The sequence below is a fragment of the Pseudomonas sp. DL genome (assembly GCF_047199225.1).
GTDB lineage: Bacteria > Pseudomonadota > Gammaproteobacteria > Pseudomonadales > Pseudomonadaceae > Pseudomonas > Pseudomonas aeruginosa.
The window spans coordinates 5,353,215-5,408,500 of sequence record NZ_CP178323.1 but is presented as its reverse complement, the minus strand read 5'-3'; the positions used below and the strand labels follow the sequence as shown (position 1 = coordinate 5,408,500).

54 protein-coding genes, 2 tRNA genes and 1 riboswitch (2 of these 57 cut by a window edge) are annotated in these 55,286 nt (G+C 66.0%); of the genes, 24 read left to right on the top strand and 32 right to left on the bottom strand.

What is annotated here, in order from left to right:
* Together ACI766_RS25260 and ACI766_RS25255 are read left to right on the top strand one after the other, a co-directional pair.
* Positions 1–800: the 3' portion of a hypothetical protein gene (locus tag ACI766_RS25260; RefSeq protein ID WP_033946423.1), read on the top strand. The gene continues 493 nt to the left of window position 1, outside the view; 800 of the gene's 1,293 nt are visible here — the last part of the coding sequence; the start codon falls outside the window, past its left edge; it ends in the stop codon at positions 798–800.
* Positions 797–1,798, top strand: a complete 1,002-nt coding sequence (locus ACI766_RS25255) for a tyrosine-type recombinase/integrase (protein WP_058201802.1) — start codon at positions 797–799, stop codon at positions 1,796–1,798. The genes ACI766_RS25260 and ACI766_RS25255 overlap by 4 nt, the downstream gene beginning before the upstream one ends.
* On the opposite strand, the gene ACI766_RS25250 is transcribed toward ACI766_RS25255, so the two are convergent.
* The 10 genes from ACI766_RS25250 to lbcA form a co-directional block, all read right to left on the bottom strand.
* On the bottom strand, positions 1,779–2,189 hold the full coding sequence (locus tag ACI766_RS25250; RefSeq protein WP_070341487.1) for a hypothetical protein: 411 nt from the start codon (positions 2,187–2,189) through the stop codon (positions 1,779–1,781). The genes ACI766_RS25255 and ACI766_RS25250 overlap by 20 nt on opposite strands.
* A 139-nt stretch (positions 2,190–2,328) precedes the next feature.
* Positions 2,329–2,405: transfer RNA gene (locus ACI766_RS25245), tRNA-Met, on the bottom strand.
* Positions 2,406–2,584: 179 nt separating this feature from the next.
* Complete coding sequence (gene ychF / locus ACI766_RS25240; RefSeq protein WP_003099270.1) at positions 2,585–3,685, bottom strand: redox-regulated ATPase YchF; 1,101 nt, start codon at positions 3,683–3,685, stop codon at positions 2,585–2,587.
* A gap of 40 nt (positions 3,686–3,725) precedes the next feature.
* Positions 3,726–4,310, bottom strand: a complete 585-nt coding sequence (gene pth, locus ACI766_RS25235) for an aminoacyl-tRNA hydrolase (protein WP_003099278.1) — start codon at positions 4,308–4,310, stop codon at positions 3,726–3,728.
* Between the two features lie 41 nt (positions 4,311–4,351).
* Positions 4,352–4,966, bottom strand: coding sequence for a 50S ribosomal protein L25/general stress protein Ctc (locus ACI766_RS25230; protein WP_003099279.1), 615 nt, complete (start codon positions 4,964–4,966; stop codon positions 4,352–4,354).
* Between the two features lie 116 nt (positions 4,967–5,082).
* A complete protein-coding gene (locus tag ACI766_RS25225) occupies positions 5,083–6,024 on the bottom strand; it encodes a ribose-phosphate pyrophosphokinase (protein WP_003099281.1) in 942 nt (313 codons plus the stop codon).
* A gap of 55 nt (positions 6,025–6,079) precedes the next feature.
* Positions 6,080–6,154 (bottom strand) — tRNA-Gln (locus ACI766_RS25220).
* Between the two features lie 36 nt (positions 6,155–6,190).
* Positions 6,191–7,039, bottom strand: coding sequence for a 4-(cytidine 5'-diphospho)-2-C-methyl-D-erythritol kinase (ispE, locus tag ACI766_RS25215; protein WP_003123430.1), 849 nt, complete (start codon positions 7,037–7,039; stop codon positions 6,191–6,193).
* 1 nt (position 7,040) lies between these two features.
* Entirely contained in the window at positions 7,041–7,658 is a 618-nt protein-coding gene (gene lolB, locus ACI766_RS25210; protein WP_003095005.1) for a lipoprotein insertase outer membrane protein LolB, read from the bottom strand.
* A 4-nt stretch (positions 7,659–7,662) separates the two neighbouring features.
* A complete protein-coding gene (lbcA, locus tag ACI766_RS25205; RefSeq protein WP_025982305.1) occupies positions 7,663–9,435 on the bottom strand; it encodes a proteolytic complex protein LbcA in 1,773 nt (590 codons plus the stop codon).
* 143 nt (positions 9,436–9,578) lie between these two features.
* On the opposite strand from lbcA, the gene hemA reads away from it, so the two are divergent.
* From hemA to pagL, 6 genes are all read left to right on the top strand, one after another.
* Positions 9,579–10,847 carry a glutamyl-tRNA reductase gene (gene hemA / locus ACI766_RS25200; protein ID WP_003095001.1) on the top strand — a complete coding sequence of 423 codons (1,269 nt, stop codon included), beginning with the start codon at positions 9,579–9,581 and terminating at the stop codon, positions 10,845–10,847.
* Positions 10,848–10,864: 17 nt separating this feature from the next.
* Positions 10,865–11,947 (top strand): peptide chain release factor 1, encoded by a 1,083-nt coding sequence (prfA, locus tag ACI766_RS25195; RefSeq protein ID WP_003099290.1) that lies wholly within the window; start codon positions 10,865–10,867, stop codon positions 11,945–11,947.
* 1 nt (position 11,948) lies between these two features.
* Entirely contained in the window at positions 11,949–12,779 is an 831-nt protein-coding gene (gene prmC, locus ACI766_RS25190; protein ID WP_003121049.1) for a peptide chain release factor N(5)-glutamine methyltransferase, read from the top strand.
* Positions 12,773–13,531, top strand: coding sequence for a molybdopterin-synthase adenylyltransferase MoeB (locus ACI766_RS25185; protein WP_003114696.1), 759 nt, complete (start codon positions 12,773–12,775; stop codon positions 13,529–13,531). Before prmC ends, ACI766_RS25185 begins: the two co-directional genes overlap by 7 nt.
* Positions 13,521–14,318, top strand: a complete 798-nt coding sequence (gene murI / locus ACI766_RS25180; protein ID WP_003099300.1) for a glutamate racemase — start codon at positions 13,521–13,523, stop codon at positions 14,316–14,318. Before ACI766_RS25185 ends, murI begins: the two co-directional genes overlap by 11 nt.
* 133 nt (positions 14,319–14,451) lie before the next feature.
* Positions 14,452–14,973: a lipid A 3-O-deacylase gene (gene pagL / locus ACI766_RS25175; protein WP_003099307.1), complete on the top strand. Its 522-nt coding sequence runs from the start codon at positions 14,452–14,454 to the stop codon at positions 14,971–14,973.
* A gap of 125 nt (positions 14,974–15,098) precedes the next feature.
* Here pagL and phrB read toward each other — a convergent pair whose 3' ends face one another.
* From phrB to ACI766_RS25155, 4 genes are all read right to left on the bottom strand, one after another.
* Complete coding sequence (gene phrB, locus ACI766_RS25170) at positions 15,099–16,544, bottom strand: deoxyribodipyrimidine photo-lyase (RefSeq protein WP_031628598.1); 1,446 nt, start codon at positions 16,542–16,544, stop codon at positions 15,099–15,101.
* Positions 16,541–17,440, bottom strand: a complete 900-nt coding sequence (locus ACI766_RS25165; protein ID WP_019372190.1) for a MerR family transcriptional regulator — start codon at positions 17,438–17,440, stop codon at positions 16,541–16,543. Before ACI766_RS25165 ends, phrB begins: the two co-directional genes overlap by 4 nt.
* Positions 17,441–17,449: 9 nt before the next feature.
* The gene (locus ACI766_RS25160; protein ID WP_003099314.1) at positions 17,450–18,406 is read right to left on the bottom strand and encodes a DUF523 and DUF1722 domain-containing protein; all 957 of its coding nucleotides are present in this window, start codon (positions 18,404–18,406) and stop codon (positions 17,450–17,452) included.
* Between the two features lie 152 nt (positions 18,407–18,558).
* Positions 18,559–19,542, bottom strand: a complete 984-nt coding sequence (locus ACI766_RS25155; RefSeq protein ID WP_003099318.1) for an NAD(P)/FAD-dependent oxidoreductase — start codon at positions 19,540–19,542, stop codon at positions 18,559–18,561.
* Between the two features lie 413 nt (positions 19,543–19,955).
* Between ACI766_RS25155 and ACI766_RS25150 the strand changes: the two genes are divergently transcribed.
* The 3 genes from ACI766_RS25150 (at position 19,956) to ACI766_RS25140 (ending at position 23,545) form a co-directional block, all read left to right on the top strand.
* Entirely contained in the window at positions 19,956–20,873 is a 918-nt protein-coding gene (locus tag ACI766_RS25150; RefSeq protein WP_023084791.1) for a TIGR01777 family oxidoreductase, read from the top strand.
* Positions 20,870–21,892, top strand: coding sequence for a ferrochelatase (hemH, locus tag ACI766_RS25145; RefSeq protein WP_003099324.1), 1,023 nt, complete (start codon positions 20,870–20,872; stop codon positions 21,890–21,892). The genes ACI766_RS25150 and hemH overlap by 4 nt, the downstream gene beginning before the upstream one ends.
* A 279-nt stretch (positions 21,893–22,171) precedes the next feature.
* On the top strand, positions 22,172–23,545 hold the full coding sequence (locus ACI766_RS25140; RefSeq protein ID WP_003099328.1) for a spinster family MFS transporter: 1,374 nt from the start codon (positions 22,172–22,174) through the stop codon (positions 23,543–23,545).
* A 1-nt stretch (position 23,546) separates the two neighbouring features.
* On the opposite strand, the gene ACI766_RS25135 is transcribed toward ACI766_RS25140, so the two are convergent.
* From ACI766_RS25135 to upp, 8 genes are all read right to left on the bottom strand, one after another.
* Positions 23,547–24,494: a spore coat U domain-containing protein gene (locus ACI766_RS25135; protein WP_003099330.1), complete on the bottom strand. Its 948-nt coding sequence runs from the start codon at positions 24,492–24,494 to the stop codon at positions 23,547–23,549.
* Entirely contained in the window at positions 24,491–26,863 is a 2,373-nt protein-coding gene (locus ACI766_RS25130) for a fimbria/pilus outer membrane usher protein (RefSeq protein WP_003099332.1), read from the bottom strand. The genes ACI766_RS25135 and ACI766_RS25130 overlap by 4 nt, the downstream gene beginning before the upstream one ends.
* A gap of 16 nt (positions 26,864–26,879) precedes the next feature.
* Positions 26,880–27,668 (bottom strand): molecular chaperone, encoded by a 789-nt coding sequence (locus ACI766_RS25125; protein ID WP_023084788.1) that lies wholly within the window; start codon positions 27,666–27,668, stop codon positions 26,880–26,882.
* 18 nt (positions 27,669–27,686) lie between these two features.
* Positions 27,687–28,229: a spore coat U domain-containing protein gene (locus ACI766_RS25120; protein ID WP_003099337.1), complete on the bottom strand. Its 543-nt coding sequence runs from the start codon at positions 28,227–28,229 to the stop codon at positions 27,687–27,689.
* Positions 28,229–28,762, bottom strand: coding sequence for a spore coat U domain-containing protein (locus ACI766_RS25115; protein WP_003146046.1), 534 nt, complete (start codon positions 28,760–28,762; stop codon positions 28,229–28,231). Before ACI766_RS25115 ends, ACI766_RS25120 begins: the two co-directional genes overlap by 1 nt.
* A 30-nt stretch (positions 28,763–28,792) precedes the next feature.
* Positions 28,793–29,341: a spore coat U domain-containing protein gene (locus ACI766_RS25110; protein WP_003099340.1), complete on the bottom strand. Its 549-nt coding sequence runs from the start codon at positions 29,339–29,341 to the stop codon at positions 28,793–28,795.
* A 333-nt stretch (positions 29,342–29,674) separates the two neighbouring features.
* Positions 29,675–30,958: a uracil-xanthine permease family protein gene (locus ACI766_RS25105; RefSeq protein WP_003094970.1), complete on the bottom strand. Its 1,284-nt coding sequence runs from the start codon at positions 30,956–30,958 to the stop codon at positions 29,675–29,677.
* A gap of 2 nt (positions 30,959–30,960) precedes the next feature.
* Entirely contained in the window at positions 30,961–31,599 is a 639-nt protein-coding gene (gene upp / locus ACI766_RS25100; RefSeq protein WP_003094968.1) for a uracil phosphoribosyltransferase, read from the bottom strand.
* Positions 31,600–31,766: 167 nt separating this feature from the next.
* On the opposite strand from upp, the gene ACI766_RS25095 reads away from it, so the two are divergent.
* The 5 genes from ACI766_RS25095 (at position 31,767) to ACI766_RS25075 (ending at position 34,407) form a co-directional block, all read left to right on the top strand.
* Positions 31,767–32,324: a hypoxanthine-guanine phosphoribosyltransferase gene (locus ACI766_RS25095; RefSeq protein ID WP_003099341.1), complete on the top strand. Its 558-nt coding sequence runs from the start codon at positions 31,767–31,769 to the stop codon at positions 32,322–32,324.
* 1 nt (position 32,325) lies between these two features.
* Complete coding sequence (locus ACI766_RS25090) at positions 32,326–32,799, top strand: WbuC family cupin fold metalloprotein (RefSeq protein WP_003094965.1); 474 nt, start codon at positions 32,326–32,328, stop codon at positions 32,797–32,799.
* A gap of 67 nt (positions 32,800–32,866) precedes the next feature.
* Positions 32,867–33,352, top strand: coding sequence for a hypothetical protein (locus ACI766_RS25085; RefSeq protein ID WP_003094962.1), 486 nt, complete (start codon positions 32,867–32,869; stop codon positions 33,350–33,352).
* 82 nt (positions 33,353–33,434) lie between these two features.
* Positions 33,435–33,725, top strand: a complete 291-nt coding sequence (locus ACI766_RS25080; RefSeq protein ID WP_003099343.1) for a PA4642 family protein — start codon at positions 33,435–33,437, stop codon at positions 33,723–33,725.
* Positions 33,726–33,993: 268 nt separating this feature from the next.
* Positions 33,994–34,407, top strand: coding sequence for a VOC family protein (locus ACI766_RS25075; RefSeq protein WP_003094957.1), 414 nt, complete (start codon positions 33,994–33,996; stop codon positions 34,405–34,407).
* Positions 34,408–34,458: 51 nt separating this feature from the next.
* Here the strand turns inward: ACI766_RS25075 and mqo are convergent, their stop codons facing one another.
* Positions 34,459–35,982 carry a malate dehydrogenase (quinone) gene (gene mqo, locus ACI766_RS25070; protein ID WP_003099345.1) on the bottom strand — a complete coding sequence of 508 codons (1,524 nt, stop codon included), beginning with the start codon at positions 35,980–35,982 and terminating at the stop codon, positions 34,459–34,461.
* 841 nt (positions 35,983–36,823) lie between these two features.
* On the opposite strand from mqo, the gene ACI766_RS25065 reads away from it, so the two are divergent.
* Positions 36,824–37,411, top strand: coding sequence for a YajG family lipoprotein (locus tag ACI766_RS25065; RefSeq protein WP_003094953.1), 588 nt, complete (start codon positions 36,824–36,826; stop codon positions 37,409–37,411).
* Between the two features lie 57 nt (positions 37,412–37,468).
* Here ACI766_RS25065 and ACI766_RS25060 read toward each other — a convergent pair whose 3' ends face one another.
* Positions 37,469–37,675 carry a hypothetical protein gene (locus tag ACI766_RS25060; protein WP_003094951.1) on the bottom strand — a complete coding sequence of 69 codons (207 nt, stop codon included), beginning with the start codon at positions 37,673–37,675 and terminating at the stop codon, positions 37,469–37,471.
* Between the two features lie 283 nt (positions 37,676–37,958).
* Here ACI766_RS25060 and ACI766_RS25055 point away from each other — a divergent pair, with 283 nt between their 5' ends.
* The gene (locus ACI766_RS25055) at positions 37,959–38,237 is read left to right on the top strand and encodes a hypothetical protein (protein ID WP_003114705.1); all 279 of its coding nucleotides are present in this window, start codon (positions 37,959–37,961) and stop codon (positions 38,235–38,237) included.
* Between the two features lie 120 nt (positions 38,238–38,357).
* Here ACI766_RS25055 and ACI766_RS25050 read toward each other — a convergent pair whose 3' ends face one another.
* Complete coding sequence (locus ACI766_RS25050) at positions 38,358–39,518, bottom strand: 1-acyl-sn-glycerol-3-phosphate acyltransferase (protein ID WP_003099351.1); 1,161 nt, start codon at positions 39,516–39,518, stop codon at positions 38,358–38,360.
* Between the two features lie 97 nt (positions 39,519–39,615).
* Here ACI766_RS25050 and ACI766_RS25045 point away from each other — a divergent pair, with 97 nt between their 5' ends.
* Positions 39,616–39,798, top strand: a complete 183-nt coding sequence (locus ACI766_RS25045; RefSeq protein ID WP_003094945.1) for a CPXCG motif-containing cysteine-rich protein — start codon at positions 39,616–39,618, stop codon at positions 39,796–39,798.
* Positions 39,798–40,061: a putative signal transducing protein gene (locus ACI766_RS25040; RefSeq protein WP_009875815.1), complete on the top strand. Its 264-nt coding sequence runs from the start codon at positions 39,798–39,800 to the stop codon at positions 40,059–40,061. Before ACI766_RS25045 ends, ACI766_RS25040 begins: the two co-directional genes overlap by 1 nt.
* A gap of 12 nt (positions 40,062–40,073) precedes the next feature.
* Here ACI766_RS25040 and ACI766_RS25035 read toward each other — a convergent pair whose 3' ends face one another.
* The gene (locus ACI766_RS25035) at positions 40,074–40,778 is read right to left on the bottom strand and encodes an MgtC/SapB family protein (protein ID WP_003457052.1); all 705 of its coding nucleotides are present in this window, start codon (positions 40,776–40,778) and stop codon (positions 40,074–40,076) included.
* A gap of 424 nt (positions 40,779–41,202) precedes the next feature.
* On the opposite strand from ACI766_RS25035, the gene ACI766_RS25030 reads away from it, so the two are divergent.
* The gene (locus ACI766_RS25030; protein ID WP_009875816.1) at positions 41,203–41,817 is read left to right on the top strand and encodes an SOS response-associated peptidase; all 615 of its coding nucleotides are present in this window, start codon (positions 41,203–41,205) and stop codon (positions 41,815–41,817) included.
* 2 nt (positions 41,818–41,819) lie between these two features.
* Here ACI766_RS25030 and ACI766_RS25025 read toward each other — a convergent pair whose 3' ends face one another.
* A complete protein-coding gene (locus ACI766_RS25025) occupies positions 41,820–43,958 on the bottom strand; it encodes a methyl-accepting chemotaxis protein (protein WP_003099358.1) in 2,139 nt (712 codons plus the stop codon).
* Between the two features lie 162 nt (positions 43,959–44,120).
* On the opposite strand from ACI766_RS25025, the gene ACI766_RS25020 reads away from it, so the two are divergent.
* Positions 44,121–44,942: a M48 family metallopeptidase gene (locus ACI766_RS25020; RefSeq protein WP_003099360.1), complete on the top strand. Its 822-nt coding sequence runs from the start codon at positions 44,121–44,123 to the stop codon at positions 44,940–44,942.
* 143 nt (positions 44,943–45,085) lie between these two features.
* A complete protein-coding gene (locus ACI766_RS25015; protein WP_003121034.1) occupies positions 45,086–46,111 on the top strand; it encodes an NAD-dependent epimerase/dehydratase family protein in 1,026 nt (341 codons plus the stop codon).
* A gap of 9 nt (positions 46,112–46,120) precedes the next feature.
* Here the strand turns inward: ACI766_RS25015 and ACI766_RS25010 are convergent, their stop codons facing one another.
* The 5 genes from ACI766_RS25010 to ACI766_RS24990 form a co-directional block, all read right to left on the bottom strand.
* Complete coding sequence (locus tag ACI766_RS25010; RefSeq protein ID WP_003099368.1) at positions 46,121–46,564, bottom strand: nuclear transport factor 2 family protein; 444 nt, start codon at positions 46,562–46,564, stop codon at positions 46,121–46,123.
* 116 nt (positions 46,565–46,680) lie between these two features.
* Complete coding sequence (locus tag ACI766_RS25005; RefSeq protein WP_003094926.1) at positions 46,681–47,259, bottom strand: TMEM165/GDT1 family protein; 579 nt, start codon at positions 47,257–47,259, stop codon at positions 46,681–46,683.
* Between the two features lie 90 nt (positions 47,260–47,349).
* Positions 47,350–47,473: riboswitch (yybP-ykoY riboswitch) on the bottom strand.
* A gap of 138 nt (positions 47,474–47,611) precedes the next feature.
* Entirely contained in the window at positions 47,612–49,075 is a 1,464-nt protein-coding gene (locus ACI766_RS25000; protein ID WP_023087815.1) for an amino acid permease, read from the bottom strand.
* A 94-nt stretch (positions 49,076–49,169) separates the two neighbouring features.
* Complete coding sequence (locus tag ACI766_RS24995) at positions 49,170–50,168, bottom strand: class I SAM-dependent methyltransferase (protein WP_003117439.1); 999 nt, start codon at positions 50,166–50,168, stop codon at positions 49,170–49,172.
* 109 nt (positions 50,169–50,277) lie between these two features.
* Entirely contained in the window at positions 50,278–51,249 is a 972-nt protein-coding gene (locus ACI766_RS24990; RefSeq protein WP_003146034.1) for a 2-hydroxyacid dehydrogenase, read from the bottom strand.
* 320 nt (positions 51,250–51,569) lie between these two features.
* On the opposite strand from ACI766_RS24990, the gene cdrA reads away from it, so the two are divergent.
* Positions 51,570–55,286: the 5' portion of a two-partner secretion system adhesin CdrA gene (gene cdrA, locus ACI766_RS24985; protein WP_412828474.1), read on the top strand. The gene runs 2,511 nt beyond the window's last position; only the first 3,717 of its 6,228 coding nucleotides appear in the window; its start codon is at positions 51,570–51,572; its stop codon lies beyond the right edge, outside the window.

The window sequence follows — 55,286 nt, the reverse complement described above, 5'->3', positions numbered from 1 at the left end:
ATGTGCAGGGCTGGACGCCTCCGGCTGATCTCGTTGATCGCATGCACTGCCGCTCGCGTCGGGTACGGCAAATCAGTGGGATCGAGCGGATCGAGTTCGACGGCAACGCCTCGGTCTACGGGCGTGGCGAGACGTACATGTTCGGCTCGGCCAACGGCCTGCAACTGTCGATCTATAACAAGACCCTCCAGGCTCGGGCCACCGACAAGCTCGACTATTGGGAAAGCGTGTGGGCGACCCTGAACGGGGATCCGTTCGGCGATGGCGACCCGGCCTATAACCCCCTGGAAACGGTCTGGCGGCTCGAATTCCGTTTCCACCACTCCATCGTCCAGCAGTTCTCCGAAGGCTCGCGTATGGCCTCGGGAGAGGTCATCGGCTGCCGCACCTACGAGGGCCTTTGCCCGCACCTACAGGGGCTGTGGAACTATGCCTGCGAGGCATTCCGTGTGCTCTCCCGGGAGGGCATGTATGACGCCTTCTGGAGCCTGATCAGCCAGGATGCTCGCGTCCAGGTCGAGTGCGATCCGCTGATCGAGCGCACCGAGTATCGGCGCTATTACAAGACTGCCAAGGGTTTCAGTGGACGTAACTGCGAGATGTTCCTTGGCCAGTTCGTGAGCCTGATCGCGCGGGAGCGTGTCCCGGCAAAAAAGGCTATTGAGTCCGCCCGCAAATTGGAGTTCTGGCACGTTATCGAAGACCACTATCTCGCCAAGGGTTGGACTCGTCGCGATCTGGAAAGGCATATCCACAAGCTCATGTGTGATCGCTATCTGCGCAAGGGATATGCGATATGACGGTACGCAAGGACGGCAAGACGTGGACGGCTGACTTCTATGAGAATGGTCGTTCCGGGCGCAGGATTCGCAAGAAAGGCTTCGCCACCAAGTCTGCCGCGATTCGCTATGAGCAGGATTTTTTCGCCGTGAAGGGCGAGACGGGCCGACCGCTGGATGACCGTCTCTCCGATCTGGTGAAGGTTTGGTATGACCTCCACGGCTGCACCTTGAAGGATGGCAGGCAACGCTTGGCGCGCTGCGAGGCGCTGGCGAAGCGGCTAGGGAACCCCTTGGCGTTCGAGTTCGATTCGTTGGCGTGGGCACGCTACCGGCAACGTCGCTTGACCGAGGTGAAGCCTGAGACGGTCAATCACGAGCAACGCTACTTGTCGGCGGTCTTCTCTGAACTGATTCGCCTGGGCTCCTGGCACAAGGAAAACCCGCTGGGCAAGGTCCGGCAAATCAAGACGGATCAGGTCGAACTGACGTTTCTGTCCCTGGATCAGGTCGCTCGACTGCTGGAAGAGTGCAAGGCCAGTACGAACAACCATACCTATCCGGTCGCGCTGTTGTGTCTCGCCACGGGAGCCCGCTGGGAAGAGGCGGAAAGCCTGACGCGGGGCGCTGTGCATGGCGGCAAGGTGCACTATCACCGGACCAAGAATCGGCAGAGCCGATCAGTGCCGATCCCGGATGAGTTGGAGAGGTTGATATTCAAGGTGGGCATGCCTGGATCTGGCCGCCTGTTCATGTCTTGCCGCGCCGCGTTCCGCTGCGCCTATCAGCGTTGTGGGTTCCAGACGCCGGGCCAGATGACCCACATTCTCCGCCATACCTTCGCCAGCCACTACATGATGGGGGGAGGGGACATCCTGACCCTACAGCGGATCCTCGGCCACTCCTCGATCACGATGACCATGCGGTATGCGCACCTATCGCCGGAGCATTTGGCCTCGGCTATGAGCCTCTCCCCGCTGTATCAGATAAAGCACTTCGCTAGTCAGGTACACCAGTAGAAGCCTTTTCAGGTTTGTCCAGGGAGCTATCAATACGGCTGAGGAGGTTTCGCTCCTGAACGACCCAAATCTTCGGAGCGGCATAACCCACAACGAAGGATAGAGCCCATATCTTTGCAAAGACTGCTGGTGTCTCTTGTAGTGCTCCAATGAAGTACAGCCCAACAACGAAGCCTAATACGCCTCCAACAAAAAGCCGCATGAATAGCCATGCGGAGCGAAGTTCTTGTAGTTGAGTCGAGGCGAGTTTCATATCTCCTTCCTGGCGGGGAAGGTGAGTGAGGTTGTAATTCGCGACCATTGTCTGTGCCAGGCTCCCAAAGATCGCACCGATAGTGCAGGCAATGGGAAGAAGCACGTCAAACATAGAAAAGCCGAGTTCGCTGAACATGTCCCTTGTCTCTACTGGCTGATGACCGAAGGGTAGGGCAGAGGCAGGGGTGAGGGAAGAGGTAGACACGCTGTAGTCACTTTGTAGTCACCACAGGCAAAAGAAAAGGGGTTAGCTTGCGCTAACCCCTTGAAAAATATGGTGGCTACACCGGGACTTGAACCTGGGACATCAGCATTATGAATGCTGCGCTCTAACCGACTGAGCTATGTAGCCGAGTGGCGCGCATTTTCCGTATCTCGGGCGGGGCTGTCAACCCCTGGGGCTAGATAATTTTCTGATCTTTCAATCGTTTAGACGGAAGGGGTCGGATCGCCGGAGAGCGGGCGGTGAGGAGGGACGGGAACGAAAAAGCCCCGGCGCTTGGCCGGGGCTTTCCTGGGACGGGAAGGGGATTACACGTTGAAGCGGAAATGCATCACGTCGCCGTCCTTGACGATGTAGTCCTTGCCTTCCAGGCGCCACTTGCCGGCTTCCTTGGCGCCCTGTTCACCCTTGAACTGGATGAAGTCGTCGTAGGCGACCACTTCGGCGCGGATGAAGCCTTTCTCGAAGTCGGTGTGGATCACGCCGGCGGCCTGCGGGGCGGTGGCGCCGACGCGGACGGTCCAGGCGCGGACTTCCTTCACCCCGGCGGTGAAGTAGGTCTGCAGGTTGAGCAGGCCGTAGCCGGCACGGATCACACGGTTCAGGCCGGGTTCCTCGAGACCGAGGGACTCGAGGAACATGTCCTTCTCTTCGCCGTCTTCCAGCTCGGCGATCTCGGCTTCGATCTTGTTGCACACCGGCACCACCACCGCGCCTTCTTCCTCGGCGATGGCCTTCACCACATCCAGGTGCGGGTTGTTCTCGAAGCCGTCCTCGGCGACGTTGGCGATGTACATCACTGGCTTGCTGGTCAGCAGGTGGAAGCTGCGTACCAGGCGCTTCTCCTCGTCACCGAGGTTCTTCAGCAGCGAACGCGCCGGCTTGCCTTCGGTGAAGTGGGGGATGAGCTTTTCCAGCAGGGCCTTCTGGGCCAGGGCTTCCTTGTCGCCGCCCTTGGCGTTGCGGGCGACTTTCTGCAGTTGCTTCTCGCAGCTGTCGAGGTCGGCGAAGATCAGTTCGAGGTCGATGATCTCGATGTCGCGCTTGGGGTCGACGCTGTTGGACACGTGGATCACGTTGTCGTCTTCGAAGCAGCGCACCACGTGGGCGATGGCGTCGGTCTCGCGGATGTTGGCGAGGAACTTGTTGCCCAGGCCCTCACCCTTGGAGGCGCCCGCCACCAGGCCGGCGATGTCGACGAATTCCATGGTGGTCGGCAGTACGCGCTCGGGCTTGACGATCTCGGCCAGGGCGTTCAGGCGCGCGTCGGGCATCGGCACGATGCCGCTGTTCGGCTCGATGGTGCAGAACGGGAAGTTTTCCGCCGCGATACCGGATTTGGTCAGGGCGTTGAACAGGGTGGACTTGCCGACGTTGGGCAGGCCGACGATGCCGCAGTTGAATCCCATGCTATGTCCCTCGCGCTCAGACAGGCGCTAGAAAAGTGGTTCAGGCCTTCTGGCTGTGCAGCTTCTGCATCGCCCGGGTCCAGTCCCCGGCGAGCATTTCCGGCAGCACGCCGAGGGCGAAGTCGATGCTGGTGTCGAGCAGTTCCTGCTCGCTGCGCGGGGCGCGGCCGAGCACGTAACCGGAAACCAGGCTGCTGTGCCCCGGATGGCCGATGCCAAGCCGCAGGCGATGGAAAGAATTCTGATTGCCGAGCTGGGCGATGATGTCGCGCAACCCGTTGTGCCCGCCGTGTCCGCCGCCGGTCTTGAGCTTGGCGACGCCAGGGGGCATGTCGAGTTCGTCGTGGGCCACCAGGATGGCGTCCGGGGCGATCCGGAAGAATCCCGCCAGCGCCGCTACGGACTGGCCGCTGCGGTTCATGTAGGTGGTCGGGATCAACAGACGAACGTCCTTGCCCTGGTGGCTGAACTTGCCGACCAGGCCGAAATACTTGCGGTCAGCCACGAGGCTGACGCCCTGGGCATGCGCCAGGCGCTCAACGAAAAGGGCCCCCGCGTTATGCCGGGTCTGGTCGTATTCAGGACCCGGGTTTCCCAGGCCAACGATCAGTTGTACGGCAGTCACGACGGGAGCCCCTCTCTATAAAAAGGCGATCGAGTAATGAATTACTCGGCGGCGCCTTCTTCGCTACCTTCTTCCTTCACCACGCGGGAAGCGTGGATGTTGGCAACGGCCAGGTCGTTGCCGTGGGCCAGTTGTACCAGCTCGACGCCTTTCGGAGCCTTGAGGTCCGACAGGTGAACGATCTGGCCCAGCTCGACCTTGGCCATGTCGACTTCGATGAATTCCGGCAGGTCTTTCGGCAGGCAGGAAACTTCGACTTCGGAGATGGTGTGGGAGATCTCGCCACCGGCTTGCTTGACGCCAACGGCTACTTCTTCGTTGATGAAGTGCAGCGGTACGTGGGCGGTCAGCTTGTGGTCGGCGACCACGCGCAGGAAGTCGGCGTGCATCACGAAGCCTTTCGCCGGATGGCGCTGCAGGGCCTTGATCAGTACGGTTTCCTTGGCGCCGCCAACGTTCAGGGCGATCACGTGGCTGAAGGCAGCCTCGTTTTCCAGGAGCTTGGCGATTTCGCGCAGTTCCAGGGTTACGGACTGGGGCTCTTTGTCGCCGCCGTAAACGACAGCAGGAACCAGACCGGCGTTACGACGCAGGCGGCGGCTCGCACCTTTCCCCAGATCGGAACGCACTTGGGCATTCAGAATAAAGTCGACCATTGTGTATCTCCAAAAATAACAATGCGCCCGAACGCTTGCGACCAGCGTTCGGGCGATTTCAAAGGCCCCGCCGGAGCGGGGCGTTTTCGTTCAGGCGCGTTCGCCGAGGCTGGGCCTCAGCGGAACATCGCGCTGATCGATTCTTCGTTGCTGATCCGGCGCATGGCTTCCGCAACGACCGGAGCGATGTCCAGCTGGCGGATGCGGCCACAGGCCTGGGCAGCGGCGGACAGCGGGATGGTGTTGGTCACCACCAGCTCGTCCAGTACGGATTTCTCGATGTTCTCGATGGCACGGCCGGACAGCACCGGGTGGGTGCAGTAGGCGATGACCTTGGCGGCGCCGTGCTCTTTCAGGGCCTTGGCGGCGTGACCGAGGGTGCCGGCGGTATCGACCATGTCGTCTACCAGTACGCAGGTACGGCCTTCGACGTCACCGATGATGTGCATCACTTCGGACTGGTTGGCCTTGGGACGACGCTTGTCGATGATCGCAAGGTCCACGCCCAGGGACTTGGCCACGGCGCGCGCGCGCACCACGCCGCCGATGTCCGGGGAGACGATCATCAGGTTCTCGAAGCGCTGGTCTTCGATATCGTCCACCAGCACGGGGGAACCGTAGATGTTGTCTACCGGGATATCGAAGAAGCCCTGGATCTGATCCGCGTGCAGGTCGACCGTGAGGACACGGTTGACCCCGACGACGGTCAGCATGTCGGCCACTACCTTGGCGCTGATGGCCACGCGGGCGGAGCGCGGACGGCGATCCTGGCGGGCATAGCCGAAGTAGGGGATGACAGCGGTGATACGAGTGGCCGAGGAGCGGCGGAAGGCATCGGCCATCACCACCAGTTCCATCAGGTTGTCGTTGGTCGGCGCGCAGGTCGGCTGAATCAGGAATACGTCCTTGCCGCGGACGTTTTCGTTGATTTCGACGCTGATTTCGCCATCGGAGAATTTGCCAACTGAAACATCGCCAAGAGGAATGTGCAGCTGACGCACGACGCGTCGTGCAAGATCGGGGTTAGCGTTCCCCGTGAAGACCATCATCTTGGACACGCTACAGGTACCTGTGTCGACCGAAGGGATCCGGATGAAATACAGAAGAGGAAAATGGCAGGGGCGGCTGGATTCGAACCAACGCATGGCAGGATCAAAACCTGCTGCCTTACCGCTTGGCGACGCCCCTGTGGTATTGCTCGAATGCCGTTTCGGCATTCCTTTCTCAGACCAGAGTTTCCAGCTTCCGGTGCAACATCGAAACGTTGCTTCCTTTGGCGACGAACCTCTGAAGGTGGTCTGGAAGAAGGGCCGAGACTTTATCAGCTTCAGCTTTGTTTGGGAAGCTCCCAAACACACAACCTCCAGTGCCGGTTAATCTAGCTGAAACAAATTTGTTTAGCAAGATCAAAGCGTTACGAACTTCTGGGTAACGCCTCTCGACTACCGGCTGACAGTCGTTTCGGCTGTCCCCCTCGAGAACGGTGCGCACTTTAATGGCGGGAGAATCGCGTGTCAACAGTGGATCTGAAAAAATTTCTGCTGTGCTGACAAGTACTTGCGGAACCACGACGAGATACCAGGGCTCCGGGATGTCCACCGGGGTGAGCTTTTCGCCCACGCCCTCGGCGAAAGCTGCGCGTCCGCGGGTGAAGACCGGCACGTCGGCGCCCAGGCGCAGGCCCAGGGCGGCGATGCGGTCCTCGTCCCAGCCGAGTTGCCAGAGATGGTTCAAGGCCAGGAGCGTCGTGGCGGCGTCGGAGCTGCCGCCGCCGATGCCGCCCCCCATGGGCAAGCGCTTGTCCAGCCAGATGTCGACGCCTTGCGGGCTGCCGGAGGCTTCCTGCAGCCCGCGCGCGGCGCGCACGATCAGGTTGCTGTCGTGCGGCACCCCGGCGATTTCCGTGTGCAGGCGTACCTGGCCGTCCTGGCGGGCTTCGAAATGCAGCTCGTCGCCGTGGTCGAGGAATTGGAACAGGGTCTGCAACTCGTGATAGCCATCGTCGCGGCGGCCTAGGATATGCAGGAACAGATTGAGCTTGGCCGGGGCTGGCAGGCTGAGGCGCACGCTCATGTCAGCGGCCGAGCTGGCGCGGCTGCCAGTCCTTGATCACCAGGGTGACGTCGAGGTCCTGGCCATGCAGCTTCAGGCGCTCGGGTAGCCAGTAGCCGTTCTGTTCGGCGTAGCGGGTGTATTCGATCTGCCAGCCGTCCTGTTCCAGGCGCGCCAGGCGACTGTCGGCGTCGAGGGTCAGGCGGCTCTTGCTGTCCGGCGCCGGGAGGCCGCGTACCCACCAGAGCAGGTGCGAGACCGGCAGGCGCCAGCCTAGTTGTTCTTCCAGCAGGGCTTCCGGGGACTCCGCCTGGTAGCGGCCCTGACCGGCGACTTCCAGGCTCACCGCGCCTTCACGCCCGGTCAGGCGTGCTGCGCCGCGGCCGAGCGGGCCGGACAGGCGGATGTCGTAGTAGCCCTGGCGCTGCAGCCAGAACAGGGTGCCGCTGCCGGAGTCGCGCGGGGCGCGGATGCCGACCTTGCCGTCGATCTGCCAGGCATCCAGCTCGCTGAGCTGCTGCTTGTGGGTTTTCCAGGTCTGCGCATCGCCCTGGCCTTCCAGGGCTTCGTGGGAGGTCAGGCCGGCGCAGCCGCTGAGCAGGGCCAGCGCGGAGGCGGCGAGGAAAAGACGTAGACGCATGGTTTCAAGGAGTCTCGGCGCCGGTCAGGCGCTTGATGGTGCGGCGCAGCACGTCGCTGTCGGGCTGCTTGTCGAGGTATTCGCGCCAGATGGCCCGGGCGTCGCCCTGGCGCCCCTGGGCCCAGAGGACTTCGCCCAGGTGCGCGGCGACCTCGTGGTCGGGGTAGCGCTGCAGCGCCTGGCGCAGGTAGCGCTCGGCGTCGGCCAGCTTGCCCTGGCGATAGTTGATCCAGCCCATGCTGTCGAGGATCGCCGGGTCGTCCGGGTTCAGCTTGTGCGCCTTGAGGATCAGCTCGCGGGCCTCGCCGTAGCGGGTGGTGCGGTCGGCCAGGGTGTAGCCGAGGGCGTTGAGGGCCATGGCGTTGTCCGGCTCGCGGGCGATGACGAAGCGCAGGTCCTTTTCCATCTGCGCCAGGTCGTTGCGCTTCTCCGCCAGCATCGAGCGGGTGTAGAGCAGGTTGAGGTCCTCCGGGTACTGCTTCAGACCCTCCTGGATGGCCTGCCAGGCCTTTTCCTGCTGGTCATTGTTGGACAGCGCCTCGGCTTCGATCAGGTACAGCTGGATGGCGTAGTCGGGTTGCTCGCTGCGCGCCTTGTCCAGGCGCTGGGCGGCTTCGTCGACGCGACCGGCCTTGAGCAGGACGTCGGTCTGGCGCAGTTGCGCCGGGAGGAAGTCATTGCCCGGACCAACCTGGGCGTACTCGTCGAGGGCACGCGCGGTGTCCTTCTGTTCCTCGGCGAGGCGTCCGAGGTTGAAGTGGGCGGCGTCGACGTGGCTGTCGCGCTCGACCAGTTCTTCCAGGTAGATCCTGGCTTCGTCCCAGGCCTGGGCTTCCAGGCAGACCAGCGCCAGGGAGAAACGCAGGTCGTCGTCGTCGGGGAATTGCTGGACCAGTCCGGCGAACTCGGCCTTGGCGTCGTCCAGGCGATTCTGCTCCACCAGCAGGCGCGCGTAGGCGAGGCGCACGCGTTTGTCGTCCGGGTGTTCCTTGATCCCGGCCTTGAGCAGCGGCAGGGCCTCGTCGCTGCGCTTCATGCTCTGCAACAGGCGCGAGCGGAGCAGCAGGGGGGCCACTTCGTGGCGGCTTGCGGAGTTGTCCTCGAGCAGGGTCAGGGCTTCGTCCGGGCGGCCGTCCTGTTGCAGCAGCAGGGCCTTGCCGAACAGCAACTGGCCGTTGTTCGGGTATTTCTTCAACAGGTGGTCGAAGCTCTGCAGCAGGCCGGCGCGGGTATCCGGGTCGGTCTCCGCGGCAGACAGGGCGAGGAAGTCGAAGTGCGTGTCGCCCTGGCCGTTGAGGACCTTCTCCATGTACACCATGGACTCCTCGTAGCGCCCGGCGCGGGCCAACTGGATCGCGGCGGCGCGTTGGGCATCGAGGTTGTCCGGCGCGCTGCGCGCCCAGAGCAGGGAGGTGTCGAGGGCTTCCTGGTCGGCGCCGAGGTATTCGGCGATGCGGAAGGCGCGCTCGGAAACCCCGGGGTCGCGGGTTTTCTGCGCCTGCACCACATAGTTGCTCAGGGCGATGTCGAAGCGGTTGCGCTGCCCGGCCAGTTCGGCCACCAGCAGCGAATACAGGCTGTCCTCGCTGAAGGAGGCGTACTTTTCCGGCTTGGCCTTGGTCTCGACCGCGGTGTCTTCCACCGGCGGGGTGCCATCGGGAGTCTTGTGGATAAGTGACTGGCAGCCGCCGAGCAGCAGCGTGACGGTCAGCAGCGCAAGGGATTTGTTCATAGAGGAAGAAAGCCGGCCTTGAACCTGCGAGGGTGGCGCCATCATGACATAAGCCGTCCGGCAAGCCCAAGGGGGCCGGGACGGGCGTCGACGAAGCTGTCTATGGGGTCAATACATCGGCAATGGTTGTCCTGCCCTTGGCGAAGTAGGAGAATTGCGCGTTTCCCCGATTAGCTCAGCGATCCTGCATGGCCTTCATTGCCCTCGGCATCAATCACAAGACCGCCTCGGTGGCTGTCCGCGAGCGCGTGGCTTTCACTCCGGAACAGATGGTCGAGGCGCTGCAGCAGCTCTGCCGCCTGACCACCAGCCGCGAGGCGGCCATCCTGTCGACCTGCAACCGGAGCGAACTCTACCTGGAGATCGACCATCCGACCGCGGACGACGTGCTCGCCTGGCTGGCGGACTACCATCGCCTGACTCTCGACGAGTTGCGCGCCTGTGCCTATGTGCACCAGGACGAAGACGCGGTGCGCCACATGATGCGCGTGGCCTCCGGCCTCGACTCGATGGTCCTCGGCGAGCCGCAGATCCTCGGCCAGATGAAGTCGGCCTACGCCGTCGCGCGCGAGGCCGGCACCGTCGGTCCGCTGCTCGGCCGCCTGTTCCAGGCCACCTTCAGTACGGCGAAGACCGTCCGCACCGATACCGCCATCGGCGAGAACCCGGTGTCCGTGGCGTTCGCCGCGGTGAGCCTGGCCAAGCAGATCTTCAGCGACCTGCACCGCAGCCAGGCGCTGCTGATCGGCGCCGGCGAGACCATCACCCTGGTCGCGCGCCACCTGTTCGAGCAAGGCGTGAAGCGCATCGTGGTGGCCAACCGCACCCTGGAGCGCGCCAGCCTGCTCGCCGAGCAGTTCGGCGCCCATGCGGTGCTGCTTTCGGAGATACCCGAGGAGTTGGCCAACAGCGATATCGTCATCAGCTCCACTGCCAGCCAGTTGCCGATCCTCGGCAAGGGCGCCGTGGAGCGCGCGCTGAAGCAGCGCAAGCACAAGCCGATGTTCATGGTCGACATCGCCGTGCCGCGCGACATCGAGCCGGAAGTCGGCGAACTGGACGACGTCTACCTCTATAGCGTCGACGACCTCCACGAAGTAGTGGCGGAGAATCTCAAGAGCCGCCAGGGCGCTGCCCAGGCCGCCGAGGAACTGGTCGGCAGCGGCGTCGCCGAGTTCATGCAGCGCCTGCGCGAACTGGCCGCGGTGGACGTGCTGCGCGCCTATCGGCAGCAGGCCGAGCGCCTGCGCGATGAGGAGCTGGGCAAGGCCCAGCGGCAACTGGCCAACGGTGCCGACCCCGCCGAGGTGATGGCCCAGCTGGCCCGCGGCCTGACCAACAAACTGCTGCACGCGCCCAGCGTGCAGATGAAGAAAATGTCCGCCGAGGGCCGCATCGACGCGCTGGCCCTGGCCCAGGAGCTGTTCGCCCTCGACGAGGGCGCGCCGCGCCACTGACCGGTACCTATGCCTGCATGAAAGCTTCTCTGCTGAAAAAGCTGGATGTCCTCAGCGATCGCTACGAAGAACTGACGGCGCTGCTCGGCGACGCCGAGGTGATCAGTGACCAGACCCGCTTCCGCGCCTATTCCCGCGAGTACGCCGAGGTCGAACCGGTGATCCTGGCGTTCCGCGACTACCGCAAGGTGCAGGCCGACCTCGAGGGCGCCCAGGCGTTGCTCAAGGACAGCGACCCGGAGTTGCGCGACCTCGCCGAGGAGGAGGTCGCCGAAGCGCGCGGCCGCCTCGCCGCCCTCGGCGACAGCCTGCAGCGCATGCTGCTGCCGAAGGATCCCAACGACAGCCGCAACGTGTTCCTGGAGATCCGTGCCGGCACCGGTGGCGACGAGGCGGCGATCTTCTCCGGCGACCTGTTCCGCATGTATTCGCGCTACGCCGAGCGCCAGGGCTGGCGGGTCGAGACGCTGTCGGAGAACGAGGGCGAGCACGGTGGCTACAAGGAAGTGATTGCCCGGGTCGAGGGCGACAACGTCTACGCCAAGCTCAAGTTCGAGTCCGGCGCGCACCGCGTGCAGCGGGTGCCGGAAACCGAATCCCAGGGCCGGATCCACACTTCCGCCTGCACCGTCGCGGTGCTGCCGGAGCCGGACGAGCAGGCAGCGATCGAGATCAACCCGGCCGACCTGCGGGTGGACACCTACCGTTCCTCCGGTGCCGGCGGCCAGCACGTCAACAAGACCGACTCGGCGGTGCGCATCACCCACATTCCCAGCGGCATCGTGGTCGAGTGCCAGGAAGAGCGCTCGCAGCACAAGAACCGCGCCAAGGCCATGGCCTGGCTGGCGGCCAAGCTCAACGACCAGCAGCAGGCCGCGGCGCAGCAGGCGATCGCCAGCACGCGCAAGCTGCTGGTGGGCTCGGGCGACCGCTCGGAGCGCATCCGTACCTACAACTTCCCGCAAGGGCGGGTCACCGACCATCGCATCAACCTCACCCTGTACTCCCTGGGCGAGGTGATGGAGGGCGCGGTGGAACAGGTGATCGAGCCGCTGCTGCAGGAATACCAGGCCGATCAACTGGCGGCCCTGGGCGACTGACATGACCACTATCTGTACCCTTCTCAAGGATTCCCAACTGCCCGATTCGCCCAGCGCCCGGCTCGACACCGAGTTGCTGCTGGCGGCGGCGATGGGCAAGCCGCGCAGCTTCCTGCGTACCTGGCCGGAGCGCATCGTGCCGCGCGAGGCCAACGAGCGGTTCGACGACTGGATCGCCCGTCGGCGCAACGGCGAGCCGGTGGCCTACATACTTGGCCACCAGGGCTTCTGGAGCCTGGACCTGGAGGTCGCGCCACACACCCTGATCCCGCGCCCGGACACCGAACTGCTGGTGGAAACCGCGCTGGCGACCCTCGCGGCGGACACCGCTACCGTGCTCGACCTGGGCACCGGCACCGGCGCCATCGCCCTGGCCCTGGCCAGCGAACGGCCGCTGTGGACGGTGACTGCGGTGGACCGCGTGGAAGAGGCCGTGGCGCTGGCCGAGCGCAATCGCCAGCGGCTGCTCCTGGAGAACGTCGAGGTGCGCCGCAGCCACTGGTTCTCCGCTCTCGATGGCCGACGCTTCCGGATGATCGTCGGCAATCCGCCGTATATCCCTGCCAGCGATCCGCACCTGAGCGAGGGCGACGTGCGTTTCGAGCCGAAGAGCGCGCTGGTCGCGGGTAGCGATGGCCTCGACGATATCCGCCAGATCGTCGCCCAGGCGCCGCAGCATTTGCTGGACGAAGGCTGGTTGCTGCTCGAGCACGGCTATGATCAAGGGGCGGCGGTGCGCGAACTGCTCGGCGCCCGCGGCTTCGCCGGGGTACATACGTTGCGCGACCTCGGCGGCAACGAGCGGATCACACTCGGACAATGGGCATGCTGAGCGACGAGGAACTGCTGCGCTACAGTCGCCAGATTCTGCTGGCGCAGGTCGACGTCGAGGGCCAGCTGCGCCTGAAGCGCAGCCGCGCACTGATCGTCGGTCTTGGCGGCCTGGGTTCGCCGGTGGCGCTGTACCTGGCCGCGGCCGGGGTCGGCGAGCTGCACCTGGCGGATTTCGATACGGTCGACCTGACCAACCTGCAACGGCAGGTCATCCACGATGGCGCCAGCGTGGGTATCGGCAAGGTGGAGTCGGCGATGCGCCGGCTGGGCGCGCTGAATCCGCAGATCCGCCTGGTCAGCCATAGCGCCGCGCTGGATGAGGACTCCCTCGATGCCGCCGTGGCGGCGGTCGACCTGGTGCTCGACTGCACCGACAACTTCGCCACCCGCGAGGCGGTCAACGTCGCCTGCGTGCGCGCCGGCAAGCCGCTGGTCAGCGGCGCGGCGATCCGTCTCGAGGGCCAGCTTTCGGTATTCGATACCCGCCGCGACGAAAGCCCCTGCTACCACTGCCTCTACGGGCACGGCAGCGAGGCCGAGCTGACCTGCAGCGAGGCCGGCGTGATCGGTCCGCTGGTGGGGCTGGTCGGTAGCCTGCAGGCGCTGGAGGCGCTCAAGCTGCTGGCCGGTTTCGGCGAACCGCTGGTGGGCCGCCTGCTGCTGGTGGACGCCCTCGGCACGCGCTTCCGCGAATTGCGGGTGCGTCGCGATCCTTCCTGTGCCGTCTGCGGGCAACGCCATGGCGGTTGAGTCGGCCGCGGTCGGCGTTTTCGATTCCGGGGTCGGCGGGCTCAGCGTATTGCGTGAGATTCGTGCGCGCCTGCCATCCGAATCGTTGCTCTACGTCGCCGACAACGCCCATGTGCCCTACGGCGAGAAGAGCGCGGAGTACATCCGCGAACGCTGCGAGCGGATCGGTGATTTCCTTCTGGAGCAGGGCGCCAAGGCTCTGGTACTGGCCTGCAATACCGCGACGGCAGCGGCTGCGGCGGAATTGCGCGAACGTTATCCGCAGGTGCCGCTGGTGGCCATGGAGCCGGCGGTGAAGCCGGCCGCGGCGGCCACCCGCAACGGTCGGGTCGGCGTCCTCGCCACCACCGGAACTCTGAAGAGCGCGCGTTTCGCCGCCTTGCTCGACCGCTTCGCCAGCGACGTACAGGTCTTCACTCAGCCCTGTCCGGGGCTGGTCGAGCGCATCGAAGCCGGCGATCTCTATGGGCCGCAAACCCGGGCACTGCTGGAACGCCTGCTGGCGCCCATCCTCGAACAGGGCTGCGATACGCTGATCCTCGGCTGTACTCATTATCCCTTCGTCAAACCCCTGCTGGCCGAGCTGATCCCGGCGGAGATGGCGGTGATCGATACGGGAGCGGCTGTCGCCCGGCAGCTGGAGCGCGTATTGTCGGCGCGGGCGCTACTGGCCTCTGGCCAGGCCGCGACGCCGCGTTTCTGGACCAGCGCGCTGCCGGAGGAGATGGAAAGGATCCTGCCGATCCTCTGGGGAAGCCCGGAAAGCGTAGGAAAATTAGTCGTTTAGTCGTTCCTGGCAGACGTGACAGCGATTTTTTGAACTAAAGCGTTTGGTCTAGTATCTGCTTTAGTAAGTGCGCTCTTATAATGCGCAGCTTGAATGCGGGGGCTTTCATGCAACTTTCGAAAAGGACGTTTCAATGAAGAAACTACTTCCGCTGGCCGTTCTGGCCGCACTTTCCTCCGTCCACGTGGCCTCCGCTCAGGCGGCGGACGTCTCGGCCGCCGTCGGTGCCACCGGCCAGTCGGGCATGACCTATCGCCTGGGCCTGAGCTGGGATTGGGACAAGAGCTGGTGGCAGACCTCCACCGGGCGCCTGACCGGCTACTGGGATGCGGGCTACACCTATTGGGAAGGTGGCGATGAAGGCGCCGGCAAGCATTCGCTGTCGTTCGCTCCGGTATTCGTCTACGAGTTCGCCGGCGACTCGATCAAGCCATTCATCGAGGCCGGTATCGGCGTGGCGGCGTTCTCCGGCACCCGTGTCGGCGACCAGAACCTGGGTTCCTCCCTGAACTTCGAAGACCGCATCGGCGCCGGCCTGAAGTTCGCCAACGGCCAGTCGGTCGGCGTTCGGGCGATCCACTATTCCAACGCCGGCCTGAAACAGCCGAACGACGGTATCGAGTCCTACAGCCTGTTCTACAAGATCCCGATCTAGTCGGCACGGTCGAAAAAAGCCGGGTTCATCCCGGCTTTTTCATGCCTGCGATTCTTCCACCACGCCTCACCGCCCCATGGAAAGAGCGAGCCATTTGGCGGGAGGCGATAGCTCGCTGACGCGCCCTACGCGCGACCATCGCGCGGCGGCAGGTTGCGGAAAGCCGCCAGCGCCCGTTCGCGGCTGGCCTTCAGGTCGACCATCGGCCGTGGATAGTCGACCCCGGCGAACAGCCCCAGGCTGGACGGATCGTGGATCGCCTTGCGCTCCAGGCCGGCCAGTTCCGGCAGCCAGTGGCGGATGAACTCGCCGCGTGGATCGAAGCGTTCGGACTGCGAGAGCGGATTGAACAGGCGGAAGTAGGGGACCGCGTCGGTGCCGGTGGATGCGCTCCACTGCCAGCCGCCGTTGTTCGCCGCCAGGTCACCGTCGATGAGGTGGCGCATGAACCAGCGTTCGCCTTCGCGCCAGTCGATCAGCAGGTTCTTGCTGAGGAACATCGCTACCACCATCCGCAGGCGATTGTGCATCCAGCCGGTGGCGAGCAACTGGCGCATTGCCGCGTCGATGATCGGTATGCCGGTGCGCCCCTGTTGCCAGGCTTCGAGTTCCGCCGGGGCCTGGCGCCAGCGCAGGGCTTCGGTCTCCTCGCGGAAGGGGCGGTGCCGGGAGACCCGGGGGTAGCCGACCAGGATGTGCTTGTAGAACTCGCGCCAGAGCAGCTCGTTGATCCAGGTCGCGGCGCCTTGCTGGCCGCCGCTGAACTCGCCGCGGTTGGCAACCAGCGCGGCGTCCAGGCATTGCCTGGGCGAGAGTACGCCGGCGGCCAGGTAGGGCGACAGTTGGCTGGTGCCGGGAAGCGCCGGGAAGTCGCGCCGTTCATGGTAGTCGGCCAGGTGCTGGTCGGCGAAGTCGCGCAGGCGTTCCTGCGCTACCTCTTCGCCTGCCGGCCAGAGGCGGCGCAAGCTATCGGCCGGCCGCGGGAAGGCGGGCACGGCATCCGGCAGCGGGTCGCTGGCCAGCGCGTGCGGTGGTTGGGGCTGCGGACGCGGGCGGACACCCGGCAGGGCCTGGTACAGCCGTTCGTGGCAGACCTTGCGGAACTGGCTGAACACCTGGAAATAGCCGCCAGTTCGGGTCAGCACCGAGCCGGGGGTGAAGAACAGCTGGTCGAGGTGGCTGTGGAAGGCCACGCCCTGTTCACGCAGGCGTTGGCCGACGGCCTGGTCGCGGCGTTCCTCGTTCACCCCGTATTCCTGGTTGACGTGTACCGCGCCGACTCCCAGCTCCCGACAGAGCCGGCCGATGACTTCCGGGGCTTGCCGCCAGTGGCCGCAGTCGCGCACCAGCAGCGGGATGTTCAGCGCGGCGAGCTGGCGTTGCAGCTCGCCCAGGTTGCGCAGCCAGAAGTCGACCTTGCAGGGCGCATCGTCGTGTTCCCGCCACTGCGCCGGGCTGAGCAGGTAGAGAGCCAGGCAAGGGCGCCCATCGGCGGCGGCGAGGAGCGCGCTGTTATCGGTGGTTCGCAGGTCGCAGCGAAACCAGATCAGGTTCATCGGAAGTCCGTTCATGGGTTCAACAGGCCTCGTTCGCCGAGCAGGCGGCGGGCTTCCAGGGGCGTGCTCGCCAGCAGCAGGCCAGTTAGCGCCAAGGTTTCGAAGGCTTCGCGCTGGATCTCCACGGCCGGTCCGACCAGCACCACCGGGCAGCTCACCCCTGCCAGCAGGCGCGGCAGGTGCTCCGGATTGAGGCGATGACTGGCGTACAGCAACACGCCGCGAGCTTCCAGGCGTTCGCAGGCCAGGGCCAGTTCGGCCGGTGGCAGCGGCCAGTCGAAGACCTGCAGCGGCACCTCGCCGCTGCCGAGCAACCAACTGCACAGCCAGAGGTTCGGTTCCAGCGACAGCTCGGACTGGTTGACCAGCAGCAGCGGCGTGCCCTGTTGCAGCCGTTGCTGGTGATAAAGGCGGGCGCCCAGCTTGCTGCGCAACCAGGAGAAGAAGAAGGCCCGCTCCATGCGCGCGCCGAACTGTCCCTGCCAGCGTCGTTCGAGGTGCTGCAGCAAGGGTTGCAGAAGCTTTTCGCAGAGGGTCGCTACCGGATAGAGCGACGCGGCCTGGTTGAACAGATCGTCGAGGCGTCGCTCGGCCAGCGCGGCGATGGCGTCCAGCAGCTGTTCGTGCAGGCGTTCCCAGGGGGATTCGACATCCGCCGCCGGGGTTTCCTCCGGACGCTCCAGCAGCGCGCGCACCTGGCTGATGGCGACGCCACGCTCGAGCCAGACGAGTATCCGGCGGATGCGCTCGACCTGCTCTTCGCTGTAGAGCCGGTGCCCCTTGCCGGTGCGTTGCGGCACCACCAGGCCATAGCGGCGCTCCCAGGCGCGCAGGGTGACCGGATGGACGCCGGTCAGACGAGTGACTTCGCGGATCGGCAGGCCGCCGCGTTCGAGGTGGGGCGAGTTCATCGGGAAATCCTAGAGCGCGTTGCGCAGGCCGAGTTCGGTCGGGTGCGGTTGCAGGTAGGCCTGCTGGGCGATGTATGCATGCGGGTGGCGACGGAAGTGGTGCTTTAGCAGGGTCAGCGGTACCACCAGCGGCACGCTGCCATGCCGGTATTGCTCGATCAGCTCGCGCAATTCACGCCTGTCTTCGGTTGCGAGGTCGCGTTTCAGGTAGCCGCTCAGGTGCAGCAACACGTTGCCATGGCTGCCGCGGGTCGCGCAGCGGCGCAAGCCCTGCATCAGCTCGCCGAAGTAGCGAGTGCCGAGGGCTTCCGGCTGGTAGTGGCCGGCTTCGCCGAGCAGGCGGCCGAGGCTGCGGTAGTGCTCCGGCGAATGGGCCAGCAACTGGTACTTGTAGCGGCTATGGAAGGCGACGATGGCCGAATGGCTGAGGCCGCGCTGGCGCAGGGCCTGCCAGTGGGCATGGGCATACACGCGGGTGAGGAAGTTCTCCCGCAGGACCGGATCGTGCAGCCGGCCTTCTTCTTCCACCGGTAGCTCCGGCAAGGCTTCGCAAAGGGCTGCGGCGAAGCGTCCACGGCCTTCGGCGCGCGGCGCGCCGCCGCCTTCTGGATAGACCTTGACCCGTTGCAGCCCGCAGGACGGCGAGCGTTGCATGAAGATGAAACCGTCCAGCGTATCCGCCCGTTGCGCCACCCTCCGCGCATATTCGGCGAGCGCTCCGCCGACCGCCAGGCCGTCGCGGCTCCGCGCCTCGGCGGCTTCCGGAGTGCCTTCCAGGCGAATCGCCGGGCGCGGCGTGCCCAGGCCGATGGCCTGTTCCGGGCAGAAGGAGACGAACTCGACGTGTCGCGCCAGTTCCTCGCAAAGCGCGGATCGCTTGTGGCCGCCGTTGAAGCGCACCGGTTCGCCGAGCAGGCAGGCGCTGATGCCGAGTCGGGGCGTCAGGGAAGGGTGAGATTCGTGCATCGGTGTCGTCTCCCGAGGGGAAAGGAGGTTCGCGCGCAGCTCGACAGCCAGGCGGTCATACGACACATCCTAGAACTTATCTTGTACAGGTCAATGTATTTGTATAGGTATTTTCTTGTCACATCGGGCCGCCAGGCGACGGCCCGATCCCCTCAGAGATGTTCCAGCAGGCGCCGCGCGGCTTCCTGGCCGCTGAGCCAGGCGCCTTCGACGCGGCCGCTGGAGCACCAGTCGCCGCAGGCGTAGATGCCCAGGTCGGGATCGCCGAGGGCGCCCCACTGGTGGGCCTCCGCCGGGCGTGCATAGAGCCAGCGGTGGGCGATGCTGAAGGCGGCTTCCGGTACGGCGCAGCCGATCACTTCGGCGAAGGCGCAGCGCAGGTGCTCGACCACGTCCTCCTTGGCCATGTCGATGTGCTGCCGGCTCCACTGGCTGGTGGCGTGCAGCACCCAGGTGTCGAGGGTGGTGTCGCGCCCCGGCTTGCTGCGATTGCAGGCCAGCCAGGCGATCGGACTGTCGTGCACGAAGCAGCCCTGCACCGGGGTGTCGAGTACCTCGCGGAAGCCCAGCGCCACCGCCCAGGTCGGCTCCATGACCACGCTCGCGGCGGTGGCCGCCAGTTTCGGCACGCTGGCCAGCAGCGGCGTGGCCTGGGGAGCGGGGATGGCGATCAGGACCTGGTTGAACGGACCGTGGTTCTGTCCCTCGGCGTCCTGCAGGTGCCAGTGCTGCTTGCCGCGGAAGACCTCGGTGATGCGGCAGGAGAAGACCACTTGCAGATCGGTGAGCAGGGCGCGGGTGATCGCACTCATCCGTGGGATGCCGACCCAGCGTGGCTGCTCGTCCGGGGAGGGGCTCAGCTGGCCGTCGCGGTATTGGTAGAGAGCGGGTTTCCACTCGTCCACCCAGCCTTCCTCGCGCCAGTGTTGCAAGGCGTCGAGGAAGCGCCGGTCGCGGGCGGTGAAGTATTGCGCGCCGAGGTCCAGCGTGCCGGCCTCGCTGCGCTTGCTGGCCATGCGGCCGCCGCTGCCGTGGCCCTTGTCGAACAGTTGTACGGTCTGGCCGGCGGATCTCAATGCGTGGGCGGCGGAAAGCCCGGCGATGCCAGTACCGATGATGGCGATGGGGACGCTCATGACATGCCTCTCTGGTTGTGTAGCGTCTGGACAGGCGAATCAGGTTTCTTGTACAAGCTTGATTTAATGTACAGTATTGCGCGTGCTTCGAGGCGCACCTTGCATCGCGCCGATGGCGCGCCTGCGGCGCACGGCTCGCTTCCTGGCCTGTCGAACCTTCAGACGTTCCGTTCGGAAGTATCAACCGAGTTATCTGAAGAATAGACGGCTGGCGCCGTTCACTAAGGCACCAGTGCGATGCAAGCCCTGTTCCTTGGCTGAGTCGAAAACGACGCCAGGGTTCCCCGGCCGGAGCCGACGGATCTTCCATCCACAGGATAACGCCGGAATGGGGGAAGGATGCACGGTCATCGGGCAGATCGATGTCCAGGGTCCAGACTGAAAGGGCACGCAGGCAAAACGAGGAGACAGCCATGCACATTCTCTTGACCGGCGGTACCGGCCTGATGGGGCGCCGCCTGTGCGCCCGCTGGCGACAGGCCGGGCACCGGCTGACCGTGTTCAGCCGGCGGCCGCAGCAGGTGGAATCGCTGTGCGGCGTCGGCGTGCGCGGCATCGATCGTTTCGACGAGTACGGCGACCAGCCGCTCGACGCGGTGGTCAACCTGGCCGGCGAGCCGATCGCGGACAAACCCTGGAGTCACAAGCGCAAGGCCCTGCTGTGGGAAAGCCGGGTACGCCTTACCGAGCGCCTGGTGGAATGGCTGGACGCTCGCGAGCAGCGCCCGGACCTTCTGTTATCGGGTTCTGCGGTGGGTTGGTATGGCGACAGCGGCGAGCGCCCGGTGACCGAGGAGGGGGCGGCGGCCGGCGAGGATTTCGCCAGCGAGCTATGCCTAGCCTGGGAGCAGATCGCCCGCGAGGCGGAGAAGCTCGGCACCCGTGTCGTGCTGTTGCGCACCGGCCTGGTGCTGGCCCCCGAGGGCGGCTTCCTCGGGCGCCTGTTGCCGCTCTACCGGCTCGGCCTGGGCGGACCGCTGGGTGACGGCCGGCAATGGATGCCGTGGATTCATATCGAGGATCAAATCGAGCTGATCGATTTTCTTTTGCGGCGGACCGATGCCAGCGGTCCCTATAATGCGTGCGCTCCCAACCCGGCGCGCAACCGCGATTTCGCCAAGGCCCTGGGCCGGGCGCTGCACAAGCCGGCGCGGATACCGACCCCCGGGTTCGTCCTGCGCCTCGGGCTGGGAGAAATGTCCGGATTGCTGCTCGGCGGCCAGCGAGCCTTGCCGCAACGCTTGCAGGACGCCGGCTACCGTTTTCAATTCACCGACCTGGACGTGGCGCTGGCCGATGTCCTGGACGCCCGACGAAAGGATCAGGCATGACCGAGAATGCCCTGCTGTTGCTCAACCTGGGCTCCCCGGATTCGACCCGGGTGGAGGATGTCCGCCGCTATCTCGACCAGTTCCTCATGGATCCCTACGTGGTCGACCTGCCCTGGCCGCTGCGGCGCCTGCTGGTGTCGCTGATCCTGATCAAGCGTCCGGCCGAATCGGCGCACGCCTACAGCTCGATCTGGTGGGACGAAGGGTCGCCACTGATCGTCCTCAGTCGTCGCCTGCAGGAAGCGATGAAGCCGCACTGGCCGCATGGACCGGTGGAACTGGCGATGCGCTACGGCCAGCCGGCCATCGAGAAGGTCCTGCTCGACCTGGCGCGCCGCGGTATCCGGCGGGTGACCCTGGCGCCGCTGTATCCGCAGTTCGCCGACAGCACCACGACCACCGCCGAACAGGAGGTGCGCCGGGTGATCGCCGCCCATCGCCTGGGCCTGGAGGTCAGCACGCTGCCGCCGTTCTACGACCAGCCGGTCTACCTCGATGCCCTGGTGGAAAGCGTGCGTCCGTACCTGCAGCAGCCCCACGACCATCTGTTGCTGAGCTTCCATGGCTTGCCCGAGCGGCACATCCGCAAGCTGGTGAAGGATCCTGCCCACGACCTGCTGGCCGAGAACAGCCGCAACGTCAGCCCCGAAGCCCTCGCCCTCTGCTACCGCAGCCAGTGCCTGCGCACTGCCGAGGCCTTCGCCGAGCGCGCCGGCCTGGAGCAGGGGCGCTGGTCGGTGTCGTTCCAGTCGCGCCTGGGGCGCGCCAAGTGGATCGAGCCCTATACCGACGCCAAGCTCGACGAACTGGTGCAGCGCGGGGTGAAGCGCCTGCTGGTGATGTGTCCGGCGTTCGTTGCCGACTGCATCGAGACCCTGGAGGAAATCGGCATGCGCGGCCGCGAGCAGTTCATCAGTGCCGGCGGCGAGGACTTGGTGCTGATTCCCTGCCTCAACGACCACCCCGCCTGGGTCGGCGCCCTGGCCGAGATGAGCGGGCGCTTGGCCAGGCCGCTCTGAGAGCCTGTTCATGATCCGCTGCGCGGCGCGGTATGACGGCTTTGAAGTGCTCATTTGCCGCTCGTCAGCTCCGCTTCCCCGCCCAGCTCGCGAGATGCTGGACAGGCTCTGAGCGCATGCGGCGGCGAATGACCTGGCGGTCATTCGCCGGAACCCGCTTCCCGCATTCAGCAGTTCTATAGTCCCTTGCCCTGGGTATAAGCCCGGATGTTGCCGGCTTATCCTGCCTGTCGACCCTCCCTTCGCATCCGCCGCTTCGGCGGCGTCCAGGAGTTCGGCATGCATAACAACAATAACGGCTATCCCTCCAACCTTGCGGCCTGGACCACGGTGGCGATCCTCATGGTCGCCTATGTGCTGTCCTTCATCGACCGGCAGATCCTCAACCTGTTGGTCGGCCCGATCCGCCGCGACCTGGCCATCAGCGATACGGAAATGAGCCTGCTGATGGGCTTGTCCTTCGCCCTGTTCTACACCCTTTGCGGTATCCCGCTCGGACGCATGGCCGACAACCGCAGCCGGCGCGGCCTGATCCTGTTCGGCGTGCTGGTGTGGAGCGCGATGACCGCGGCCTGCGGTCTGGCGCGCAGCTATTGGCAATTCCTCACCTTCCGGGTCGGCGTCGGGGTCGGCGAGGCGGCGCTGTCGCCAGCGGCCTATTCGCTGATCGCCGACAGCTTCCCGCGCGAGCGTCGGGCGACGGCGATCAGCGTCTACTCGATGGGCATCTACCTGGGCTCGGGGCTGGCCTTCCTGCTCGGCGGGCTGGTGATCAAGTTCGCCTCGGCCCAGGGCGACGTGCATCTGCCGCTGTTCGGCGAGGTGCGCCCGTGGCAACTGATCTTCCTCATCCTCGGCGCCGCCGGCGTGCTCTTCTGCCTGTTGCTGCTGGCTATCCGCGAGCCGGCCCGGCGCGGAGTCGGCGCAGGCGTGGCGGTGCCGCTGGGCGAGGTCGGCGCCTACCTGCGGGCCAACCGCAAGACCGTGCTCTGCCACAACTTCGGTTTCGCCTGCCTGTCCTTCGCCGGCTACGGCAGCGGCGCCTGGGTGCCGACCTTCTTCGTCCGCACCCACGGCTGGGACGCCGGTCATGTCGGAGTGGTGTACGGCAGCATCGTCGCGGTGTTCGGCTGTCTCGGCATCGTCTTCGGCGGGCGCCTGGCCGACTACTGGGCGAAGCGCGGGCGCAGCGACGCGAACATGCGCGTCGGGCTGCTCGCCGCCTGGGCGGTGATTCCCTTCACTCTGGTCTATCCGCTGCTGGACAACGCCAATTGGGCGGCGGCGCTGATGGCGCCGACGGTGTTCTTCCTGAGCATGCCGTTCGGCGTGGCCCCGGCGGCGATCCAGGAGATCATGCCCAACTCGATGCGCGGCCAGGCCTCGGCGATCTACCTGTTCGTGGTCACCCTGTTCGGTCTCGGCGTGGGCCCGACGGCGGTGGCGCTGGTCACCGATTTCGTCTTCGCCGACGACATGGCGCTGCGCTACTCGCTGCTGCTGGTGACCCTGGCCGCGGTGCTTGGTGCGGTGGTCCTGCTGGGGATCGGCCTCAAGCCCTATCGCGCCAGCCTGGAGCACCTGAAGGACTGGAGCCTGCGACGGGAAGGCGAGGGCGGCGAGGATTGGAAGGCGTCCCGGCAGCCGGCCTGACTCAGTAGGTGAGGATCACCCGCACGGTATCGCTGTAGGTACCGGCGGGGACGTTGCCCTGGGCCGGGTTGACGATGGCCCGGTACGGCACGTTCTGCGCGGCGCCGCTACCGGTGCCTGCCTGGGTGTTGCTGGTGGTCCAGACCGTCGAGTCTCCCGGTTTGTAGAGGTTGTACTGGATCGCGTTGGCGCCGCTGAGCATTCGCCGCCAGCCGCCGCTGAAGTTGTTGCCGTTGTCGAAGCCGATGGTATAGGTGGCGTTCAGGGTGCAGCGCACGCCAATGTTCTGGTTCACCGCGGTGAAGGCCGAGACCAGCGCGGCGCTGCCGAAGCTGAGGTCCGGAGCGCTGTCGATGAAGCAGTCCTTGAGCACCGTCAGGGTAACGTTGACGCTGCTGCTGGCGGTGCCGTCGTCGTATACGCAGACTGGGCCGATGCCCGCCGCGCACAGGTGCCAGGCCCAGTTCAGGCCGATGGTATCGGTATAGGTGCCGGCCGGCAGGGTCACCCCGGTGGCGGTGCGCAGGTACAGCGGCAGGCTGCCGTCGGTGGCGTTGAACAGGCCGAGGATGCCGAGGAAGGTGGTGCTGCTCCAGCGTACCGTCGAGCCGACGTTGTAGACGGTGCCGCAGCCGTTGTCCTTGCAGATACTGTAGGGCAGGTAGGTGCCGCTGGCGGCGTTGTACAGCCGCGGCGTGGTGCCCAGCGGATTGGCGGTGCTGGCGATGGTCGCGTCGATGGTGTTGGTGCTGAGGATCGACAACAGGCTGCCGGTGCACTTGAAGCCGGTGGTGCCGGTGATGGTCTGGGCGGTGCTGGCCACGGTGAACGAGCTCAGGCTGCCGAAATTGCCGGTGCCGGAGCTGGTGGTGCAGGCGGCGAGCAGCAACGGGCTGGCGCAGAGCGTAGCGAAGCCGAGCAGGCAGGCGGACGTGGAGTGGCGGCTCATGGCGTATCTCCGATCGGGGCCGAGCAGGTCAGCGGGCCGACCTGGCTGACGGTGGGTTTGCGCGTGTCCAGGCGGAAGCGTGCCTGGCAGGCCCGGCCGTCGGGGCGGACCACGCGTAGCTGGTTGTCGCTTTGCAATCCTTCGAAATAGACCTGGCCGTCCCAGCCGACGCTGGCGCGCTGGCCGCTGCCGGTTTCTTCGGCCTGGCTGCCCAGCGGCAGCGGTTCGCCGCGCTCGTCCACCAGGCTGATGCTGGCGGCGACTACGGCACGGATCGGGAAATCCAGCAGCAGGCCGCTGCCCTGGCGTACCGCCACGCGCTGCTCGACTTCGGGCGCGCTGACGTTGGCCGGAAGGTCCAGCGGCTCGATCTGGAACTTCGCCGGGTAGTAGGCCGCGACCCAGGGCACCAGCAGGTGGCCGTTGTCGTCGGTGCTGCCCATCAGTTGGTTCTCGTAGCGGATCGGCACCTGTGGATAACCCTTGGTGCTGACCAGGACGAAGGCGTCGTTGATCCGGTTGCTGGCGAACACGGCGTTGTCCATCCATACCAGCGAGCCGCTGAGATCGGCCCAGCGCGTGTAGTTGCCGGTCTCGCCATAAAGGCCGCCCTGCAGTTGCACGTTCTGCATGCGCCAGGTCAGGTCGGCCTGCTGGTAGCGGCTGGCGCCGCCGCCATAGCCGAGGTTCCAGCCGAGGCCGCCCTGGCTCGGCGTGGAGCGGCTCCAGATCACCCGCTCGCTGTAGCGTCGGTCGCTGTCGCGGGTGACGCCGATGTTCAGCAGGCCGTTGATGTCGAAGGGAATCACCAGTTGCATCAGCGCGCTGTAGCCGTCGCCGTCGAGATCCTTGTTCAGCGCCAGGTAGAAGCTGCTGCGGCTGCCGATCGGGCGGCTGTAGGAGAGGTTGGCCAGGCGCGTGCGGCTGCCGTCGCGGGCGCGGATGTCGAAGTAGCCGGTACCGATGGTGCCCTGCTCGTCGAAGGTCAGGCTGGCGGTAGCCTGGTCGGTGCGCCGGCTCAACTGGTACTCGCCGTCCAGGGTGCCGAGGTCGCCATAGCCGGCGCTGCGCTCGATGTGTTGCAGGCTGAGGCCGAGCCGTCGCGAATAGTAGGAGTAGCCGAGCAGGTATTGCTGGCCGCTGTCGCCCTGGCCGTCGCTGCCGCTGGCCGCCAGGCTGAGGGTGCCGAAGGTGGCCACGGCGATGTCGCCGCCGATGCCGAGCAGGCGCAGGTCGCTGGCGGCCTCGGCGTGGGTGGAGAGGGTCAGGCGGTCGCTGACGCCGTAGCGGTAGATGCCGCTGGCGGCGTTGTCGGCATAGGAGAAGTTGCGCAGGCCGTAGTCGTCGCGCAGGCGCCCGACGGACAGGTCGAAATCGCTCAGGCCGCGCGCCAGCAGGGTGTTGGATACGTAGAACGGCAGGCTGGTCACCACTTGTCGACCCTGGGCGTCGGTGGTCACCACCGTGGCTTCGCCGGCTCCGTTGATGTACGGCACGTTGCTGATGGCGAAGGGACCGGGTTGCAGGTCGGCGCTGCTGGCCTTGTAGCCGTTGATGAACAGGTCGACGGTGCTGGGTACGGCGGCCTGGCCGTCGAAGCGCAGCAGCGGATAGGTGACCAGGTCCGGACGTACGCCGAAGTTGCGGGCGAAGCGAAAGCCGCCCATGCGTACCGGGGTGGTCCAGTTCAGCGCGCCGTTGACGTAGTCGCCCAGTTGGTAGCTGTGCATGTTGCGTTCGTCGTTGTACAGCCAGTAGGTGTCGTAGCGCAGGTAGCGGCTGTCGAGGTTGTCGGCGTCGCCGAAATAGCGGGTGTAGACGCCGGTGTTGGAGATCACCCCGAAGCCGTCGAACAGGCGTTGCTCGAGCAGCGCGGAAAGCCAGGGCGTGGCGCCGTCGGCGGGGTCCGAGTAGTACAGGTCGTAGTTGAACAGCGCGCCGAGGCTGCTGCGCGCCGGGGCGCGGGCGACCAGTCCGGGATCGTCGAAGCGCTGCTCCGGCAGCCAGTCCGGCGGCACTTGCAGGTGCAGTTGCTGGCTGGCGCTGTCATAGTCCGCCCGGACCTCGGGCAGGGCGTCCACCGCGACCTGTCCGGCGGGGTTGCCAGGCAGGCGCACGCCGGCTTCGCGCAGGGCCGCGGCGTCGAGCAGGTAATGGCCATCGCCGGCGTTGACCGGCACCACCTGGCCGCTGTCGCGGCCGTTGATCACCAGTTCCAGGTAGTAGAGGACGTTGCTGCCGCCGGACGGAGCGGGTTGCGGCGGCGGCAGTCCGGCCAGGTAGTCCGCCGCATGGACAGGGGAGAGCAGCGCCAGGCCGATCAGTAGCGAGCGGTGGTGGCGAGAGCGCCGCTGACACGGGCGAGGCACGGGACCGACGTCCGCCTCAGTAGCCGGGAACGCTGATCGGCGCGTCGTTGTCCGCCAGTTGCAGTTTCAGGGTCATGCCGGCGTCCGGCAGCAGCCCCGGCGGCAGCGGCCAGCGCATCTGCCGGCCGGGCAGCACGTAGCCGAGCAGGCCGTCCAGCAGCGCCAGGCTGCGGCCGTTGCCCTCCCAGCGGACATGGCTCAGGCGGGCGTGCACGCTACCCTCGTTGCGCACCTGCAGGTAACGCTTGCCCTGTTCCTCGACCAGCCGCCAGGCCAGCTTCGGCCGGGTCGCGTCGGCCGGGTCGCGCTCGACATCGCTGCGCGGCTGGGTCCAGACGCCGTCGGCGCTGACGAACAGCGGCACCGAATAGCGCATCTGGAACTGCAGGGCGAGACCGGGGCTTCGTTGCGTCTGCCCCGCGCTGCCGTCGGGCACTTCGTCGATCAGCACCCGATAGGCGTCCTCCGGCGTGCTGGGCTGGCCGCCCTGGCGGATCAGCCGGACCAGCTGCCGGCGGCCCGGCTCGACCTTGACGAAGGGCGGGCTGGGAATCACTGCCTGCTGGTTGCGATAGACGTCCTGGAAATCCGCCTGGGACCAGCCGAGCACGCGCACCTGCAGGGTCACCGGTTGCTTGCCGCGATTCTCCAGCCACAGCGCGGTGGCCGGTTGGTCGGCTTCGATGGCCGGGTTGATCGGCCAGATCAGCACCGCACTGGCGGCTTGTGCCGGGCCGCCCAGGAGCAGCGCCAGCAGCGCCGCAAGCCAGCGGCCGGGGCGGAGAGGTAGGTGTGGACTGGGCATGTGATCCTCCATGACGGCTCAGAACGAAAGGGTGACGGTGACGGTATCGCGGTAGTTGCCGGCGGACGGCAGGCTGCCGACCGCGAACAGGCGCGCGTATACCGTGTAGGTCTGGGTGCTGGCGGGAAAGTTGGCGATGGTCCGCGCGAGTGCCCCGTTGCCCCAGACCTGGGAGTAGGCGGCATCCTGGTAGAGCTGGTAGGCGAGGGTCTCGTTACCGCTCACCCGCTTCAGGTAGCGCTGGCTGCTGCTGCCGCCATTGACCCCGTAGTCGAGGGCGACGGAGACGGTCATTCCCGGAGTGCAGGTCAGGACGATGGAGCCGGCCCCGGAGCTGCTGGCGACGTTAACCGGACTGGCCAGGTTGCCGAGGGTGCCGAAGCTCAGGGTGCCGAGGTCATAGGCGTTGTTGCTGATGGCGGTGCCGAAGGCGCAGCCGTTGGCGACCACCGCCTGGACCTGGAAGGCGCGGCTGATCGGCGATGGATCGGCATGCGCGACCAGGTTCGGCAGCGGGAGCAGGAGAAGCGACAGGAATAGACGCCGGCTGGACATCGGCATCACCAACTGATGGTCACGTTGACGGTGTCGCGGTAGGTCCCGGCGACCGGCGTGGTCTGTGCCGGCACCAGGCCGTAGATGGGGTACCACTGGTCGTTGCCGTTGCCGGTGGCGGCAACGCCGGTGGTGTTGTCCCAGACGATGCCGCCGGGGCGGTCGCTGTACAGGTTGTAGGTCAGGGTGAGGGCGGTGTTGGCGATGTTCGCCATGCGCCGCGTGGCGACGCTGCCGTAGAGCCCGCCGTCGAGCGTGATCGCATAGGTCTGGCCGCTGACGCACCTGACCCGGATGGAGCCTGCGCCTTGCTGGCTGGTGGCGCTGATGGCGTTGTTCAGGGAGGCGTACTGGCCGAAGTCGAGGGTGCCGAAGGTGATCGCGCCGCCGCTGCCGACGCTACCTGCCTCGCAGGCCGGGAGCAGCGTGGCGCTCAGGACGATGGTGGCGGTCTGCGCGTTTGCCGGGTTGCAGCCGAGCAGGCAGAGCAGTCCTCCGGTGAAGTAGCGGTTCAGGCTCATCGGTCCCCCCAGGACCATGCTGCCTGGCGCCGCGCCTGGCGGCGCGTCTTACCAGGCGATGGTGACCAGCAGGGTGTCGGTGTAGGTCCCCGCCGTCGGCGTGGGTGTGCTTTGTCCGGTGGGCACCACGCGGCCATAGAGGGGGATGTTGACCGCGGTGCCGGTGGAGACCGAGGAGATGTCCACCGGTGTGTTGGCCTGGATCAGCGCGCTGCGCGCGGCGTCCGAATAGATGTTGTAGGCGATGGTGCTGCTGGTGGTGGTGGTGTTCTGCATGTAGCGCTGGCCGCCGCTGGCGTGCAGGCCTGCGTTCACCGTCAGGCTCGGGGTCAGGCCGGTGCTGCACTGGATCTGGATATTGCCGCTGGTGCCGACGGTCTGCGCGTCGACCACGTTGGTGAGGTCGGAATGGCTGCCGAAGTCCAGGGTTCCCCACTGGTTGATACCGCCGCTGACGCTGCCGTTGATGATGGTGCAGCCGGCACCGATGACCATCTGCACGCCGACCTGGCCGATCAGCGTACCGGCGGCCTGGGCGGTGCCCAGCAGGCTGGCGCAGGCACAGAACAACAAGACTGCCGGAATGCGTTTATTCATCTCTAACTTCCTGTCGATAACGAATGTCGGTGGCGCAGGACGATGTTGGCGGATAAATAAAGTTCCCACGACTTTAAATGATCGGCCTTATATATCCGCCAAACTCGAAGTTCATGGCTGGCGACGCGCCGGGTGCGGCGCAGAGCGGCTCGCCAGTCATGCTTGACTGGCTATATAGCAGCGCGAATAAGCCTCTGCCAGTTAGATGACGTGATTATTTGGAAAATACAGGGAAGTTTAATTACAAAGTAGTAAGCGATTGGCTACATGCTTTTGAAAATAACGTGGCGGGTGGAAAATGGACGGAACAGCGAAGTGTTCCGTCCGTTGTTTTCAGTGTGAATCCTTGTGTTGTTCGTCGAGCGCCTTGTTCTGCCAGCCGTCGTTGCCCGGCAGCAACAGGTTGAGGACGATGGCGACGATGGCGCACAGGGCGATGCCCTTCAGGCCGATGTCGTCGGGGCCGGTACCGCTGCCGATCAGCACGCCGCCGATGCCGAACACCAGGGTCACCGAGACGATCACCAGGTTGCGTGCTTCCGAGAGATCGACCTTGTGCCGGATCAGGGTGTTCATGCCGACCGAGGCGATGGTGCCGAACAGCAGGCAGAGGATGCCGCCCATCACCGGTACCGGGATGCTTTGCAGGATCGCGCCGAACTTGCCGACGAAGGCCAGGGTGATGGCGATCACCGCCGCCCAGGTCATGATCTTCGGGTTGTAGTTCTTGGTCAGCATCACTGCGCCGGTGACTTCCGCGTAGGTGGTGTTGGGCGGTCCGCCGAACAGGCCGGCAGCCGAGGTGGCCAGGCCGTCGCCGAGGAGAGTGCGGTGCAGGCCGGGCTTCTTCAGGTAGTCCTGGCCGGTGACGCCGCCCACCGCGATGACCCCGCCGATATGCTCGATGGCCGGGGCCAGGGCCACCGGGACGATGAACAGGATCGCCTGCCAGTTGAATTCCGGCGCGGTGAATTTCGGTAGCTCCAGCCAGGGTGCGGCGACGATCGCGGCGGTGTCGACCACGCCGAAGACGAACGACAGGGCGAAGCCGACCAGCACGCCGGCGATGATCGGCACCAGGCGGAATATACCCTTGCCGAATACCGCCACCACCAGGGTGGTGAGCAGCGCCGGCATCGAGATCATCATCGCGGTGCGGTACGGCAGCAACTCGCTGCCGTCGCCGGCCTTGCCCATCGCCATGTTCGCCGCAATCGGCGCCATCGCCAGGCCGATCGAGATGATCACCGGGCCGATCACCACCGGCGGCAGCAGTTTATCGATGAAGCCGGTGCCCTTGATCTTCACCGCCAGGCCCATGAAGGTGTAGACGAAGCCGGCGGCGACCACCCCGCCCATGGTCGCGGCCAGGCCGAACTGGCCCTTGGCGAGGATGATCGGGGTGATGAAGGCGAAGCTGGAGGCGAGGAACACCGGTACCTGGCGCCCGGTCACCAATTGGAACAGCAGGGTCCCGAGGCCGGCGGTGAACAGCGCGACGTTGGGATCCAGACCGGTGATCAGCGGCATCAGCACCAGCGCGCCGAAGGCGACGAACAGCATCTGCGCGCCTGACAGCACCTGGCGCCAGAGCGGCTCCTGGAAGGCATCGCCCATGTTCAGGCTTCCTTCTGCTTGGTACCGAAGATCTTGTCGCCGGCGTCGCCCAGGCCCGGAATGATGTAGCCGTTCTCGTCGAGCTTCTCGTCGATCGAGGCGGTATAGATGATCACGTCCGGGTGGGCCTTGCGTACCGCCTCGATGCCCTCGGGGGCGGCGACCAGCACCATGGCGCGGATTTCCTTGCTGCCGGCCTTCTTCAGCAGGTCGATGGTGGCGACCATCGAGCCACCGGTGGCGAGCATCGGGTCGATGATCAGCGAGCGGCGCTCGGCGATGTCCGGCGCCAGTTTTTCCAGGTAGGTGCGTGCTTCCAGGGTCTCTTCGTTGCGGGCGACGCCGACCGCGCTGACCTTGGCGCCGGGAATCAGGCTGAGCACGCCGTCGAGCATGCCGATGCCGGCGCGCAGGATCGGCACCACGGTGATCTTCTTCCCGGAGATCTTCTCCACCGTCACCGGGCCGGCCCATCCGGGGATTTCGTACTGTTCCAGGGGCAGGTCCTTGGTCGCCTCGTAGGTCAGCAGGGCGCCGACTTCCTGGGCCAGTTCGCGGAAGTTCTTGGTGCTGATATCGGCACGGCGCATCAGGCCCAGTTTGTGGCGGATGAGGGGGTGGCGGATCTCATGTACGGGCATGGGCGACTGTCTCCAACGGGGGCGGGCAAAAAAATTGCGCTAGCGTAATGCATTCCGCACAGTCTGGACCATTATTCTGATTCGCACTCGACCGCCGGGGGTTGCCCGATGGCGACCGGATGAGTACCTTTGCCGACTTTTTCTCAGCCCAGCCAGGGAGAAGCACCATGTCCGTCGATCTCGCGCACATCCGCCAAGTCAGGGCGGAAGCCGACTGCCTGTTCAACAACGACGAGGTCGAGGCAGCCATCGGTCGCGTCGCTGAGGCGATCAACCGCGATCTCGGCGAGACCAACCCGGTGGTCTTCTGCGTGATGAACGGCGGCCTGATCTTCTCCGGCAAGCTGCTCCCGCTGCTCGACTTCCCCCTCGAACTGTCCTACCTGCATGCGACCCGTTACCGCAACGAGACCTCCGGCGGCGAACTGTTCTGGAAGGCCAAGCCGGAAATCTCCTTCATCGACCGTGACGTGCTGATCATCGACGACATCCTCGACGAAGGGCACACCCTCTCGGCGATCATCGACTTCTGCAAGCATGCCGGCGCACGCGCGGTGCACACCGCCGTACTGGTGGACAAGGAACACGAGCGCAAGGCCCGGCCCGACCTCAAGGCCAGCTTCACCGGCCTCTACTGCGCCGACCGCTACGTGTTCGGCTACGGCATGGACTACAAGGGCTACTGGCGCAACGCCGCGGGCATCTTCGCGGTCAAGGGGCTCTGAGATGGCCGGACCGCGCTACCTCGACCAGCAATTGTTCGCCGAACTGGCGAGCGGGGCGGGTAACGCGCCGCGTGGTCGCCAGCATCACAACTTCCACCGCATGGAGGAGCCCTGCCACCGCATGGCGGTGGGCCTCCAGCCGAATACCTACATCCCGCCGCACCGGCACCTGGATGCGGGCAAGGCCGAGGCGCTGATCGTGCTCAAGGGCCGTCTCGGCCTGCTGGTCTTCGCCGAGGACGGGGAACTCCTCGACAAGCGCGAGTTGAGCGCCGCTGGGGACTGCCCCGGTGTCGACCTGCCGCCCGGGGTGTTCCATGCCCTGGTGGTGCTGGAGCCGGACAGCATCCTGTTCGAATGCAAGGCCGGGCCTTACCGCCCGCTCGGCGAAGGCGAGTTCGCCAGTTGGGCGCCTGCCGAAGGCAGCGCCGATGCGCCGGCCTACCGGGACTGGATGCGCGCCCAGTTCGCCTGAGCGCTTCGCTTCGGCGGCGGGTCGGCAGCCATGCTAGAGTGCCGGCTCGCCCTGTCCGGAGGTCCCGATGTTCGCCCGTAGCCTGTGCGGCTCCCTGCTCCTGTTCGTCAGTCTGGCCGGCCTGGCCGCCGAGAATCCCCCGATGCACGCGCGCTTCCTGCCGCCCGACGACGGCCAGTTGCGCCAGGAGGCGCCGGAGCAGCAGCAACTGATCCAGATCACCGAGTACAGCGTGGTGCTGGGCAACCAGCGGCAGTCCAACCAGCAGCCGATCCCGATCACCACGCCGACCCTGCTGCGCCTGAAGGGCAAACCGCTGAGCAAGGGCGCGACCCTGGCCCAGGTGCTGATCCAGTTCGACAGCGAAGGCAAGAGCCTGAAGAAGCCGGTCTACGATGCCGGGACCCGCACCCTCACGCTCAACTACCCGTTGGCGCAGTACCCGGCGTTGCTCGACCTGCTGCGCAACCAGACGGTCTATTGCCAGTTCCTCGCCTATCCCAACGGCCATGTCTGGGCGGACCTGCACACCGGCGCGGTACGCGCGCGTTGAGCCTCGCCGCGCGCCGGGAGTAAACTGCCTGGCCTTATCCCGCGCCGGGCGAGCCCGGCCCCAGAGCCGTTGAGAGAAAGCGATGCGCAAAGACAAGAAACAGATCATTGGCGAAGAGATCAGTGACGAGTCGATCAAGCTGTTCCTCGGCGTCGAGCCGGCCGACGACACCCCCCCCTCGCTGCACAAGCTGATCAAGGCCTATCGCGGTCTGCGCATCGACGACTTCGAGCGCTTCCTCACCTTCTTCCGCGAGGCCGGCTACGATCTCGACGCGCGCGACGCCAAGGGCAACGACTTCGTCGCCCTGGTCGCCGACCAGCGCCAGGCCGTGCCCTACATCGAAGCGCTGCAGGCGGCCAAGGGCGCCTGAGCCGGCCATGCAGCGAAAAGCCCGCCCTTCGGCGGGTTTTTTCGTTGCGCGGTCCGCCGAGTCACGCCCGTCGGAGAACGCCAGCATCCGAATGGCGGCTGGTGGTGGCAAGGGTCGATAGACGCCGCGCGGGCCCCGCCGCGGTCGCGGATCGCCAGGGCGGCGGGGAAGGGCGAATGGCCAGGACTGCGTTATTCGCTCTGCGAGAGGCTGCCTGTCGGCTGCTGCTTTTCTACACTCACAGGAAAAACAGCCTGCTGAGGTTCCCATGTACGTCCAGCCCTACGTCTGCTTCAACGGCCGTTGCGAAGAGGCCCTGCGTTTCTATGAACACGCCATCGGTGCCAGGGTGAGTTTCCTGTTCCGTTTCGACGAGGCGCCCGGTCCGGTGGTGGTGCCCGAAGGCTGGTGCGACAAGGTGATGCACGCCAACCTGCAGATCGGCGACAGCCAGATCATGGCCTCGGACGGGCACGGGCCGGCGTTGCAGCCGATCTCCGGGATTTCCCTTTCACTGAATACCCGCGACCCGCAGCAGGCGCGGCGCTGCTATGACGCCTTGCTGGAGGACGGCGGGCGGGTCGAGCTGGAGTTGGGCAAGACCTTCTGGTCGCCCTGTTTCGGTACCCTGGTGGACCGTTTCGGGGTGTCCTGGATGATCAATTGCGAGGCCGGCGCCTGACTCCACAAATGAAAAAGCCGCCCGAAGGCGGCTTGTTCCATAGCGCGCGGCTCACTCGGCGTTGACCGGGGCCTGCACGTCGTTCTTCGCGGTCAGTTCCAGCACCTCGCTGCAACGGCTGCTGACGCTGCGGTACAGCTCGGCGTCGCTTTCCAGCTCTTTCTCGCGAGCCGGGAAGATTTCCTTCAGCTTGGCGCTCCACTCCGGCGAGCGGGCCTGCTCCGGGAAGCAGCGCTCGATCAGGCCGAGCATGATCGAGACGGTCACCGAGGCGCCCGGCGAGGCGCCCAGCAGGGCGGCGATGGAGCCGTCGTGGGCGGCCACCAGCTCGGTGCCGAACTGCAGGATGCCGCCTTTCTTCGGATCCTTCTTGATGATCTGCACGCGCTGGCCGGCGACTTCCAGGCGCCAGTCCTCGGCCCTGGCTTCGGGGTAGAACTTGCGCAGGGCTTCCAGGCGCTGTTCCGGCGATTGCATGACCTGGCCGATCAGGTAGCGGGTCAGGTCCATGTTGTCGCGGGCCACCGAGAGCATCGGCAGGATGTTGCCCGGGCGTACCGACAGCGGCAGGTCGAGGAACGAGCCATGGCGCAGGAACTTGGTGGAGAAACCGGCATAGGGGCCGAACAGCAGGGATTTCTTGCCGTCCACCACACGGGTGTCCAGGTGCGGCACGGACATCGGCGGCGAGCCGACCTCGGCCTGGCTGTAGACCTTGGCCTGGTGCTGCTTGACGATTTCCGGGTTGTCGCAGCGCAGCCACTGGCCGCTCACCGGGAAACCACCGAAGCCCTTGCCTTCCGGGATGCCGGAAAGTTGCAGGAGCGGCAGGGCGCCGCCGCCGGCGCCGAGGAAGACGAAGCGTGCCTGGATCTCGCGGTCGCCGCCGTTGCGGGTGTCCTTGACGGTGACCCGCCAGCCGTTATCGGCGCGGCGCAGGTGGGTGACCTTCTGGTTGTAGCGGATCTGCGCGCCCGGCTGTTGCGCCAGGTGTTGCAGGAGCTGGTTGGTCAGGGCGCCGAAGTTGACGTCGGTACCGCCCTCGACGCGGGTCGCGGCGATCGCTTCGTCGGCCGGACGACCCGGCATCATCAGCGGCATCCACTCGGCGAGGGTGGCCTTGTCCTCGGAGTAGACCATGGTCTCGAAAGCGTGGTGCTTCGTCAGCGATTCGAAGCGCTTCTTCAGGTAGGCGATGCCTTCGCTGCCGCGCACGAAGCTCAGATGCGGTACCGGGTTGATGAAGGTCTTCGGCGAGCCGAAGGTGCCCTTGGCGACCAGGTGCGACCAGAACTGCTTCGACACCTCGAACATGGTGTTGATGCCCACGGCTTTCTTGATGTCGATGCTGCCGTCGGCCGACTGCGGGGTGTAGTTCAGCTCGCACAGGCCGGCGTGGCCGGTGCCCGCGTTGTTCCACGGGTTGGAGCTTTCGATCGCGCCGGACTCCTGGAGTTCGACGACTTCCATCTTCAGGTTGGGGTCGAGTTCCTTGAGCAGGACCGCCAGGGTCGCGCTCATGATGCCGGCGCCTACCAGCAGCATGTCGACTGTTTCGTGATCGTTTTGCGCCATTAACGCTTCTCCAAAATCTTCAGCACCAAATTGACGACAGACGGGGCGGGGCCGAGGCCGGTACGGGCCGGCAGGCAGCGGCGGAGGGAGCCGTCATGTCCGATTCTTCGCAACAACGGCGGGACGCCGGGCGTCATCGCCTATGGATGCCGGGCGCGGGGCTGGCGATCTGGCAGCCTGGCTGGCCCATGCGGGCATCCGGTCGTGCAAGCACATTCGCGACGGAACGGGCCGTCAGGCTCTGGTCATGAGGTATCCGCTGCGGTCGCGTCTGCGGGGGGCTGTTTCAAGCGCTAATGGCGCACTTACCGACGCAAAACTCTTCATTGCTCGCCACACTCTCGTGAAGTAGTGAAATACCTTCGATCCACGCTCTTTTGGAGACATGGGCCGGAAGGGCTCGTCTGTCGCGGGCATGCCTTCGCAGAATCGTGCGGGGTCATGCGGCATTCCTTGCCGAAAAACTCGCTACAGGCGTTTCAGGGCGTCTGCCTCATGGGGCAGCGCTCTACTGGCGGCTCTCTGTGGGGGGATGGCGCGGGGGCCGGAACCCGATCAGGAGGCGTCCTTATAATCGGGGGGCGATTATAACGGTGAAAATCAAAAAATACCCCGCTCCTTAGACTTTTTTCCCATTCCCGGTCACGAAGTGCCCGCCGGCGAAAGCCCCCTGGGACAATCCGCCGCGCCGTATCTGCCAAACGCCGGGCATGCGTGCCCTGCGCCACCTGCCACAGGCGAGGAACCGCGCCCCGTGGCGAACGTCCAAGGCAATGCTGCGGTGCCTTCGCGGCGCCGTTATACTGCCGGCCATTCGTGCCCAACCCATGGAGAGATGAGCATGCTGCATCGCCTGTTGCTCAGCCTGATGACCGCAAGCGCCCTGGTTCTCGGCGGCTGCGCCCTGAGCCCGCAACAACTGGACCCGCAACCGGTCCTTAAAGGACCGTTGACCGCCGTCGGCCATGGCCAGCCGGTGGTGGTCAAGGTGGTCGATGGCCGTCCCGGCCCGTCCCTGGGCACTCGCGGCGGCCTCTACGCCGATACCAGCACCCTGACCGTCCGTAGCGAGGACGTGGTGCCCAAGCTCCAGGCCCAGGCCGAGACGGCCGTGCGCCTGCTCGGCTACACGCCTTCGGCCAACGCCTACAACGCGCCGCAACTGACCCTGACCCTGGCCGAGCTGAAGTACCAGTCGCCGAAGGACGGCGTCTACGTCACCCAGGCCGACATCACCGCGACCTTCCGCGCCGACGTGCAGAACAGCAGCCGGCGCTACACCGGTCGCTACGGCGCCTCGCTGAACCAGCGCTTCGGCATGGCGCCGAACCAGGCGACCAACAGCAAGCTGGTCAGCGAGGTGCTCAGCGACGCCCTGACCCGCGTATTCAAGGACCCGACCATCGCTCAGACCCTCGGCCAGCAATGAGCCGGCGGTAACGAGAAAGCCCGGCGGATGCCGGGCTTTTTCATGCGCTCGGGAAACTCAGGCGGCCTGGTGGAACGGGTCCGGCTCGCCGATGCTGATGCGTTCGTCGGTCTCAGGCAGGTCGAGGTGTTCATGGCCGCAGGCGGTGCAGTACACCAGCCAGCGGTCGTCCTGGACATTGAAGGAAAGATCGACGATCACGGCCTCGATCTCGTCCAGGTGGTCGATCAGATAGTTATGTTCGTGGGGTGCGGTTTCCAGCATGACGACTCTCCTGTGTTGTCGTTTGCCTGGGTGGGGTTCTGTGACCGGCAAAGCACTTTCAGACTAGTCGGTCACTCTGGCGAGGCCGCGCCTTTTTTAGACGGATTGCTGCTAACCGCTGCGCTTCGTCGCGACAACCCGGGTGCCGCTGGCCGTCGCTCATGCATTCTGGATAGAATTCGACCAGTCCTTCCCTGCCGTCCCCGACGGTCCGTCCTGTCATCAGCTCACCCAAGGCGTTATTCGGTAGCCCCGGCGTGTGGTCCTGTTGCGGAGGTTATCGATGTCCTTGCAAGCCTTGTGGGCGCTGTTCCTCGCCCATCCCGCCCAGGCCGTGAACGGCCTTGCGCTGTTCTTCGGTGTCGCCGGCGCCTGGCTGCTGCTGGCCACCCGCGCACGCGAGCGTCGCGCCCTGGCGCGCTGGGCCGCGGAGGGCGAGGCGGGGGAGGCGGCATTGCCGATGGACGAGGCGACCCTGCGGATCAACCTGTTCTTCTACCGATTCGGCACCGCCTGCCTGGGCCTGGCGCTGCTGGTCAGCTGGGCCAGCACGCGGCTCTGAGAGCCCTGCCTCGGCGAGCCGAACCGCACGCGGATAAGCGTATCGCGGTTATCCGTCCATCGCCTGCGGGTTCGAAGCCGTTGCCCGATGGAGAAGCCCGGCGGCGCCGGGCTTTCGTCTTCAGGATTGCTGCTTGATCCGGTATTGGTTGAGCACCGGGTTGGCGTATTGCAGCACCAGCCAGGGGCGCTGCTCGGCCGGGCATTGCTCCAGGCGGCGGTTCCATTCCTTGCGCGCCTTCTCCAGCTCCTCGCTGCCGAACAGGCTCTCGGCCGTGGGGACGGCGAGGCCCGGGTCGCGGTTCTCGCTCATCTCGTAGGCCAGGTAGTGCACCGGGAACAGACGGTAGTTGCCGAGGATCTGCCGGTCCAGTTCGGCGGCCAGCTGCTTGGCGTCGCTGAACTCGCCCTCCAGCTCGGCGCCGAAGTTGATGTGCACGCGGCCCTTGTAGCCGGTGATGCCCAGGGCGATGCTGGCATCGTCCTCGCCCGGCGCCTTGCGGTACTCGCCGGTGCTGGCGCGGGTGTGCAACTCGCGGGCCTTGGCCAGATCGCAGGGGTCGTATTCGTAGCTGATCGACACCGGGATGAAATGCAGGGCGCGCACCATTTCGGCGAAGGGTTCGTCCTTGCGGCTCATGTGGAACATCTTGAGGATCGCCGAGTCGGTACGGTCGTCGCCGTCCTTGGCCCGCCCTTCGGCCTGGGCGATCCACACCGACTGGCGGTCCTCGCGGATCGAGTGGTTGATGTAGGCGGAGAGCGTCTGGTAGGCGGCGAGCTTCTCGCGCCGGCCGCTCAGCGAACGGTGCACGATGAAGCTCTTGTTCAGGCGCATCAGGTCGCTGACGAAGGATTTCTGCAGCAGGTTGTCGCCGATGGCGATGCGCGGGGTCGGCAGGCCGGCGTGGTACACGGCGTAGTTGACGAAGGCCGGGTCCATCACGATATCGCGGTGGTTGGCGATGAACAGGTAGGCGCAGCCTGGCTTGAGGCGATTGACCCCGGAGTAGGTGACGCCATCGGTGGCCTTCTCGATGGTGTGGTCGACGTAGGGCTCGAACTTGTCCTGCAGCGTGGCGACGCTGCGGATGCCGGTGACCTCGCGGGCCAGGCGATGGGCTATAAGAGGTTTGAGCAGCCAACCGAGGGGACCGGCCAGGCGCGGGAAGCGGTAGCGGACCAGGGCGCCGAGGAAGGCGTCGTCGCTCAGGAGGCGTTGCAATACCGCGGGGACTTCGGCGTCACTGTAGGGTCGGATGGCTTCGAACTCGCCCATCATGCTTTCTGGTTCCATATGGATGCTGCGAAGGCCGCCCAAGGGGGTGGCCGAAAATTGAACCGCGCGATTATAAACGGAACTCATAGGGGGTGCAGCGATGCTCGAAAGCCAGGCCTATAGCTGCCCTTACTGCGGGGAACCGGCCGAGGCGCTGCTCGACCTGAGCGCCGGCGACCAGCAGTACTACGAGGACTGCCCGGTGTGCTGCCGGCCGATCCTGTTCGACCTGCGCACCGATGGGCAGGACTGGTCACTGAACGTCCGCCGGGAGGATGACTGATGCAGCGCGTATATGAGCCGGCCGACCTGCTGGAGGCCGAGATGCTGGTGGGAATGCTCGCCAGCGAAGGGATCGCCGCCCATGTCAGCGGCCGCCACCTGGTCGGCGCCATCGGCGAACTGCCGCCTGGCGGACTGCTGGCGTTGTTGGTGGCGGACGGGCAGACGGAGCGGGCGCGAGAACTGATCCTCGCCTACAACGCCGCCGCCCCGTTGGCCGAGGAGCCGCCGGAGCCCTGCGGCCCCGGCAGCCTGTTGTGTTGAGGCGGCCGCCGCTCAGTCGGCCGCCAGTTCGAAGACCTGCCAGCGCACCGAGCTGACGCCCTTCTCCAGGCTGACCCGGCTGACCAGGCGTTCCAGCTGCGCCGGAGCTTCGGGGGTGCCGAGCAGTTCGGCGCGGACTTCCAGCTTGGCCGGGTTGTCCAGATCCTCGCTGTGCAGCGATTGCAGGCGCAGGTCGCTGCTGCCGAGGCTGTGCAGCATCAGGCTGCGAACCTGGATCTCGTCCTCGGCGCGGCAGACGATCTGCACTTCGTAGCGTTGCTCGGCCTCGCTGGCCGGCAACACGTCCTGGCGGTTCAGGCGTTGGGCGATGTCGCGCAACAGGATGTTGGCGCAGAGCACCACCAGGCTGCCGAGCGTGGCCTCCAGCAGCAGGCCCATGCTGCACAGGACGCCGATGGCGGCGGTGCACCAGAGGGTGGCTGCGGTGTTCAGGCCGCGCACGTTGAGGCCGTCGCGCATGATCACGCCGCCGCCGAGGAAGCCGATCCCGGAGACTACATAGGCGGCGATCCGTGAAGCGTCGCCGGCCAGGCCGGGCACGCCCTGGGTCATCAGCACGAACAGGCAGGCGCCAGTGCTGACCAGCGCGTTGGTGCGCAGGCCGGTGAGGCGTTGGCGCAGCTGGCGTTCGGCGCCGATCAGGGCGCCCAGGGCCAGCGCGACCGCGACGCGCAGGAGAAATACTTTCCAATCCATGTTTCACCTCGTTGCCGGCCGACGGCCGGAGCTGGCGCGGGCCGACGGTCCGCGCGGATAAGGGACGATGGATTGCGCAGGACCGCGGCTTCCCGCTGCGCGTTGGCGCGAGGGAAGGGACACGAAGGGAAAATGGGGATGCGTCATCCCGGACGGGATGCGGATCGCCACTGTCCGCCATGTTCGGCGAGGCAGTGGCAGAGGGTTCTGCTGGACTAGCTCGCCGGATGGACCTGTCGCAATCGACTAGGGCTGTTGTCCAATGCAGGACTCCTGTGCGGGTTACAGAATGCGGGCGGCACCTTAAGCCTGGAGGATAGGCGCGTCAAGTTAAGATTGGGTTTCATTCAGCTTGCGTTCGGCAAGGCCAGTGTGGCGCTTCGGGTTACACTGTGCGGCTTTCCCTCACCAGGCAGTGCCAAGCATGAGTGGTCGTTACGCCCTGTTCCGCTGGAATCTGTCGCTGGCGGCCCTGCCGGGCTTTCCGGCGGATTGGCGGGCGCAGTGGAACATTTCTCCGGCGAACCAGGTGCTGATGGTTCGCGAGGACGCCGGTGCGCGCCGCGCCGACCTGGCGCGCTGGGGGCTGACCCCGGCCTGGCTCACCGACCTGTCGCGTACGCCCAGCCACGCACGGGCGGAAACCCTCGCCGAGCAACCGATGTTCCGCGAGGCGTTCCAGCAGCGCCGCTGCCTGCTGCCGGCCAACGGCTTCTATGAATGGCGCGGGGTGCGTAAGCGTCCGTACTGGGTCTCCACCGGCGAGCGCCTGTTGTTCTTCGCCGGCATCTGGGAGGCCTATCCGGTGCATGGGCAAACCTGGCTCAGCGTGGCCCAGGTATCCCAGGCGGCCGCCGAGTTCCGCCGGCCGCTGCTGCTCGACGAGGCCGAGCAGGATACCTGGCTGGCTCCGGACACGCCGCTGCCGGCGCTGATAAGCCTGCTCGCCAAGCCCCAGCCGAACCTGCGCAGCGTGGCCCTGGCCGGCTTCGTCAACAAGCCTGAAGCCGACGGGCCGGAGTGCCTGACCCCGGCCTGACGCTAGACCCTGAACTGATTCACCAGGCGCCGCTGCTGCTCGGCCAGGCGGGTCAGCTCGGCGCTGGCCTGCGAGGCCTCGTCGGCGCCGCCGGCCACCTGGTTGGCGACCTGGCCGATGTTGGCGACGTTGCGGTTGATGTCCTCGGCCACCGCGCTCTGCTCCTCGGCGGCGCTGGCGATCTGGGTGTTCATGTCGTTGATCACCGATACCGCCTGGGTGATCGACTCCAGCGCCTCGGCCGCCTGGCGCGCATGGCGCACGCTGTCGTCGGTGCGCTCCTGGCTGTCCTGCATGACCTTCACCACGTCGCGGGTGCCCTGCTGCAACTGCTGGATCATGCTCTGGATTTCTTCGGTGGCCTGCTGGGTCTTCTGCGCCAGGTTGCGTACCTCGTCGGCCACCACCGCGAAACCGCGACCCTGCTCGCCGGCGCGGGCGGCCTCGATGGCGGCGTTGAGGGCGAGCAGGTTGGTCTGCTCGGCGATACCGCGGATCGCCACCAGGATCGCGTTGATGTTTTCGCTGTCCTTGGCCAGGTTCTGCACCACTCCGACCGCGCGGCCAATCTCGCTGGCCAGGGCCTGGATCGCCGCCGAGCTGCTTTCGACGATCTGCTTGCCCTGGTGCGCGGCCTGGTCCGCGTGGTTGGCTGCCTCGGCGGCGTGGGTGGCGTTGCGCGCCACGTCCTGGGCGGTGGCGGTCATCTCGTGGACCGCGGTGGCCACCAGTTCGATCTCCGCCAGTTGCTGCTGCACGCCCTGGTTGGTGCGGATGGCGATGTCGGCGGTGTGCTCCGAGGAGTCGCTGACCTTCTGCACCGATTGCACCACCTGGCCGATCATGTTCTGCAGTTTGCCAAGGAAGGTATTGAAGCCCTTGGCGATGGAGCCCAGCTCGTCGGCGCGCTCGCTGCTCAGGCGGCGGGTGAGGTCGCCTTCGCCCTGGGCGATGTCGTCGAGCATGCCGACCAATTGGCGCAGCGGCCGGGCGATGCCGTAGCCGACCAGCCAGACCACCAGCAGGCCGAGGGCCGCTACCACCAGGCCGGCCAGGCTCATGCCGAGGATATCCTGCTGGCGCTGGTCGCTCAGCTCGCCCTGGAGTTGCTGCAGTTCGCCGAATACCGCCGCCTGGGGAATCTGCAGCATGAGGGTCCAGCGCACGCCGCTGTCGGCGATGGTGAAAGGCAGGAACAGCTCGATGTGGCCGTGCTCGGCGTCGATGTCGTAGAGCGGCTGGTCGACCGTGAGGTTCTTCAGGTTGTCCACTTCGTTGCCGTCGAGGACGCTGCCGGCGGGCTCGCCGAGCTTGCTGTCGTCGCGGGTGTAGGCCACCAGGCGGCCGTTGCTGGCGATCAGCGCCATTTCCCCGGCGCCATCGTAGAGCTGCTGGTCGGCGCGCTTGAGCAGGTCCTGGATGAAGGCCAGCGAGAGGTCGGCACCGACTGCGCCGCGGAACTGGTCACCGACCATGATCGGCACGTTGAAGGACGACATCATCACGGTCTTGCCGCCCATTTCGTAAGGGGCCGGGTCGATGATGCAGGGACGCTTGTTCTCTTTCGGACAGGCATAGAACTCGTTCTCGCGCACCCCGGTGGGCAGCAGCTTTTCGCTATCGATGCTGTCGGCCATGGCCTCCACGATCGGCTTGCCGTCGGCGCCGCGATACCACCAGGGCAGGTAGCGGCCGTCCGGGCCGTAGCCCTTGCCGGGTTGCCCGGCGAAGGCGGCATCGGTATCGAAGGCATTGGGTTCCCAGGCCATGAAGGTGTCGAGCAGCTTGGGGTTGTTCTGCACGGTGCTGCGCAGCAGCGCGGAGATTTCGTCGCGGCTGGCGTTCAGCTGCGGCATGCCGTCGGCGCCCGGCTCGCCGAGCAGGCGGGTGCTGTTGGCCAGGCCGTGGACCACCGTCAGCGGATACTCCAGCTCGCGCTGGATCTGGCTGACCTGGGCGCGGGCCAGGGCCACCAGGCGCTCGTTGATGACCTTCTCCAGCAGGCCCTGGGTGCGTTGCTGCACCAGCTCCTGCGTTCGCGCGCCGGCGAACAGGGCGTACAGCACCAGCACCACGACGACGCTTAGAACGCTGGCGCCGGCGAGGGCGGCGACAGAAAACTGGATCGACTTGAGCTTCATGATGGGACTTCTGACCCTTGTTGGAATTGTCTCTGAGGAGCTTATCGGCAGGAGGACGGCAAATCCTTAATCGGCCGTCGGAGATTTCCTCGCCAACGGCTGTTGCCGGCGTTCGAGGCGCGGCCTACCATGCGCTCGGCCTTCAGAGGAGAACAAAGGACCATGGCTCATCCCTTCCGATTCGCCACCCTCGCCGGCGCGCTGCTGCTCGCCGGTTGCCAGGCAGTGAACACCACCAGTGGCGGCGCCGTCGGCGTCGACCGCAAGCAATATATGTTCAGCATGTTGTCCAGCCAGGAAGTCGACCAGATGTACGCCCAGTCGTACCAGAAGACTCTCGGCGAGGCGAAAAGCGCCGGCGTGCTCGATACCAGCAGCGCCGACGCGCGGCGAGTCAAGGCGATCGCCCAGCGGCTGATCCCGCAGACCGCCGCCTTCCGCCCGGACGCCACCGGCTGGAACTGGGAAGTCAATGTGGTGAAGAGCGACGAGCTCAACGCCAACTGCGGTCCCGGCGGCAAGATCATTTTCTACACCGGGCTGATCGACAAGCTGAAGCTCACCGACGACGAGATAGCCGCGGTGATGGGCCACGAGATCGCCCACGCCCTGCGCGAGCATGGGCGCGAGGCCATGTCCAAGGCCTACGGCGTGCAGGTGGCCAGCCAGATCGGCGCCCTGGCCGGCCTCGGCCAGGAAAGCCTGCAGCTGGCCAATACCGGCGTCGACTACCTGATGACCCTGCCCAACAGTCGTGCCAACGAGAACGAAGCCGACCTGATCGGTCTCGAGCTGGCCGCCCGCGCCGGCTACAACCCGGAAGCGGCGATCACCCTCTGGCAGAAGATGGGCAGGGCCAGCGGCGGCGCCAGCCAGCCCGAGTTCACCAGCACCCACCCCTCCGACAGTTCGCGGATGGCCAATCTCCAGGCCGCGATTCCCAAGGTGATGCCGCTGTACCAGCAGGCCAGGCGCGGCAAGTGAGGCCAGGGCGCGCGGTCGCGGGGGGCGGCCGGCGCGCCGACAGGCTTACCATCGGAAACGCCTGTTGTGTATTTCCGTAACCTGCTGTTTGGTATCTCGCCGGTGTTCGGCCTAGACTGCTGGCCGACCCGCTTGCGGGACCCGTGGACGAACAGCCACTCTCACGCCCTGGAGCTCATGTGAAATACGCCGTACTCGGAGCCACCGGCCTGCTGGGACATCACGCCGCGCGCGCCATCAGGGCCGCCGGTCACGATCTGGTGCTGATCCACCGTCCTTCTTCGCAGATCCAGCGTCTCGCCTATCTGGAGCCCGAGTGCCGGGTCGCCGAGATGCTCGACCACGCCGGCCTGGAACGCGCCCTGCGCGGCCTCGACGGGGTGATCTTTAGCGCCGGCTACTATCCTTCGCGGCCGCGCCGCTGGCAGGAGGAAGTGGCCAGCGCGCTGGGCCAGACCAACCCGTTCTATGCCGCCTGCCTGCAGGCCAGGGTGCCGCGCATCCTCTATGTCGGTTCGGCATATGCCATGCCCCGCCATCCCCAGGGACTACCGGGCCACGAGGGGTTGTTCTACGACAGCCTGCCGAGCGGCAAGAGTTCCTACGTGCTGTGCAAATGGGCGCTCGACGAGCAGGCCCGGGAGCAGGCGCGCAACGGCCTGCCGGTGGTGATCGGGATTCCCGGCATGGTACTCGGCGAACTGGACATCGGCCCGACTACCGGGCGCGTGATCACCGCCATCGGCAATGGCGAGATGACCCACTACGTCGCCGGCCAGCGTAACGTCATCGATGCCGCCGAAGCCGGGCGCGGACTGCTGATGGCCCTTGAGCGCGGGCGTATCGGCGAGCGCTACCTGCTGACCGGGCACAACCTGGAAATGGCCGACCTGACCCGGCGCATCGCCGAGCTGCTCGGCCAGCCTGCGCCGCAGCCGATGTCGATGGCCATGGCTCGCGCGCTGGCCACCCTGGGCCGCTTGCGCTACCGGGTCAGCGGCCAGTTGCCGCTGCTCGACGAAACCGCCATCGAGGTGATGGCTGGCGGGCAGTTCCTCGATGGACGCAAGGCCCGCGAGGAACTCGGCTTCTTCTCCACCACCGCCCTCGACGACACCCTGCTGCGCGCCATCGACTGGTTCCGCGACAACGGCTATTTCAATGCCTAGGACGGTTGGCTAGGGCAGCGCTTTTTCCGCGAAGGGTCGGGTCTGCAGTCCCAGCTGGGCGCGAAAGCTCTCCATGTCGAACATGGTGCACAGCTCCTGCAACTGGCCCTGCGGGTTGAACACCCAGAAGCCCATCGCGGAAATGCTCAGCACCTTGTCGCTGGCCGGATAGCCCAGGGTCGGCCGGACGATGGTGCCGATCAGCGTGCTCCAGGTGAACACCTTGCGTTCCTCGCCGATGCAGTCTTCGACCACGACCTCCAGGTCCGGCATCGCCGTGCGGATGTCCTGCAGCAGGCGGATATAGCCGGCGGTATCCAGGGGACGGCCGATGAACGAGCTTTTGTAGAGGAAATCCTTGCTGTGCAACTGCTCCACCAACGCCATGCGGCCCTTGTTCCAGGACAGCTCGATGTGATGGCGGGCGAGTCGTTTCAGGTCGTGTGAGGGCATCTCCGGCTCTCGAGGGCGAGTGGTGGGGCAGGCATCCGGTGCCTGCCTGAACTGTAGCCGTTCCTATGCATTTTGCATTGGCCGCCCAGCCATCCCGGGCCCGGCGGCGCAGTCCTTCAGAGCCAGCCGGTCAATTGCGCGGCGTGCCAGGCGGCGTACAGGCCAAGTGCGGCGAAGGCGGCCGCGGCCAGGCGGCGGATCAGGGTCAGCGGCAGCTTGTCGGCGGCCAGGTTGCCGATCAGTACCACCGGTACGTTGGCGATCAGCATGCCCAGGGTGGTGCCGATCACCACCAGCCAGAAATGCGGATACTGGGCGGCCAGCATGACCGTGGCGACCTGGGTCTTGTCGCCCATCTCGGCGAGGAAGAACGCGATCAGGGTGGTGAGGAAGGGGCCGTATTTCTTCAGTCCGGACTCTTCGTCGTCGAGCTTGTCCGGTACCAGCGTCCACAGGGCGACGGCGATGAAGGAGGCGGCGAGGATCCAACTGAGGGTGGCTTCCGAGAAGAAGCTGGCGACCCAGGCGCCCACCGCGCCGGCAGCGAAATGGTTGGCCAGGGTGGCGGCGACGATGCCGGCGATGATCGGCCACGGCTTGCGGAAACGCGCCGCGAGCAGGAGTGCCAGCAACTGGGTCTTGTCGCCGATTTCCGCGAGGGCAACGATGAGGGTAGGGACGAACAGCGATTCCATCAGGCTTCCTAAGGGGCGGGTCGACCAATCACCATGACACGCGCCATCTGCCCGCCCCGGGTCAGATCGTGCGTGTCATAGGTCTTGTCAAACCCTTGGCCTGTCTGGGCAGGCTTGGGTCGCGCGCGCCATGGTCTGCGGACCAAGTGTGTTGACGCGTGCCGGGCGAGGCCGGTGCGGCGCTCGCGGGAGACTACTCCCCTAGGACGGGGCGCATTCTGCCCAAGCCGGGCGGCTTGGGCAAGCCCGGGACGGAAACTTTCGTCCGGGAGGGCGGCGAGGGAGCCTGATCGCAAGGAAACGTGCCGGCATCCGCAGCGATCCGCGAGGAATCGCTGGGCGGCAGGGTGAGTCAGGTATTGGTCGGGCTGACGTCCATTTCTTGGTAGCGAACGAAGCGTGCGCGCTTCTTCCAGCGGTATCCCAGCCAGATCGCCAGGAACAGCGGCAGGCTGATATAGGTGGCGAGGAGGCCGATCCAGTCGATGCGTTCGCCCACCAGCGCCTGGTAGTTCTGCCCGAGGGTGATGACCATGCACAGGGCGAAGGCGAACAGCGGCCCGAAGGGGAACAGCTTGGCCCGGTAGGGCAGGTCTTCCAGGCGGCCGCCCTGGGCCAGGTAACCCTTGCGGAAGCGATAGTGGGAGATGGCGATGCCCAGCCAGGCGATGAAGCCGCACATGCCCGAGGTGTTCAGCAGCCATGTGTAGACGGTGCTGTCGCCGAAGGCCGAAGTGAGGAAGCACAGGGCGCCGACCAGGGTAGTGGCGTACAGCGCGTTGCGTGGCACGCCGCTGCGCGAGACGCGGGAGAACAGGCGCGGTGCCTTGCCCTCGAGGGCGAGGTTGTAGAGCATCCGGGTCGAGGCGTACATGCCGGAGTTGCCGGCGGAGAGGATCGCCGAGAGGATCACTGCGTTCATCACCCCGGCCGCCGCGGCGAAGCCGGCGCGCTCGAAGAGCAGGGTGAAGGGCGACACGCTGATGTCGCTGGCATCGTTCTTCAGCAGGTTCGGGTCGGTGTAGGGAATCAGCATGCCGATCACGAAGATCGCCAGGATGTAGAACATCAGGATGCGCCAGAACACCTGGCGAATGGCGATCGGGATGTTCTTCCGCGGATTTTCCGATTCACCGGCGGCGATGCCGATCAGTTCGGTGCCCTGGAACGAGAAGCCGGCGATCATCGCCACCCCGACCATCGCCTGGAAGCCGCCGACGAAGGGCGCGTCGCCCATGGTGAAGTTGCTGAAGCCGGGCGACTCCACGCCATGCATGATGCCGAAGATGGTCGCCAGGCCGACGCCGATGAAGATCACCACCGTGACTACCTTGATCAGGGCGAACCAGAATTCGCTCTCGCCGAAGCCGCGCGCGGAAATCACGTTGAGGCCGAACATGATGCCCAGGAAGATCGCGCTCCAGTAGATGCCCGGCACCTCGGGGAACCAGAAACTCATCACCAGTTGCGCCGCCACCAGTTCCGCGGCGATGGTCACCGCCCAGTTGTACCAGTAGTTCCAGCCGAGGGCGAAACCGAAGCCATCTTCGACGAACCGGCTGCCATAGGTGCAGAACGAGCCGGAAACGGGCATGTAGGCGGCCATCTCGCCGAGACTGGTCATGAGGAAGTACACCATCAGCCCGATCAGTGCGTAGGAAAGCAGCGCACCGCCGGGCCCGGCGGTGGCCACTGTGGCCCCGGAGGCGACGAACAGCCCGGTGCCGATGGAGCCGCCGATGGCGATCATGTTCAGGTGGCGCGGCTTGAGCACCCGCCGCAATTGCTGGCCCTGGCTGGCGTTCAGGTCAGTCATCGGCGGCCTCCCGGCGGGTGGCCACGGAAGGGTCTGGCTGCGGGCGTGCGGGCAGGGAGAGGAAAAGCTTCATTCACAGGGTTCCAGGCAGAAATCAGGAGCGACGGGCGGAGTAGATGCGGAAACCGTCGCCTTCGGCGAGTGTCCGGCAGGGGCCGAGGTGGCGTTCGATCAACGGCGGGTACTTCAGGAAGCTGTTGGCGACCAGGCGCAGTTCGCCGCCCGGCGCCAGGTGCTCGGCGGCGCGTTGCAGCAGGCGCTCGGAGGCCTGGTAGTCGGTGTGCACGCCCTGGTGGAAGGGCGGGTTGCTGACGATCGCGGCGAGTTCGCGCGGCGCGCCGTCGATGCCGTCGGCGGCGATCACTTCGCCGTCCAGGCCGTTGGCGGCGAGGGTCAGTCGGCTGCTCTCGACAGCGAAGGCGTCGACGTCGAGCAGGCTCAGGCGACTGGCGGGGTAGCGACGCTTGAGGACCGCCCCGAGTACCCCGGCACCGCAGCCGAAGTCCAGCAGATGGCCGCCGGGCAGGGCTTGCAGTTGCCCCAGCAGCAGCGCGCTGCCGCGATCCAGGCGGCCATGGCTGAACACCCCCGGCAGGCTCACCACCTGCAGCTCGCCATCGGCCAGCGGCAGGCTGTAGCGCTGGGCCAGGGCGTGCAGGTCGGGCTCGGCCGGCGCCTGTTCGATACGCACCTGCCAGAGCTGGCAATGCCGCGCGCTATCCAGTTTGCGGGGCTTGCCGTAGGCGGCCAACTGCTTGCTCGCGCGCTCGATCCCGCCGCGCTTTTCGCCGACCAGGAAGAGTTCGCCGCCGGGCAGGCGGGCGGCCAGGCTGGCCAGCAGGTAGTCGGTCAGTTCGCGGGACTTGGGCAGGAACAGAACGGCCGAAGTCCAGGCGCCGGTCGGCGCGCGCGTGTCGAAACGGCTACGGTCGGGGAAGCGGGCGTCCAACTGCGCCTGCTCGCCGGCGTGCCAGCTCCAGCCCTGGGCCTGCGGTAGCTCGGCGAGCAGGTCGTCGGCGGGCAGGCCGGCCAGCAGCAGCGGGGTCGCGAAGAGGTGGCGCTGGCGCAGCAGCACTTCACTGCGAGGGTCCATGCGGGCTCCGGAAAAAATGGGAAATCTTAACAGGCTTGGGCCTGGCATACCCGCATGGATTGTCGGCGAGGATCGCCGTTCATCCGTGCGCGGTGCCCGCAGCGCCGTATCAGCCGGCGTTGACTACCCGCAGGGCGCGCCCGGCCTTCCATGCCTCTGCGTTTTCCGCCAGTTGGCCGACGATGCGCTGCCGCGCCTCGCGACTGCCCCAGGCGTTATGGGGGGTGACGATCAGGCGCGGGATGTCGGGGGCCAGCAGCGGATTGCCGTTTCTCGGCGGCTCGACGCTGAGCACGTCGGTGGCGGCGCCGCCCAGGTGGCCGCCGCGCAGGGCGTCGGCTAGCGCCTGTTCGTCGACCAGGCCGCCACGGGCGGTATTGACCAGGAAGGCGCCAGGCTTCATCAGCGCCAGTTCGGCGGCGCCGAGCATCCCGCGGGTGTCCTCGGTCAGCGGGCAGTGCAGGGTCAGGGCGTCGACCCGTGGCAGGAGTTCGCCAAGCGGCAGGCGGTCCGCCCGGGCGGGCCGTCCTGGCAACTGACCGAGCAGCACACGCATGCCGAACGCCTCCGCCAGCCTCGCCACCGCCCCGCCCAGTTCGCCATGGCCGAGCAGGCCGAGGGTCTTGCCTTCCAGTTCGACGATGGGGAAGTCCAGCAGGCAGAACTGGCTGGATTGCTGCCAGCGGCCGCCGCGTACCGCCTGCTGGTAGTCCGGCAGGCGCGTAGCCAGGGCCAGCAGCAGCGCGAGGGTGTGCTGGGCTACCGAGGGCGTGCCGTAGCCATGGCAGTTGGCGACGACGATACCGCGCTCGCGAGCGGCAGCGAGATCGATGTTGTTGGTGCCGGTAGCGCTGACCAGGATCAGTTCCAGCTCTGGGCAGGCGGCGATGCATTGCGCGTCGATCGGCGCCTTGTTGCTGATCGCGACCCGCGCACCGTGCAGCCGCGCGGCGACTTCCTGCGGTTGGCTGGCGGCATGCAGTTGCAGCTCGTCGAAGGCGGCGTGCAGGGGGCGCATGTCCAGATCGCCGAGGTCGAGGGAGGCATGGTCGAGGAAAACGGCGCGCAGGGCATGGCTCATGGACGGTTCCTTGGCGGCAGCGGACGGGGGCTGCCTAGCCTAGCAAACCCGCGTGCCAGGGAGGTCTTCCGGTTTTCTTGACAGTGATTATCCAGAAAGTATTGTCGGTTTTTTGACGGTATTACATATTTAACCTCTGTAGTGTCATTTTTGAGTCACTCCGACGAACGGTCGCCCTTTCAAGTGGACAATTTTTGATCTGAAAGGCATTTTTTTGGCACACAAGGCGCAATGTGAATTGCTTCTCAGATTTTCGTCATTTAACTGACGAAATGCAGTGCTGGAAAACTGACGTGCGCCACGCAGATAGGGAGATTTTCATGGTCCGTCCGGATAGCCAGCGCGGCAAGCGCACCTCTTCGAAAGCTGGTAGGGAAGGGCGTTTCGTCCTTGCCGCCAGCAGCACCCTCATGTTCGCCATCGCCAGCATCAACGCGGCCATGGCGGCACCTACCGGTGCCCAGTTCAACCCCAACGAGATCAAGATCAGCCAGCAGGGCAAGACCACGCTGATCGACCAGAGCACCCAGCGCGCGATCATCAACTGGAAGGGCTTCGACGTCTCCGCCGACGAGGCGGTGCGCTTCAACCAGCCCGGCGTGACCTCGTCGACCCTGAACCGGGTCACCGCAGGCCAGGAAAGTGTGATCGCCGGGCGCATCTCCGCGCCCGGCCAGGTGATCATCTACAACTCCAACGGCGTGGTATTCAGCGGCTCGGCCAAGGTCGACGTGGGCTCCCTGATCACCACCACGGCGAACATCAGCGACGAACACTTCCGCCAGGGCAAGCTGATCTTCGACCAGCCCGGAAACCCCGACGCGCGGATCGTCAACGACGGCAGCATCAGCGTCGCGGAGAAAGGCCTGGCGGCCTTCGTCGCGCCGTCCGTGGCCAACAACGGCGTGATCAACGCCCGTCTCGGCACCGTGGCGATGGCCGCCGGCAACGCCGCGACCATCGACCTCTACGGCGATGGCCTGGTGTCCATCGCCGTGACCGACCCGGTTACCCGCAAGCCGCAGGATGCCCAGGCGCTGGTCAGCAACGGCGGCGCGATCCAGGCCGACGGCGGTAGCGTGCTGATCACCGCCGAGCAGGCTTCCCGGGTGGTCGACAACGCGGTCAACCTGTCCGGCGTGATCCTCGCCCGCGGTACCGAGGTGCGCGAGGGCAGCGTGGCGCTGGTAAGCAAGTCCGGGGACATCCAGGTCGCCGGCAAGATCGACGTCAGCGGTCCGAAGAGCGGCGGCGACGTGCTGGTCAGCGGGCAGCAGGTGGCCCTGGCGAGCACCGCCAGCATCGACGCCCGCGGCGCCGCACAGGGCGGCAGCGTGCGCATCGGCGGCGACTTCCAGGGCCGCGGCGAGCTGCCACGAGCGAAGAACGCTACGCTGGCCAAGGGCGCCAGCATCGACGTCTCGGCTACCGGCAAGGGCAATGGCGGCCTGGCGGTGGTCTGGTCCGACGGCAATACCCGCATGGACGGGCGGATCCTCGCGCGCGGCGGCGCCCAGGGCGGCAACGGCGGCCTGGTGGAGACCTCCGGCAAGGTCAACCTGAGCATCGCCGACAGCGCCTACGTCAGCGTCGCCGCACCCTACGGCAACGGTGGCACCTGGCTGCTCGACCCGACCACCCTGCGCATCGTCGCATCCGGCGGCACCTCAGGTTCGGTGGGGGGCGCCAACGGCGCCAGCGGCGACGCGACGGTGAATGCCTCGGTGGTTACCGGGGCGCTGGCAGGCGGCAAGGTGACCCTCAGCGCCAGCGACCGGCTGTCGGTGGAAGCGCCGCTGATCACCAGCAACCTGGGCGGCGCCAGTCGCGGCCTGGAGCTGATCGCCACCGGACCTGCCGGTGCGGTGGATATCTCTGCGCCGATCCTGTTCCGCAACGGCAGCCTGGCAATCCGCGCCGGCGGCAACATCAGCTTCCTCAGCGGCGGCACGCCGCAGACCAGCGGCATCGTCGACCTGGGCAGCGGCACCCTGTGGATGCAGACCAGCACCGCCGGCAAGATCAGCCAGCAGGCCGGTACCGCATTGATCGCCGCCAACCTCGCCGGCCGCGCCGGTAGCATCGACCTGGCTTCCTGGGACAACTACGCCGGCAACCTGGCGCTGCAGACCTTCAACGGTACGCTCAAGTACCGGCAGAGCAACGCCACCGGTGTGACCACGAGCGGCACGGTGTTCGATCCGTTCATCAACCAGAGCATGACCGGCACCGCGCAGAACATCGTCTCCAGCGTCGGTACGCGGATTCTCGAGGCCAACAGCGTCGGCACCACCGGCAACTACACGCTGACCGCCGACGGCAACAGCGAGTTCGACCGCCTGGTGTTCACCGCGCTGCCCTATCGGCGGGTCAGCGGTTCCGCCAGCTTCCCGACCAACGACTCGTCGGACTATCTGGTGACCAACCTGCGCTACCAGGTCAACGGCAGCAACGTCACCGCCACCCCGAACGGCGGTGCGCCCAGCGGGTTCACCGTCGCCGCCGGCAACGGCAGCGTCACCACCTGGACCGGAAACTGGGGCACCAGTTGGGGCGTCAAGGGCTTCGGCGGCGTGATCGGCGTGACCGACGAGCTGCAGTACGACGTCGGCACCGGCCTGACCGAGGAACTGATCTTCGGCCTCGGCGGCAAGACCAGCCGCGTCGATACCCGCCTGGACCTGTTCATGCGCGAGGGAGCGTTCAACAGCTTCGCCGAGCGCGCCCAGGTGGAGATGTTCAAGACCACCACCACTGCCGGCGACATCCTTTCCCGCCAGCAGACCGCCACCCTGACCGCCAATGACGCTACCCGCGTCTACGGTGATGTGAATCCGACTCTGACGGCCACGATGTCCGGCATCAACGCCATCGACGCCTACGTCAACAGCCAGTTCAACGACCTCTACCAGGCGACCGCCAGCACCACGGCGACCCAGGCGTCGAACGTCGGGCAGTACGCGATCACCGGTAACGCCAATGGCAGCGAGTATTTCAGCCAGCGTTACCAACTGGTGCGCCAGGACGGCAAGCTGACCGTCACGCCGGCGCAATTGATCGTCAGCGCCGACGCCAAGACCAAGGTCTATGGCGACGCCGATCCGACCCTTACCTACCAGGTCAGTGGCCTGAAGAACAGCGATACCGCCGCTGGCGTGCTGAGCGGCAACCTCGGCCGGGTGGCCGGGGAGAACGTCGGCAACTACGGGATACTCCAGGGCGGGCTGGGCCTCAACACGGCCAATTACACCCTCAGCTACGTCGGCAACGACCTGCGCATCACCCCGGCACAACTGAACGTGATCGCCGATGCCAAGACCAAGGTCTACGGCGACCTGGATCCGGCGCTGACCTACCAGGTCTCCGGTCTCAAGCGCGGCGATACCGCCGGTGCCGTGCTCAACGGCGGCAGCCTGAGCCGCGTGGCTGGCGAGAACGTCGGCGTGTACGGCATCAACCAGGGTGGACTGGGCCTGGTCAGCAGCAATTACACCCTGAACTACCAGGGCAATAACCTGACCATCACCAAGGCACTGCTGAATGTGATCGCCGATGCCAAGACCAAGGTCTATGGCGATGCCGATCCGAGCCTGACCTACCAAGTCAGTGGCCTGAAGAACGGCGATACCGCTGGCGCGGTGCTTAACGGCGGCAGCCTGAGTCGCGTGGCTGGCGAGAACGTGGGTGTGTATGGCATCAACCAGGGCGGCCTGGGTCTGGTCAGCGCGAACTACGACCTGAGCTACCAGGGCAATAACCTGACCATCACCAAGGCGCTGCTGAATGTGATCGCCGATGCCAAGACCAAGGTCTATGGCGATGCTGACCCGAGCCTGACCTACCAGGTCAGCGGCCTGAAGAACGGTGATACCGCCGGTTCGATCCTGACCGGTGGGTTGAACCGCGCCGCAGGCGAGAACGTGGGTGTGTATGGCATCAACCAGGGCGACCTGGCATTGAACAGCGGTAACTACGACCTGAGCTACCAGGGCAATAACCTGACCATCACCAAGGCGCTGCTGAATGTGATCGCCGAT

Bases quoted from the DNA above. Each gene is read 5' to 3' on its own strand.
- phrB (WP_031628598.1), bottom strand. From the start codon at position 16,544: ATGAACGGACTTCCGATGAACCTGATCTGGTTTCGCTGCGACCTGCGA.
- ACI766_RS25025 (WP_003099358.1), bottom strand. From the start codon at position 43,958: ATGAAGCTCAAGTCGATCCAGTTTTCTGTCGCCGCCCTCGCCGGCGCC.
- prfA (WP_003099290.1), top strand. From the start codon at position 10,865: ATGAAAGCTTCTCTGCTGAAAAAGCTGGATGTCCTCAGCGATCGCTAC.
- ACI766_RS25125 (WP_023084788.1), bottom strand. From the start codon at position 27,668: ATGCCCAGTCCACACCTACCTCTCCGCCCCGGCCGCTGGCTTGCGGCG.
- hemH (WP_003099324.1), top strand. From the start codon at position 20,870: ATGACCGAGAATGCCCTGCTGTTGCTCAACCTGGGCTCCCCGGATTCG.
- ACI766_RS25155 (WP_003099318.1), bottom strand. From the start codon at position 19,542: ATGAGCGTCCCCATCGCCATCATCGGTACTGGCATCGCCGGGCTTTCC.
- ACI766_RS25120 (WP_003099337.1), bottom strand. From the start codon at position 28,229: ATGCCGATGTCCAGCCGGCGTCTATTCCTGTCGCTTCTCCTGCTCCCG.
- murI (WP_003099300.1), top strand. From the start codon at position 13,521: ATGGCGGTTGAGTCGGCCGCGGTCGGCGTTTTCGATTCCGGGGTCGGC.
- ACI766_RS25090 (WP_003094965.1), top strand. From the start codon at position 32,326: ATGGCCGGACCGCGCTACCTCGACCAGCAATTGTTCGCCGAACTGGCG.
- lbcA (WP_025982305.1), bottom strand. From the start codon at position 9,435: ATGATGGCGCCACCCTCGCAGGTTCAAGGCCGGCTTTCTTCCTCTATG.
- ACI766_RS25010 (WP_003099368.1), bottom strand. From the start codon at position 46,564: ATGCCCTCACACGACCTGAAACGACTCGCCCGCCATCACATCGAGCTG.
- ACI766_RS25020 (WP_003099360.1), top strand. From the start codon at position 44,121: ATGGCTCATCCCTTCCGATTCGCCACCCTCGCCGGCGCGCTGCTGCTC.
- ACI766_RS25095 (WP_003099341.1), top strand. From the start codon at position 31,767: ATGTCCGTCGATCTCGCGCACATCCGCCAAGTCAGGGCGGAAGCCGAC.
- ACI766_RS24990 (WP_003146034.1), bottom strand. From the start codon at position 51,249: ATGAGCCATGCCCTGCGCGCCGTTTTCCTCGACCATGCCTCCCTCGAC.
- ACI766_RS25030 (WP_009875816.1), top strand. From the start codon at position 41,203: ATGAGTGGTCGTTACGCCCTGTTCCGCTGGAATCTGTCGCTGGCGGCC.
- ACI766_RS25035 (WP_003457052.1), bottom strand. From the start codon at position 40,778: ATGGATTGGAAAGTATTTCTCCTGCGCGTCGCGGTCGCGCTGGCCCTG.
- ACI766_RS25050 (WP_003099351.1), bottom strand. From the start codon at position 39,518: ATGATGGGCGAGTTCGAAGCCATCCGACCCTACAGTGACGCCGAAGTC.
- ACI766_RS25105 (WP_003094970.1), bottom strand. From the start codon at position 30,958: ATGGGCGATGCCTTCCAGGAGCCGCTCTGGCGCCAGGTGCTGTCAGGC.
- ACI766_RS25055 (WP_003114705.1), top strand. From the start codon at position 37,959: ATGTCCTTGCAAGCCTTGTGGGCGCTGTTCCTCGCCCATCCCGCCCAG.
- ACI766_RS25045 (WP_003094945.1), top strand. From the start codon at position 39,616: ATGCTCGAAAGCCAGGCCTATAGCTGCCCTTACTGCGGGGAACCGGCC.
- prmC (WP_003121049.1), top strand. From the start codon at position 11,949: ATGACCACTATCTGTACCCTTCTCAAGGATTCCCAACTGCCCGATTCG.
- upp (WP_003094968.1), bottom strand. From the start codon at position 31,599: ATGCCCGTACATGAGATCCGCCACCCCCTCATCCGCCACAAACTGGGC.
- ACI766_RS25150 (WP_023084791.1), top strand. From the start codon at position 19,956: ATGCACATTCTCTTGACCGGCGGTACCGGCCTGATGGGGCGCCGCCTG.
- ACI766_RS25110 (WP_003099340.1), bottom strand. From the start codon at position 29,341: ATGAATAAACGCATTCCGGCAGTCTTGTTGTTCTGTGCCTGCGCCAGC.
- ACI766_RS25185 (WP_003114696.1), top strand. From the start codon at position 12,773: ATGCTGAGCGACGAGGAACTGCTGCGCTACAGTCGCCAGATTCTGCTG.
- hemA (WP_003095001.1), top strand. From the start codon at position 9,579: ATGGCCTTCATTGCCCTCGGCATCAATCACAAGACCGCCTCGGTGGCT.
- ACI766_RS25000 (WP_023087815.1), bottom strand. From the start codon at position 49,075: ATGACTGACCTGAACGCCAGCCAGGGCCAGCAATTGCGGCGGGTGCTC.
- ACI766_RS25115 (WP_003146046.1), bottom strand. From the start codon at position 28,762: ATGGTCCTGGGGGGACCGATGAGCCTGAACCGCTACTTCACCGGAGGA.
- ACI766_RS25040 (WP_009875815.1), top strand. From the start codon at position 39,798: ATGCAGCGCGTATATGAGCCGGCCGACCTGCTGGAGGCCGAGATGCTG.
- ACI766_RS25140 (WP_003099328.1), top strand. From the start codon at position 22,172: ATGCATAACAACAATAACGGCTATCCCTCCAACCTTGCGGCCTGGACC.
- ACI766_RS25230 (WP_003099279.1), bottom strand. From the start codon at position 4,966: ATGGTCGACTTTATTCTGAATGCCCAAGTGCGTTCCGATCTGGGGAAA.
- ACI766_RS25160 (WP_003099314.1), bottom strand. From the start codon at position 18,406: ATGCACGAATCTCACCCTTCCCTGACGCCCCGACTCGGCATCAGCGCC.
- ACI766_RS24995 (WP_003117439.1), bottom strand. From the start codon at position 50,168: ATGGACCCTCGCAGTGAAGTGCTGCTGCGCCAGCGCCACCTCTTCGCG.
- lolB (WP_003095005.1), bottom strand. From the start codon at position 7,658: ATGCGTCTACGTCTTTTCCTCGCCGCCTCCGCGCTGGCCCTGCTCAGC.
- ychF (WP_003099270.1), bottom strand. From the start codon at position 3,685: ATGGGATTCAACTGCGGCATCGTCGGCCTGCCCAACGTCGGCAAGTCC.
- ACI766_RS25075 (WP_003094957.1), top strand. From the start codon at position 33,994: ATGTACGTCCAGCCCTACGTCTGCTTCAACGGCCGTTGCGAAGAGGCC.
- ACI766_RS25250 (WP_070341487.1), bottom strand. From the start codon at position 2,189: ATGTTCAGCGAACTCGGCTTTTCTATGTTTGACGTGCTTCTTCCCATT.
- ACI766_RS25060 (WP_003094951.1), bottom strand. From the start codon at position 37,675: ATGCTGGAAACCGCACCCCACGAACATAACTATCTGATCGACCACCTG.
- ACI766_RS25065 (WP_003094953.1), top strand. From the start codon at position 36,824: ATGCTGCATCGCCTGTTGCTCAGCCTGATGACCGCAAGCGCCCTGGTT.
- ACI766_RS25255 (WP_058201802.1), top strand. From the start codon at position 797: ATGACGGTACGCAAGGACGGCAAGACGTGGACGGCTGACTTCTATGAG.
- ACI766_RS25165 (WP_019372190.1), bottom strand. From the start codon at position 17,440: ATGAACTCGCCCCACCTCGAACGCGGCGGCCTGCCGATCCGCGAAGTC.
- pagL (WP_003099307.1), top strand. From the start codon at position 14,452: ATGAAGAAACTACTTCCGCTGGCCGTTCTGGCCGCACTTTCCTCCGTC.
- ACI766_RS25085 (WP_003094962.1), top strand. From the start codon at position 32,867: ATGTTCGCCCGTAGCCTGTGCGGCTCCCTGCTCCTGTTCGTCAGTCTG.
- ispE (WP_003123430.1), bottom strand. From the start codon at position 7,039: ATGAGCGTGCGCCTCAGCCTGCCAGCCCCGGCCAAGCTCAATCTGTTC.
- ACI766_RS25135 (WP_003099330.1), bottom strand. From the start codon at position 24,494: ATGAGCCGCCACTCCACGTCCGCCTGCCTGCTCGGCTTCGCTACGCTC.
- ACI766_RS25080 (WP_003099343.1), top strand. From the start codon at position 33,435: ATGCGCAAAGACAAGAAACAGATCATTGGCGAAGAGATCAGTGACGAG.
- mqo (WP_003099345.1), bottom strand. From the start codon at position 35,982: ATGGCGCAAAACGATCACGAAACAGTCGACATGCTGCTGGTAGGCGCC.
- ACI766_RS25005 (WP_003094926.1), bottom strand. From the start codon at position 47,259: ATGGAATCGCTGTTCGTCCCTACCCTCATCGTTGCCCTCGCGGAAATC.